The sequence below is a fragment of the Kitasatospora sp. NPDC094015 genome, assembly GCF_040304075.1.
Classification (GTDB): domain Bacteria; phylum Actinomycetota; class Actinomycetes; order Streptomycetales; family Streptomycetaceae; genus Kitasatospora.
This window is the reverse complement of sequence record NZ_JBEOUL010000016.1, coordinates 1-55,460: the sequence shown is the minus strand read 5'-3', so window position 1 is coordinate 55,460 and position 55,460 is coordinate 1. Positions and strand designations below refer to the sequence as shown.

Sequence of the window (55,460 nt, the reverse complement as noted above, 5' to 3'; positions counted from 1 at the left end):
CGCCGGTACCCGGCCCCGTCCGGTCCGGTTCCCGCCCGGCCCCGGCCGGTCCGGTTCCCGCCCGGTCCTGCCCGCGCCGGTACTAGGGTGTGTGCCGCCGCGCGCCCGGCCGGGCGCGGTGGTCGCGGGTCCCGGCGAGGAGGCCGTCCTGAACGAGCAGTGGAGCGGGCCCGGCGTGGACGGGGCGGTTCCGGGCGTCCGCCGGCTGCTCGCCGGTGCGGCGGCGGCCCCCGACGGAGCACCCTGCCCGCTGTGCGACCGACCGGTGGAGCCCGCCGACGCCGGGGCGCTCGACGGGGTACGGATCGACGGGCCCGGCCGTGAGCTGCACACCGCCGTGCGCACCCACCCCGGCTGCGGCCCCTCCCGGGTGTGGGCGCCGGCCCAGATCGCCGCCGCCCGGGTGCGCCTGGGCCTGCCGGAGGCGGCGTCCTGGCGGCCGGACGACCGGCCCCGCGGCGCGGACCGGCTGGAGCCCGGGATGGCCGGCGGGCCGGGCGAGGAACTGCCGTCGCTGCTCTTCCACCCGGGCCCGCCGTACCCGGGCGGCCTGCTCGGGCACCTCGCGGACCGCTACACCGAGGGCCTGGCGCCGCTGGACCTGACCGGGGTGGTCCCGGCGCAGGACCTGCCCGGCTGGTCGGTGCACGCGGTGGCCGGGCGGATCACCGCGATCGGCTCCCCGGTGGGCCCGTGGTGGGCCAACCCCGGCGGCCACCCGACCACCCACCCCTGGCGGCGCTCCGGCCACGCCGAACGCCGGGTCCTGCTGGCCGTGCTCCCACCGGACGAGGCCGCGTCCGGCCCGGGCGACCTGGCGGCGCTCGGCCGGGCGATCCGGGCGGGGCTGGTCCTGGGCGGGGTGGCGGCCCTGACCGGGACACTCTTCTGACCTGTCCGATCATCCACCGGTCGGCATTTCGCCGCGCAACGAATTGCCCCGCGTGGCGTTACAGCGTGGCACTGCCCTCGGCGCCCCGGAACTTCTACGCTCGACGGTCTACAGCGCCTTCGTCGAAGGAGAAGACCGATGAGTCGAGTGGTGCGCGCCGCCCTGTTCCAGACCGCGTGGACGGGCGACAAGGAGACCATGATCGCGGCGCACGAGCGGGCGGCCCGGGCGGCCGCCGCCGACGGTGCCCGGATCATCGGGTTCCAGGAGGTCTTCAACGCCCCGTACTTCTGCCAGGTGCAGGAGCCGGAGCACTACGCCTGGGCCGAGCCGGTGCCGGACGGCCCGACGGTGCAGCGGATGAAGAGCCTGGCCAAGGAGCTGGGCATGGTGATCGTCGTCCCGGTGTACGAGATCGAGCAGTCCGGTTTCTACTACAACACCGCCGCCGTGATCGATGCCGACGGCTCGTACCTCGGCAAGTACCGCAAGCACCACATCCCGCAGGTGCGGGGCTTCTGGGAGAAGTACTACTTCAAGCCCGGCAACCTCGGCTGGCCGGTCTTCGACACCGCCGTCGGCAAGGTGGGCGTCTACATCTGCTACGACCGGCACTTCCCCGAGGGCTGGCGGGCGCTGGGCCTGGCCGGGGCGGAGATCGTCTACAACCCCTCGGCCACCAGCCGGGGCCTGTCCGCGTACCTCTGGCAGCTGGAGCAGCCGGCCGCCGCGGTGGCCAACGAGTACTACATCGCGGCGATCAACCGGGTCGGCGTCGAGGAGTACGGCGACAACGACTTCTACGGGACCTCCTACTTCGTGGACCCGCGCGGCCAGTTCGTCGGCGAGCCCGCCTCCGACAAGGACGAGGAACTGGTCGTCCGCGACCTCGACCTCGACCTGATCGAGGAGGTCCGCCAGCAGTGGGCCTTCTACCGCGACCGCCGTCCCGACGCCTACCAGCCGCTCACCGAGGCCTGAGAGGAGCCGCCATGACCCGCACCGTGATCCGGGGCGGCCTGGTGATCACCGCCGCCGAGGAGATGCGCGCCGACGTGCTGATCGAGAACGAGCAGGTGGTCGCCCTCGCCGCCACCGGCAGCTCGGTCGCCGACGGCTGGAGCGCCGACCGCGCCATCGACGCCACCGGGATGTACGTCATCCCGGGCGGCGTCGACGCGCACACCCACATGGAGCTGCCGTTCGGCGGCACCGCCGCCTCCGACACCTTCGAGACCGGCACCCGGGCCGCCGCCTGGGGCGGCACCACCACCATCGTGGACTTCGCCGTCCAGTCGGTCGGCTCCAGCCTGCGGGCCGGCCTGGACGCCTGGCACGGCAAGGCCGAGGCGCGCTGCTCGATCGACTACGCCTTCCACATGATCATGTCGGACGTGAACGAGTCCACCCTCAAGGAGATGGACCTGCTGGTCGAGGAGGGGATCACCTCCTTCAAGCTGTTCATGGCCTACCCCGGCGTCTTCTACAGCGACGACGGCCGGATCCTGCGCGCCATGCAGCGCAGCGCCGACAACGGCGGCCTGATCATGATGCACGCCGAGAACGGCATCGCCATCGACGTGCTGGTCGAGCAGGCGCTCGCGGCCGGGAGGACCGACCCGCGCTACCACGGCGAGGTCCGGCGCGAACTGCTGGAGGCCGAGGCCACCCACCGGGCGATCAAGCTCGCCCAGGTGGCCGGCTCCCCGCTCTACGTGGTGCACGTCTCCGCCGCCTCCGCCGTCGCCGAACTCGCCGCCGCCCGCCGCGAGGGCCTGCCGGTCTTCGGCGAGACCTGCCCGCAGTACCTGTTCCTGTCCACCGACAACCTCGCCGAGCCGGACTTCGAGGGCGCCAAGTACGTCTGCTCCACCCCGCTGCGCCCGCGCGAGCACCAGGCCGCGCTCTGGCGGGGCCTGCGCACCGACGACCTCCAGGTGGTCTCCACCGACCACTGCCCGTTCTGCTTCGTCGGGCAGAAGGAACTCGGCCGGGGCGACTTCTCGAAGATCCCGAACGGCCTGCCCGGCGTGGAGAACCGGATGGACCTGCTGCACCAGGCCGTGGTCGACGGACACCTCACCCGGCGCCGCTGGATCGAGATCGCCTGCGCCGCGCCCGCCCGGATGTTCGGCCTGCACCCCCGCAAGGGCACCATCGCCCCCGGCGCCGACGCCGACATCGTCGTCTACGACCCCACCGCCCGGCAGACCATCTCCGCCGCCACCCACCACATGAACGTGGACTACTCGGCCTACGAGGGGCGCGAGATCACCGGCAAGGTCCGCACCGTGCTCTCCCGGGGCACGGTCGTGCTGGACGGCGACGCCTGGCTCGGCCGGGCCGGCCACGGCCGCTTCCAGCCCCGGGCCACCTGTCAGTACCTCAGCTGATCACCTAGGAGAGCAGTGGACATCGGCCTCGTCCTCCAGACCGACCCGCCCGCACGGCTGCTGATCGACCGGATGAAGCGCGCCGAGGCGGCCGGCTTCACCCACGGCTGGACCTTCGACTCGGCGGTGCTCTGGCAGGAGCCCTTCGTCATCTACAGCCGCATCCTCGCCGAGACCGAGCGGCTCACCGTCGGCCCGATGGTGACCAATCCCTCGACCCGGACCTGGGAGGTCACCGCCTCCCTGTTCGCCACCCTCAACGACATGTACGGCAACCGCACCGTCTGCGGCATCGGGCGCGGCGACTCCGCGATGCGGGTGGCCGGGCGCAGCCCCGCCACGCTGGCCCGGCTCGGCGAGGCGATGCACGCCATCAAGGGGCTCGCCGAGGGCGGCACCGTCGAGGTCGACGGCACCGAGATGCACCTGCCCTGGGTGCAGCCCGGCGCCCGGCTGCCGATCTGGATGGCCGCCTACGGGCCCAAGGCGCTCGCCCTGACCGGCCGGCAGGCGGACGGCTTCATCCTTCAGCTGGCGGACCCGTTCCTGACCGAGTGGATGGTCAAGGCCGTCCGGCAGGCCGCCGCCGATGCCGGACGCGACCCGGCCGAGCTGACCATCTGCGTGGCCGCCCCCGCCTACGTCACGGCCGACGACTCGCCGCAGGCGCTGGCCCACGCGCGCGAGCAGTGCCGCTGGTTCGGCGGGATGGTCGGCAACCACGTCGCGGACCTGGTCTCCCGCTACGGCGAGCACTCCGGCATGGTGCCCGAGGAGCTCACCACCTACATCAAGGAGCGGCACGGCTACGACTACAGCCACCACGGCCGGGCCGGGAACCCCGACACCACCTTCGTCCCGGACGAGGTGGTGGACCGGTTCTGCCTGATCGGGCCGCCCGAGGCGCAGCGGGCCAAGCTGGCCGAACTACGCGGTCTGGGCGTCGACCAGTTCGCGGTCTACGCGATGCACGACGCGGTCGAGGCCACCATCGACGCGTACGGGGAGCACGTCATCCCGACCCTGCCCTGACGCCTTCCGGGGGGGGTGACCCCCGACCCCCGACCCCTCCCCCTCGACCTCGGATCCCGACTCCTCCCGGCGGCCACCCCTCGTACGGGTGGCCGCCGTCCCCCACGACCGGAGGCAGCCGCTCATGTCCACGCCCATGGCCCAGACCACCCAACCGGACGGGCGGGTCGAACTCGCCGACGGGGCCGACCTCTCCGACCCCCGCTTCGCCAACGACGACCTGCGCCCCGTCCCGGTCGCCCGCCGCCGGTGGACCACCTACAACTTCCTCGCGCTGTGGGTCGGCATGGCCCACAACATCCCGTCCTGGACGCTCGCCTCCGGGCTGGTCGCGCTCGGCATGGACTGGAAGCAGGCGGTGCTCACCATCGCCCTCGCCAACCTGATCGTGCTCTGCCCGATGCTGCTCACCGGCCACGCTGGAACGAAGTACGGCATCCCGTTCCCGGTCTTCGCCCGCGCCTCGTTCGGGCTGCGCGGCGCCAACCTCCCGGCGCTGATCCGGGCGGCGGTGGCCTGCGCCTGGTTCGGCATCCAGACCTGGATCGGCGGCGAGGGGATCTTCCTGCTCGCGGGCAAGCTGCTCGGCCACGGCTGGCAGACGGCCGGCGAGATCGGCGGGTACCCCTGGACGCAGTGGGTGTCGTTCCTGCTGTTCTGGGCGCTCCAGATGGCCATCATCGCCCGCGGGATGGAGACCCTGCGGCGGTTCGAGAACTGGGCCGCGCCGGTGGTGATCATCGGCGCCCTCGCGCTGCTGGCCTGGATCACCCAGAAGGCCGGCGGCTTCGGCCCGCTGCTCTCGCAGCCCTCCGGACTGGGCTGGGGGCGGGACTTCTGGAAGGTCTTCTTCCCCGCCCTGATGGGCATGATCGGCTTCTGGTCGACGCTCGCCCTGAACATCCCCGACTTCACCCGTTTCGGTGGCAGCCAGCGGGCCCAGATCCGCGGTCAGGCGCTCGGACTGCCCACCACGATGACCCTGTTCGCGCTGCTCTCGGTCCTGGTCACCTCCGGCTCCCAGGCCGTCTACGGCGAGGCCGTCTGGGACCCGATCGCGCTGGCCGCCAAGATGGACTCCACCGCCGGCATCCTGTTCGCCCTGTTCATCGTGCTGATCGCGACCCTGTCGGTGAACATCGCCGCCAACGTGGTCAGCCCCGCCTACGACCTGGCCAACCTGCTGCCCCGCCTGATCACCTTCCGGACCGGCGCGCTGGCCACCGGCGTGATCGGGATCCTGATCTTCCCGTGGAAGCTGATCGAGGACCCGCAGATCTACATCTTCACCTGGCTCGGCGTGGTCGGCGGCCTGCTCGGCACGGTCGCCGGCATCCTGATCGCCGACTACTGGCTGCTGCGCCGCACCGTCCTCGACCTCGCCGAGCTCTACCTCCCCGGCGGCCGCTACTGGTACACGGCCGGCTGGAACTGGCGCGCCGTCACGGCCCTCCTGGTCGGCGGCATCCTCGCGGTCGGCGGCTCCTACGGCGGCCCGTTCCCCGCCGACGGCCTGATCCCCTTCCTCCAGCCCCTGGCCGACTACGGCTGGGCGGTCGGCCTGGCGTCGGCCCTGGTGCTGTACCTGCTGCTCGCCCGGGTCGGCCGGGGCGCCCTCCGGACCGGATGACCGCGCGGCGCGGCCCGGTACGGTCCCTGCCGCGAGGATGAACGGGCGGCGGCTGGGCACACGAGCCGCATGACGACAGGGGCAAGACGGCTCGCCCGGCGGATCGCACCGCCGCTGCTGGTGCAGACGGTGCTGATGGTGTTGGTGGGGCTGATGCTGACGCATCCGCCGCTGCACCTGTGGCGCCCCGGCGAGAACGCGGTGACGGACCGGCTGGCCGAGCACCGCGGGCCCGTACCGGACCTGCTGACCGGCTGGCTGTCGGTCCTCGCCGGTACGGCGTCCGTGGTGGCGGTGGCGGGCCTGGTGGTGCTCGCGCTGCTGGTGGGCGGCGGGGGCCGGCGGTGGCGCGACGCGGCCTTCCTCGGCGGCGCGGTGGCCGGCCAGGCGGCGGTGTTCCTGCTGGTCACCCTCTGCGTGGACCGGCCCCGGCCGAGCGCCTTCAAGCTGGATGCCGCGCCGCCGACCTCCAGCTTCCCGTCCGGTCACGTCGGCGCCGCGGTCGCGCTCTACGGCGGCCTGGCGGTCCTCGCCGTGCTGCGGGTCCGCGGCCCGTTGCGCCTGCCGCTCGCCGTGCTGGCCGGGCTGGTCCCGCTGCTGGTCGCGTTCAGCCGGCTGTACCGGGGCATGCACCACCCGACCGACGTGCTCGCCGGGCTGGTGAACGGCGCCGCCGTGCTCTGGCTCATGGCGCGGACCTTCCTGGCCGACCGCCGCCGGGAAGCCGGCCCCGGCGCCCCGCCGCGACCGGCACCCGCCGGCCGCGCGGTCGTGGTGTTCAACCCCGTGCTCACCCCCAGCGCCACCCTGGACCGCCTCGACCAGGTGCTCGCCGAGTACGGCTGGCCGGCGCCGACCAGGACGGCCACCAGCGTCGAGGACCCGGGCCGGGGCGCGGCGGCGGACGCCGTGCGGGCCGGGGCCGCACTGGTGGTGGCCTGCGGCGGCGACGGTACGGTGACGGCCTGCGCGCACGGCCTCGCCGGCACCGGCACCGCGCTCGCCGTCGTCCCCTGCGGCACCGGGAACCTGCTGGCCCGCAACCTCGGCCTGCCGCCCGACCCGGCCCGGGCCCTGGCCGCCGCGCTCGGCAGCGCACCGCGCCGGATCGACCTCGCGCAGGCCGACGGCGACGGCATCCCCGCCACCGTGGTCAGTGCCATGGCGGGCATCGGCCTGGACGCGGCCACCGTGGCCGACACCAGCCGCACTTCCAAGGACCGCTTCGGATGGCCGGCCTACGTGCCGCCGCTGGTCCGGCACCTGCGGGACCGCCGGATGCGGCTCACCGTCACGCTGGACGAGGCACCGCCGATCCGGCGCCGGGCCGCGATGGCGGTGATCGGCAACGTCGGCGCGCTCCAGGGCGGCATCCGCCTGCTGCCCGAGGCCCGCCCGGACGACGGCGTGCTCGACCTGGTCCTCGTCCACCCGCGCGGCCTGACCGGCTGGCCCGAGGCGGCGCTCCGCCTGGTCACCGGCCGGCTCGGCGGCGGCCCGGGCACCGCCCGACCGGCGGACGGGACAGCGCCGTTCGAACACTTCCGGGCCCGCCGGATCACCCTCACCGCGGACCGGGACCAGCCCCGCGAACTCGACGGGGAGTCGCTGCCCGCGGGCCGGACCCTGCGGCTGGCCGTGCGGCCCGCCGCGCTGCTGGTGCACGCTCCGCCTGCCGCTCAGAGCGCTGCTCCGGCCGCGGCCGCGCTCGTGGGGCCCGGTGCGGCCGCCCCCGCTCCGGCGCAGACCGTTCGGGGGCACTGATGGGCACCGCCACCAAGGTCGACCGCCGCGGCCGCGACCGCGAGGAGCTCGCCGCCGACGAGGCCGTCACCGCGCTGCGCCGGTACGGCCGGTGGGCGCTGCTCCGGGACGCCTTCCTCCGCTTCCGCTACGCCGACGGCTTCAGCCACGCGCGGGCCCTCGCCTTCCAGACGGTGCTGGCCCTGGTGCCGTTCGCGATCGCCGTGGTCGGCCTCTCGTCCGCCCTGCACACCCAGTGGTTCGGCCGGGTCACCGAGCTGACCATCGAACGGCTCACCGCCGGCCCGAGCTCCGAACTCGTCGGCCAGGTGCTGCGGCGCAGCCGGGAACGGGCGGGGGAGGGCGGGAGCGTCGCGCTGTGGGGCGGCGCGCTGTTCTCGCTGGTCAACGTCGCCACCGCGATGTGCCAGATCGAGCGCGGCGCCAACCGGATCTACGGCATCGAACGGGACCGGCCCTTCCACCGCAAGTACGGGCGCGGCCTGCTGATGGCCGTCACGGCCGGCCTGCCGCTCGGACTCGGGTTCGTCGTGCTGGTGGCCGGCGGGGAGATCGCCGCCGCGGTCGCCGAGGCCGGCGGGCCCGGCGGGCACCGGTCGGCGCTGGCCTGGGCGGTGCTGCGCTGGCCGATCGGCACGGTGCTCGCGCTGCTCTCGGCGAGCGTGATCTTCCACCGGGCACCGCGGCGGGAACAGCCCGGCCACACCTGGCTCGCCTTCGGTGCGGCCGTGTACCTGGTGCTGTGGGTCGCGCTGACCGCACTGCTGGGGGTGTACCTGCGGCTGAGCGGCACCATCGGCGCGGTGTACGGGCCGCTCAGCGTCTTCATCTCGCTGCTGATGTGGGCGTACCTGACCGCGATCGCGCTGTTCCTCGGGATCGCCTTCGCCGCGCAGCTGGAGGCCGACCGCTCGGGGGTCGAGGAGCCGGTGCTGCCCGACCCCGAGGCCGGGCCGACGCCCAACTCGTCCGGAGGTGGCCGAGGGTGACACCTGGACGGATCTCCGGGCGGGCCGACCGGCGGTGGGCTCAACGCCGGCGGGCTCAACGGCGGTGGGCGGACCGGCGGTTCGGGCGGCGCCTGCTCGCGGCCGTGCTGGCGTTCGCGGTGGCGGCCGTGCCGACCGCCGTGCTGCTGGTGCTGATCGAGGCGGGCTGGGAGCCGCTGCGCGCGCTGGACGCGGGAGCGGCGGTTCGGCTCAACGCGGCCGTCCGGGACCACCCCACGGTGCTGGCGGTGGTCCGGCTGCTGAGCGACCACGTCTGGGACCCGGTGACGATGCGGCTGCTGGTCGCGGCCACCGTGGGCTGGTTGCTGGTGCGGCGGGCCTGGCGGCTGGCGCTGTGGGCGGGCCTCACCGAGACGGCCGCCGGCCTGATCGGCCTGCTGGTCAAGATCACCGTGGCCCGGGTCCGGCCCGCGCTCCCCGAACCGGTCGCCCACGCACCCGGGTTCTCGTTCCCCTCAGGGCACGCGATGACCGCGATGACCTCGTGCGCGGTGCTGCTGCTCGTCCTGCTGCCGGTGGTGCCGCGGCGGGCGCGTCCGGCCGCCTGGATGCTGGCCGCGCTGGTGGTGCTCGGGACCGGCCTGACCCGGATCGCGCTCGGCGTGCACTGGGTCAGCGACGTGCTCGGCGGCTGGCTGCTCGGGCTCGCCCTGGTGGCGTCCACGGCCTGGGCCTTCGAAGCCTGGCGCCGCGAGACCGGTCTGCCCACCCCGGCCCTGCCGGAGGGCCTGGAACCCGAACTCGCGGAGGCGGGGGCCGAGTGAGCTTGCCTGCGCCCGCCCGGTCGAGCTCCTGAGGGCCGTCGGCCGGCCGGGCGGGGCACCCTGCTCCTGAGCCCGGCGCCCCTGTCCGTCAACAATCGTTCACCGCACGGCGGAGCGGGCCGCCACCGTGATGGTGACGGCCCGCCCGGCGGGGTGCAGTGGTGCGGTCAGAAGACGGGGCCGCCGTAGAACGGGCCGTAGTAGCCGGTGTACTTCTCCTGGTAGCCGGTGTCGGTCTGGTGCCGGTCCCAGTCGAACTCGGGGCTGCCCTTGATCTCGTCCTTGGTGCGGTCGACGTAGACCTTCTTCTCCTCCTGCTCGACCCGCACCACGGTGCCGGCGGGGAGCAGGACGTGCTTGCCGAAGATCCACGGGCCGGTGTCGACCACCAGGTACTGGGCGCCGACCTCCTCGGACAGCTTGTCGACCTTGCCGATCGGGCCGTCCGTGGCCTCCACGTGGAAGCCGATCAGGTCGGTGCCGGAGACGTGGCCGGAGGTGGTGCGGAAGTCCCAGATCTCGATGTTGCTCATCGCGTCTCCTTTGCGTTTCGGCGCCGTCCGGGCCGGTCCCGGCGCGACGCGTTGTCGGCCCCCGCCTGCCCCGGCCCGGGCGTCCTACACCTCCCCGGCGGGCGAATCCGGCGGATCGCCGACCGGTCCGACCCGTCCGGCCCAGCCCCGCCAGCGGCCGGGGCCGGTGCCTGGTGGAGTGGACGGGAACCCTGCCCGCCCGACGCCGGAAGGCCGACCTATGCCGGACAGCACCACCTCGTACGCCGACCTGCGCGCCATGATCATCAACTGCACGCTCAAGCGATCCCCCGAGCGCAGCCACACCCAAGGCCTGATCGACGTCAGCCGCGGCATCATGGAACGCCAGGGCGTCGCGGTCGACGTGGTCCGCGCGGTGGACCACGACATCGCCACCGGCGTGTGGCCCGACATGACCGACCACGGCTGGGACAGCGACGACTGGCCGGTGCTCTACAGCCAGGTGATGGCCGCCGACATCCTGGTGGTGGCCGGCCCGATCTGGCTGGGCGACAACTCCTCGGTGACCAAAAGGGTGATCGAGCGGCTCTACGCCTGCTCCTCGATCCTCAACTCCCATGGCCAGTACGCCTACTACGGCCGGGTCGGCGGCTGCCTGATCACCGGGAACGAGGACGGCGTCAAGCACTGCGCGATGAACGTCCTCTACAGCCTGCAGCACCTCGGCTACACGATCCCGCCGCAGGCGGACTCCGGCTGGATCGGCGCGGCCGGCCCCGGTCCGTCGTACCTGGACCCCGGTTCCGGCGGCCCGGAGAACGACTTCACCAACCGCAACACCACGTTCATGACCTGGAACCTGCTCCACCTGGCCCGGATGCTCAAGGACGCCGGCGGCATCCCCGCCCGCGGCAACCAGCGCTCCGAGTGGGACGCCGGCTGCCGCTTCGACTTCGAGAACCCCGAGCACCGCTGAAGCGCCCGGCCACCCGTGCTGCGGAGGCCGTCGCCTGGCCCATCGCGCGATCAATGGCCGGACAAGCCTTAGAATCCGAAGTATGGGAGAGCGCCCAGGCGCGCCCACCGCGCCGCCCCTGCTTCTCATCACCGACACGGACTCGCAGCTGATCGATCCGCGCCGGGCCTACCACGTGGGCCGCGACCCGACCGGTGAGATCGTCCTCGAGGACTCCCGGGTCTCCTGGCACCACGCCGTGCTGCGGGCCGGCGCAGGCCACTGGCTGCTCGACGACGTCGGCAGCACCAACGGGACGTTCGCCGACGGCCGCCGGGTCCAGCACGAGGACATCGGCCCCGGCATCCGGCTGCGGTTCGGCAGCCCGGCCGACGGCCCGTCCGCGACCTTCGCCGAGCTGCCCGTACCGGCCGCCGGCGAGCGGACCTCGCTGCTCACCCCGCAGGCCTCCAGCGTGTTCCGCCGCCCGACCACCGTGCTGCGGCTGCCCGGCCGGGCGGTGCGGATCGGGCGGGCGCTCGACAACGACCTGGTCCTGGACGACCTGGAGGTCTCCCGGCACCACGCCGAGCTCCGCGCGCTGCCGGTCGGCGGCCACGAGATCGTCGACCTGACCAGCCACAACGGGACCTACGTCAACGGCAGCCCGGTGCAGCGGGCCCCGGTGGGCCCGGCCGACATCATCGGCATCGGCCACTCCGCACTCTGCCTCTCCGGCGACGAGCTGGTCGAGTACACCGACACCGGCGAGGTCTCGCTGGACGTCCAGGACCTGGTGGTCCGGGTCGGCCAGGACCGGCGGGTGCTGCTGGACGGCGTCGGCTTCCCGCTCGCGGAGAAGGCGCTGCTCGCGGTGGCCGGCCCCAGCGGCGCCGGCAAGTCCACGCTGCTCAACGCGCTCACCGGGCTGCGCCCGGCCGACGAGGGCACCGTGCTGTACGACGGCCGCGACCTCTACCGCGACTACGCCGAACTGCGACGCCGGATCGGCCTTGTGCCGCAGGACGACATCCTGCACACCCAGCTGACCGTACGGCGCGCGCTCTCCTACGCGGCCGAATTACGCTTCCCCGGCGACACCGCCGAGCACGAGCGGGAGGCCCGGGTCACCGAGGTGATCCGCGAGCTCGGTCTGGAGGGCCGTGCCGACCTGGTCATCTCCAGCCTCTCCGGCGGCCAGCGCAAGCGCGTCAGCGTCGCCCTGGAGCTCCTCACCAAGCCGTCGCTGCTCTTCCTCGACGAGCCGACCTCCGGGCTGGACCCGGGGATGGAGCGCTCGGTGATGCGGATGCTGCGCGGCCTCGCCGACGACGGCCGTACGGTGATCGTGGTCACCCACAGTGTGCTCAGCCTGAACGTCTGCGACCGGCTGCTGGTGCTGGCCCCCGGCGGCCGGACCGCCTACTACGGCCCGCCCGACCAGGCACTGCCGTTCTTCGGTTTCACGGAGTGGCCGGAGGCCTTCGAGGCCTTCGAGAGCGAGGAGCACACCGCCTGGCAGAGCCGGTTCCGGGAGTCCCCGCAGTACCGGCAGTACGTGGCCGCCGGCGCGGCACCGGCCGTCCCGCCCCCGTATCCGGGCGCGACCGGCGTCGGTCACCCCGCCGGGGGCCCGGGCCCGGGCCCGGGTCCGGGTCGGAGCCGGGCCCGGGGTCGGATCGGTCGGGAGCAGCCGCAGGGCTGGTTCTCCCAGCTGTCCACGCTGGTCCGCCGGTACACCTCGGTGCTGGCCGCCGACCGGCTCTTCCTCACCGTGATGATCGCGCTGCCGTTCGTCATCGGCGTGATGTGCCGCGCGATGGCCGGCCGGGCGATCTCCTCGGAGAACGCGATCAACGTCATCCTCACGCTCTGCATCGGCGGCGTGCTCACCGGCTCCGCCAACGCGGTCCGCGAGGTGGTCAAGGAACGGCCGATCTACCGGCGCGAACGCGTGGTCGGCCTGTCCAGATCGGCCTACCTGGTCTCGAAGGTGGTGGTGCTCGGCACGGTCACGGTGGTGCAGGCCGCCGTGCTGACCACCGTCGGTCTGGCGGGCGTCGACCTGAGCCCGCCCCTGCCGACCGGACAGCAGCTGCAGAGCGGGGTGGTGCTGCCGCCGCTGGCCGAGCTGGTCATCGCCGTCGCGCTGCTCTCGTTCGCCTCCATGATGCTCGGCCTGCTGGTCTCCGCGCTGGTCCGCAAGGAGGAGGCCACCATGCCGATGCTGGTGCTCCTCTCGGTGGTGCAGATCGTGTTCAGCGGCGCGATGCTGAAGGTGCACGGGGTGCCCGGACTTGAGCAGTTCGCCTGGCTGGTGCCGTCCCGCTGGGGTCTGGCCGCGATGGCCCAGAGCATCGATCTGCACACGGTCTTCCCGACCGGGATCACCGCCGATCCGCTGTTCCGGCCCGACCGCTCCCGGTGGCTGGGCTGCATGGTGATGCTGGTCGCCCTCTCGGCCGCGATGGGCCTCGCGGTACTGGCCCTGCTGCGCAGGCAGGAGCCGACGATCATGCGGAAGTAGCGGCACCACCGGGAGGACCGCGACCCCGGGCCCTGGTTCGCGCGAAGTGCGACCGGGATCCGGCCGGGGCGGTGGTTCCGTGAGGGGCCGTCGGGCCGACCCTTCGTCAGGGGCGGGCACGGGAACCGGGCCGCCCGGGTGGGCGTTGCTGGCTGAGGACACCCCGGAGCGGCGGCCGGTGGGCGCGTCGCGGGGTGTCCGATCCGCACAGGGAAAGGAACGGTTCATGGACGTCACCCTCGCCGAGGAGCTGATGCTGCTCTCGCTGGACGACGGGTCGGGCGTGGCCAAGGACGCGACGAGCGCGGGATGGGCGGTGGCGGGGGCCTTCCTGGCCGACCTCGCGCTGGCCGGCCGGGTCGCGATCGACGAGGGCCGGCTCGGCATCACCGACGGGACCCCGACCGGCGAGCCGCTGCTCGACGAGCGGCTGGCCCGGCTCGCCGAGTGGGTCGGGCGCAAGGCGCCGGGGCGGGCGAGGTCGGCGGACTGGCTGACCAAGGACCACGCCACGGCGGTCCGGGCCACCGTGCAGCGGCTGTGCGAGCGCGGCCTGGTCGTCGAGGAGCGCCACCGGGTGCTCGGCCTCTTCCCGGTCCGGCGCTACCCGGAGGCGGACGGCTCCGTCGAGCGGGAGCTGCGCGAGCGGCTGGCGGCGGTGATCCGGTACCACCAGGAGCCCGATGTCCGTACCGCGACCCTGATAGCGCTCCTGCACGCCGCCAGGCTGCACCGGCTGGCCTTCCCGGACCTCCCCCGGGCGCGGGTCGAGGCGCGGTTCGCCGAGATCGCCGCGGGCGACCGGGCGGGGGAGTCAGTCGGCCAGGCGATCCGGAACATGAGCGCCGCCGTGGCCGCCATCGCCGCGGTGACCGCCGCCACGGCCGCCACCGCGGCCACCGGCTGACCCCGGCCGAGCGGCGGGCCTGCCAGCGCCGATCGGCCGGGCCCGCCCGAGCGGCCGAGACTTCATGGAATCTCCGGTCCCTGGCGCGTGTCCCAAGTACCTTGTGATCGGCGTCTGTTCGCACCTCCGGAGGTTGAGAGTGCCCCGACCGTGCACAGGGTGGATTCATGGACTCCGCGGGCAAGTACTCATCTTCACCGGCAAGACGCTGGTGGATGGCGAATGGGTCGTCCGCAAGCACTGCATTGCTCGGTCGCAGACTCTGGGAGCAACCTGTCCGGACAGCTTTTCGCGGAAAGTGACGCTCGTCGTTCACGGTGAGTTGGCGGGCAACGTCAAGGACGCGGACCGTGGCCTCAGCCAGAAACTGCTGGCGGTGATGGAGTCGCGCCGACAGGGCCGACACATCCATGTGGTGGATGCCGCCGGATACTCGGACCTTCTGTTCGGTGCACCGGCCGTGTGCCGCAGTCTAAAGATGCAAGGAGCTGGCGTGACGGTCGTCGCCGAGGTGGGGGACGGCGTCTTCGGCGGCCCCTTCGATCGGATCGGCCTGCGTAATCGCGGCGTCGGGCTCGCGGATGGGCGCCTGCTGGGCCGGGGTACTCCTGGCCACGAGAAGCTTCTAGCCCGCCTCGTCGAGCGGGTCCTTGGCCATCGATTGATCGAAGCGAGAGCTCCGGCCCGGCGGGGGCCGCAGTTCGACATCGGCTGGGTCGGCGGTCGGACCGCCTACGGGGCATGGGCGGTGAGTCCCGCACAGCTGAGAGGTGACGGGGCGAGTCCCATCGTGGATGCGATCCTGCACATTGGAACATCGCTACGCGGGTTCTACCGACCCGGGACGTTCCAGCCTGTCGTGGTGGTGGACGACGGGGTGCAGATGCCTTCGGCGCCGCTGGACCGGGCGGCAAGTTCGGCAGGCATCCTTCTTTCCAGGACGTCGGACCTTTCCGGCGGTGTGGCCCGATAGCCGGCCGGCCCGCAACGCCGAGGAGACGGCACCCGGGTGCGGGGCCGTCTCCTCGTGGAACTCGGGGTGGAAGGGGATCAGCAGGGGAAGGTGCCGCTGTACAGGGCGTGGCCGTAGGAGGAGCTGCCGGAGCCGGAGCCGTAGACGCCGTCGTCGCTCCAGACCGCCTCGCGGAAGCCGTTGGCGCAGGTGGAGGCCGGGGCCAGGGCGAAGCCCTCGAGGTTGTCGACCGGCATGACGGCCGGGTTGGTGTAGGTGACGTCGGGGACGATCGCGCCGGCGGTGTTGACCTTCAGGAAGGTGTGCGTCTCGCCGCAGGTGTTGTCGCAGGTCGCGACGAGGCGCTGGGTCGCGGCGTCGAAGGTCACGTCCATCACGGAGGCCTTGCCGGTGGCGACGGTGCCGAAGGTGGTGAACGAGCCGTCCGAGTTGAGGCCGTACACGTGCAGCGTGCCGTCCCACTCCAGGCCGGCGAAGAACAGGCCCGAGCCGTGCAGCGGGTACCTGGCCGGGTTGTACGCGGCGCCGGTGAGCGGGTCGATCCAGCCGCTGGCGGTCAGCCAGCTGTCCGGGACGTAGCCGACGCCCTCGAAGCCGAGGTTGGCGTCGTCCTTGTCACCGGTGTCCAGCTGCGGGAACTGCGCGGTCATGTCCCACTGGTGGACCGGCGTGAGCGTCGACCCGGTGGCGGCCGGGTCGAACTCCATGATGGTGTCCTTGGGGGCGGTGTTGTTCGCGTTGTCGCGCTCGGAGGTCACGTAGAGGTGGCCGTCGGCGCCCACCGTCAGCCCCTCGGCGTCCGGCTGGCCGCTCCCGCCGGCGAAGCGGATCTGCTTGCCGGTCGAGCTCCAGGACGGGTCCGGGACCCACAGGCCGCCGCTCTTGACCAGCCGGAACAGCCAGTTCTTGTTCTTCGCCGCCCACAGCACCGACGGGTTCGCCGGGTCGAAGGCCAGCCCGCTCAGGTCGCGGCCCTCGGGGCCGGTGGACGTGGTGAACGCGCAGACGCGGTCGGCGATCGTGACGTCCAGGCCGCCCGGCCACGCCAGCGTGCCGCCCGGGGCGGAGCCGGTACCGCCGGGCGCCTCGGGCGCGCAGCCGCTGGTGAGCGAGCCGCCGCCGCCCAGCAGGTGGCCGGTCTGGCCGCCCCCGCCCCCGCCGCCGCTGCCCGAGCAGGGGTTGGTGCTGCCGAGCGTCGCGGCGCTCGAGGTGCGGAACCAGCCGGTGCCGTTGGCGCACCGCTCGTCCGAGGGCTTGGCACCGTCGGTCGCCCAGGTCACCGAGTCGACGGTGGAGCCGTTGCCGTCCAGCAGGAAGACCGAGTCGTTGTCGCCCAGGCCGAGGGTGGAGTCGAAGGTGACGTAGCCGCCCGCGGGGATGCTGGTCGCGCTCGGCGAGGAGGACGAGACCGAGGCCGCGGAGTGGGTGGTGTCGCCGTCGACGTACTTCCACGAGCCGATGCTGACCGCGCTCGTCCCGCCGTTGTACAGCTCCACGGTGTCCGAGCCGTTGGAGGTGACCTCGTTGATCCGGACCCGGCTCGCCGCCGGCGGCGAGGACGGGCAGCCCGCGGCGTTCGCGGCACCGAAGGTGGCCTTGGAGGTCACGGTCACCCAGGCGCCGCTGCCGTCGCCGCCGCAGCGCGCCATCGCGGGCTTCGCGCCGTTGGTGGCCCACTCGACCCGGTCGACCACGGTGCCGTCGGCGGTGTAGATCACCAGCTTGTCGGAGTCGCCCAGCCCCTTGGGGGAGTTGAAGGTGACGAACCCGCCGGCCGCGATCGTGCCGGCGGACGGGCTGAAGGACTGCCGCGAGAAGCTGTCGTCGGACATCTTCCAGCCGCTGATGCTCACTGCGGTGGAGCCGCTGTTGTACAGCTCCACCGTGTCGTTGTCGGACGAGGTGACCTCGTTGATCCGGACGTTCTGGTAGCCGGCCGGGTCCGCGGCGGCCGCGGGCTGCGCGGCCAGGACCGAGGTGGCGACCAGTCCGGAGAACGTCATGACTGCGGCGCACACGGAGGCGACGCCGGCACGCGAGTGTGAGGTAGGCACGGGGCCGAACTCTGGTGACACAACGTGGAAACGGCGTGTACGGCGGCTGAATCCCACCTGCTGACCTCCGGAACGCCCGGCGCCCGGGCCCGCCGCTCATCGCTCCGGGACCGACGTTCCGGGCCCGCCACCGACCGCTCCGGGACCGACCCTGCCCGCCGGGCCGAAGGGGAGCCTGCTTACCATCGACTCCCGGCGGACGCCGCGGCCCGACCGGCCGCGACCCGCCACCCAACGCCCGGCACCACACGACGACTTCACCCGTGGCGATGAGGTCGTGCACCGAGGAGGAACGCCCATGCGAGCCCGGAAGATCGGCGCGGCCGCCGCGACAGCGGTGGCGCTGCTCGCTGCCCGCGACCTCGTCCAGAAGCGGCACGCGCTGCTCCGCAACTTCCCGGTGCTCGGGCACGCCCGCTACCTGCTGGAGACGGTTGGGCCGGAACTGCGGCAGTACATCGTGACCTCCAACGAGGAGGAGCGCCCGTTCAGCCGCGACCAGCGCAGCTGGATCTACGCCTCGGCGAAGGAGCAGAACAACTACTTCGGCTTCGGCACCGAGGTCGACGTGGCGCACGTCCAGGGCCACGCCTACCTCAAGCAGCGCACCTTCGCCGGCGCCCTCCCCGACGCGCACGACCCGCAGGCGCCGCTGCCCTCGGCCAAGGTGCTGGGCGGGCCGCGCGGGCGCGCCAAGGCGTTCCGGCCGGCCAGCGTCGTCAACATCTCCGCGATGAGCTTCGGTTCGCTGTCCGGCGCGGCCATCACGGCGCTCAACCGCGGCGCCGCGCTCGCCGGCACGATGCACAACACGGGCGAGGGCGGCCTCTCCCCGCACCACCGCAACGGCGGCGACCTCGTGCTGCAGCTCGGCACCTCGTACTTCGGCTGCCGCAACGAGGACGGCAGCTTCAACCTCGACAAGCTCAAGGACGTGGTCGCCGGCGCCCCGGTCAAGGCGATCGAGATCAAGCTCTCGCAGGGCGCCAAGCCCGGCCTGGGCGGGATGCTGCCCGGGGCGAAGGTGACCCCCGAGATCGCCGAGATCCGCGGCATACCGGTGGGCCGGGACTGTGCCTCCCCCTCGCGGCACTCCGCGTTCGGCGACGTCGACTCGATGCTCGACTTCGTCGAACTGCTCGCCGCCGAGACCGGCCTGCCGGTCGGCATCAAGAGTGCGGTCGGTGAGGAGGCGTTCTGGCAGGAGCTGGCCATGCTGATGGCGCGCGGTGACCGCGGGGTCGACTTCGTGACCGTCGACGGCGGCGAGGGCGGCACCGGCGCCGCGCCCCGCACGTTCGCCGACTCGGTGTCGCTGCCGTTCCGGATGGGCTTCTCCCGGGTCTACGGAACCTTCGCCGAGCGGGGGTTGACCGACGACCTCACCTTCATCGGCTCCGGCAAGCTCGGCCTGCCGGAGAACGCCGCCGTCGCCTTCGCGCTGGGCGCCGACATGATCAACGTGGCCCGCGAGGCGATGCTCTCTATCGGCTGCATCCAGGCGCAGAAGTGCCACACCGACCGGTGCCCCACCGGCATCGCGACCCAGAACCCGTGGCTGGCCCGCGGCCTGGACCCGGAGTCCAAGGCCACCCGGGCCGCCGTCTACCTGCGCACCCTGCGCGCGGAGTTGACGAAGATCTCGGCGGCCGTCGGCGTCGCCCACCCCGCGCTGATCACGGCCGACGACATCGAGATCATGAACGGCGACTACGAGGCCCGCACCCTGGCCGGCGTCTACGGCTACAAGGAGGGCTGGGGCCGGCTCGGCCCGCAGCTCGCCGAGGAGATCACGGCGCTGCTCACCGGCGGCCGCGCGGAGTGACCGCGCGGTAGCCCGCCGCCGCGTCGCCGGCCGCCGCGTCGCCGGCCGGCGCGCGGGCGGCCCCGGGCTCAGCCGCCCAGGGCGACCGCGCGGCGCAGATCGGCGGCGTAGGCCGCGGGCTGCTCCCAGGCGGCGAAGTGACCCCCGGCGGGGTGCGTCACGTACGCGCGGAGGTTCAGGAACGCCTCGGCGTAGCTGCGTGGTTCCGGCTTGGTGTCATGGGCGAAGACGGAGAGCACGGCGGGCGCCGCGATCCGGTCGGGCAGCTCGACCGGTTCGACGTAGGTGCCGAAGGAGGTGCCGATCGTGCCGGTGGCCCAGTACGCGGTGACCCAGGTGAGCAGTTCGTCCGGGGTGAAGGCCGGACCGTCGGACCAGGCTTCCAGCTTCTCGACGAGCCAGGCCGCGAGGCCGGCGGGGGAGTCGCCGAGGGCGACCGCGAGCGTGTTCGGGCGGGTGGACTGCTGCAGGATGTAGCCGCCGTCGGAGCGGAACCACTGCCCCGCCCGGCGGAGGTAGGCGGCGGCGTCGGGCGGGAGCCCGGCCGGGTCGGCCGTGAGCGCGCGCTGCGGGGCCAGATTGGTGAGGTGCAGGGCGGCCACCCGGTCGGGGTGTTCGCCCGCCAGGAGTTCCGCGACGGTGCCGCCGACATCGCCGCCGGACACGGTGTACCGGGGGTGGCCGAGCGCCTCCAGCGCGCCGGCCACCAGCCCGGCGATCCGGCCGGCCGAGAAGCCGGGCGAGAAGCCGGGCGAGAAGTCGGGTGACGGGCCGGGCGGGGCCGCCGGGGCCATCGGGGCCGCGAACGGGAAGCCCGGCAGCGCGGGGACCACCACGTGCAGGTCCGTCAGCAGCGGCAGCAGCCGCTCGAACCGCAGCACCGAGTCCGGCCAGCCGTGCAGCAGGACGACCACCGGGGCGTCCGGGTCGGCGGACCGCTGATGGATCAGCCGCAGTGCGCCGTCGCCCGCGTCCACCGTCACCCAGGGCAGCGCGGCGATGCGGCGCTCGTGCGTGCTCCAGTCGTACCCGTGCGCCCAGTGGTCGAGCAGGTCGTCGAGGCGGGCGCCGGTGATGCCGCGCCGGCCGTCGGTGCTCCACGGGGTCGCGACGCGGCGCGTCCGGTGGAGCCGTTCCCTCAGGTCGTCGATCATGTGTATCAGCGTACACATGATGTGTATGCTCGTACACATGACTTTGCGCAATGCGGACGCCACCCGGCAGCGGATCCTGGACCACGCACGACGCCAGTTCGCCCGGCACGGGTACGGCGCGGTCGGGGTCAAGGGCGTGGCCGACGCGGCCGGGGTGTCGCCCAACCTGATCACCCGCTACTTCGGTGGCAAGGAGGGCCTGTTCCTGGCGGCGACCCAGGTGGAGATCCCGGTCTCGGACTCCTTCGACGGCGAGCGCGGCCGGCTCGGTGCGCGGCTCGCGGCGAACATCGTGCGGCGCTGGTTCGGCGCCGTCGGCGAGGACCCGCTGCTCGTGCTGCACCGGGCGTCCGGCGAACGGCCGGAGGCGGCGGAGGCGCTGGCCGCCTTCCTGGACGCCAACTCGTTGGAGCCGCTGCGGCGTTACCTACGCGACAGCGGACTCGGCGAGGACGAGGCGCGCGCCCGGGCCGCGGCGATCGACGCCTTCGTGCTCGGCGTCTCGGCCCGGCGCCGCCTGCTGCGCGCCGACCTCGGCGACCCGGCCGAGCTGGAGGCCTGGCTCGGCGCGGCCATCCAGCGCCTGGCCGACGGCTGACCCCGGCGGAAGGCCCAGATCCGGAGGAGGCGGCCTACAGCGCCAACTCGACCACCACGGGCAGGTGGTCGGAGATCGGCGGCGTCTGGGCGTCGTGGACGGCCTGCGGCCGGTACGGCTGCTGCGGCCCGAGTCCGGCTGCGAGGATGTGGTCGAACTGCACGGCCGGGCGGTGCGACGGGAAGGTCGGCCGCCGGACCAGGTCGTGCCAGCGGGCCCGGCGCCCGGCCGGGCCGGACGGGCGGAGCAGCTCGGCCGCGCCGAGGGTGACCGCCGGGACCGCCCCGACCAGGTTGAAGTCCCCGAGCAGGACATGCGGCCGGGGCAGGTCGGCGATCCACCGGTGCACGGCCAGGAGTTGCCGGACGTTCCAGCCCGGGACGAACGAGAGGTGCAGCGCCACCGCCGTGAACGGACCGCGCCGCCCCTCCAGCACGGCGGCCAGGGCGGCGCGCGGCCGGTCGCGGATCACCGTGAGCCCCGCCCGCCCGGCCACCCGCAGCGGCAGCGCGACCGGGGGAGCCGTGAACCGCCGGGCCCGCCAGGTCAGCACGGGCAGCGCGGACAGCAGCGCGACCCCGTGCGAGGGGGACACCCCGTCGTGCCCGGTGCCGGGCGGACCGTACACCCGCAGGCCCGGCTCGGACCGGTCGAGGACCCAGGTCCGTCCGGGCTCGGCACCGGCGTGCAGCGCCGAGGCGTAACGCCAGTCCGCGGCGCCGACCGCCTCGGCGACCGCCCGGGCCTGGTCCACCCGCTCCGAGCGCTCCTGGAACCGGTCGAGCTCCTGCAGCGCCACCACCTCGGCGCCCAGCGCGGCGACGGCGTCGACGAGCGGCCCCACGGTGGCGGTGCCGGTGGCGGTCAGCGAGGGCCGGCCGTCGCCGAGGTGGCGCCGCCCGTGCAGCACGTTGAAGGTCGCCAGTCGCACCGGCGCGGTTTCGGTCACGGTTGGACGGTACAACAGGGCGCCGGGGCGGGGCCGTTACGGTGTTCCACCGGTCGGCGCTCCGCCGGCAGGCGCGCGGCCCGGTCGTGGTCGCGGTGGCCGGCCTCACGAGGTGTACAGGACCGCCGCGCACACCTTGGTGCTGCCGTCCAGAACGGTCCATTCGGCGGTGTGCCAGCCCGCCTTCAGCGGTGGGCAGGAGTCCCAGTTGGTGATGATGTCGGAGATCCCCATGACGACGTTGCTGCTGTTCGGGATCTTCGCGGGTTGGCAGCTGAACACCGTGGTCAGGTACCCGGTGTAGTGCTGGTAGTCGGGTGTGGTGGCGAGGAAGCACTGGCCCTTGCGGAACTGCCGCTCCAGGCAGAGCACGGTCGTGGAGTGGTCGCCGTTGGTGTGGGTGAAGGCGTCGCGTCCGTTGCCGGTCGGGCAGGTCGCGGCGGAGGTGGCGATCACGCTGATGCGGTTGAGCGCGCTGCCCCCGTGGCAGTCGACGACGACCGGTGCCGTGCGGCTGTAGGAACCCAGCCCCGTCAGGTACCGGTCGATGCAGTCGCCGGCACGCACGGCGGCGAAGGCTTCGTCCAGCGGGTCGGGTGCGGGGGACGGCGTGGGGGTGGGAGAAGGGGTCGGAGAGGGCTCGGGCGGCGGGGAAGGCGGCGGGGCGGACGGGTACGGGTGCGCGACCGTGAAGATCGGTTGCGGGGACAGGTCGGACTTCGGCGACCCGTCGGCGTGTTGGCGCGCCGACGCGGATGCGGTCGGCGTGTCGATCGCGGCCACCACCTGCTCCAGGGGTGCTCGGAACACCCAGGCGAGCAGGCAGGCGATCAGCGCCGCACCGATCAACGGGACGGTGATGTGGAAGTGCTGATCGCGTCCGGCCTGGACGACGCGGGCGTTGCCGTTCGCGTCGGCGTTGATGTGGACGTGGAGGGTGTCGTCCCGGGGACGGTTCGGGTCCGGCGGGGGAGTCTGCGGGCTCACCGATCACCGCTCGGTGACGTGCATGTCCCCCGCGGACTGGTTGATGCGGGCCCGCCCCGAGGCGTGCGCGGTCATCGTGACCGAGCTTCCGGGCCCGGCGGGCGCGGAGGTCCCGGTCAACTCCTCCAGAAGGGACCGGAGTTGGGTGGACGCGCCGGGGTCGGCCGCGAGCAGGCGGCGCAGCCGGGTCCGCCATTCGTCCACGATGAGCTGCTCCGTGTCCGCGTCTCCCGCGCGGCGGGCCTGCGCAGCCTCCTCCCGGGCCTCGTCGAGCTCGGCGAGCACCGTCTCGGCCCGCTCGGGGTGCCGGCGTCGCCAGAGGTCCCCCACGGCGAGCCGGACGCGCTCCCACGCGCTGGTGGTCACCTGCTGGACCAGTGCCGCCGCGGCCACCCCGGCCAGCGCGCTCATCTCCGCGTCCATGTTCTTCCCCCCGTTGTTGCGGCCCTGCCGGAATGGTGCCCCGTCCGCCCGCCCCGGACACGTCACCACGGACGTGGTACCACGGCCGGGGTAGCATGGGCAAGTGTCCGATGGTCAGGAGGAGTTGATGATCAATCAGGTCCGCCGGGACCGGCTGCGCGACGCCGCCGTCGAGGTGCTGTCCGAGGAGGGCGGGCGCGGCCTCACGCATCGGGCCGTGGATGCGGCGGCGCAGGTGCCGCTGGGTACGACGAAGAACTACTACCCGACCCGGGACGCCCTGTTGGGTGCGGTCGCCGCGCGGTGCGCGGAGCAGTACCGCGCGGTCGCGGCGCAGCTGGTGGCAGTCGGAGCGGCGTCGGGGGGCCGGGACGGACTGGTGCGGATGCTCCGCGGGCTGCTGGCGAACGTGGCCGGTCCCGGCCGGTCCAGGATGCTCGCCTATCGCGAGCTGCAGGCCGACGCGGCCCGCCGGCCCTGGCTGGCGGGCCTCCTCGACCCGATCTCCGCCGCCGACTTCACCGGATTCGAGCAGGCCCAGCGGGCGGCCGGGCTGCCCGTCACGCGGCAGCGGGCCGCCACCGTCACCCTCGCCCTGCACGCCGCCGTCCCGCACCTGCTGGACGCGGGCCCCGCCACCCTCGCCGCCGCGGGCCTCGACGACCTGGACCGGTTCGTCCGGGACCTGCTGGACACGGTCTACCCGGACGGGCCCGACGGAGGGTCCTGAGGCGCCGATGCGCGGCCCGCGCCGCGCACCCGCTGTCGGGAGGGCGCTACCCGGCCCCGCCGATCACCCGGGCGGTGAACTCGGCCAGCCCGCTGCGCAGTTCCTCGCGGGTGGCGTCGCCCGCGCCCGCGAGGTGCTCGACCAGGTCGGCCCGGGTGGCCGCGAGCAGGGCGTGGGCGGTGAAGTCGTGGGCGGTCGTGCCGGGGGCGGCCCGCAGCAGGCCGGCCAGCAGCGCGTGCCAGCGTTCGTAGTGCGCGGCGCGGTACGGGCTGTCCGCGCCGGCCCCCTCCAGGGCGAGGGCCAGGTGGCGGTTGTCGAGCTTGAAGCAGAGCAGCGCGTCGAGCAGGGCCGCTACCCGCTGCGCCGGCGGGGTGGTCGGCCCGAGCGGGGGAGGGCCGGTCTCGACGGCGTCCGTCAGCGGCCCGAGGCGGCTCTCGTGCAGCGCGCGGATCAGGCCGGTGCGGTCACCGAAGGCGCGGAACAGCGTGCCCTTGCCGACCCCGGCCGCGGCGGCGATGTCGGCCATGGTGATGTCCCCGGGATCCCCGGCGCCGGCCACCGTGCCGGCGAACAGCCTGTCGGCGGCCGCGAGGGCGGCCGCCCGGTTGCGGGCCGCGTCCTTGCGTGGCGCGCGCTCCGGCATGACGACCTCCAGTTGCAATCCGGACCAGCGGTCCGTATCGTCCGAATGGAAGCGGACCGCTGGTCCGTATCGTACGGGACGGAGACACCCCATGCCCACGAGCGCACCCACATCCACGAGCACCCCCGCTCCCACTGACGAGCCCGGGTCGGCCGGCCCCGGTCGCTCGGCGGAGGAGCTGTACCGGCACAGCCTGCGCCTGCTGCTCGACAAGGACATCCCCGGCTGGATCGGCCTGTGGGCCGCGGACGGCGTGATGGAGTTCCCGTTCGCCCCGCCCGGCTGGCCCGGACGGCTCGACGGCCGGGACGCGATTGCCGCGTACATGCGCGACTACCCCGACCACATCGACCTGCACGACTTCCCCGACCTGCGGATCCACCGGACCGCCGAGGAGGGCACCATCGTGGTCGAGATGCGCGGGGTCGGCACCCTGGTCGACAGCGGCGCCCCCTTCGACATGCGGTACATCGCCGTGGTCACCGTCCACGACGGGCGGTTCAGCTCCTACCGCGACTACTGGAACCCGCTCGCCGTCCAGCAGCCCGGCGTCGACTTCACCGCAGGGGGTGCCCGATGAGCGCCACCCTGGTCGTGGGGGCCACCGGAACCACCGGCAGCCGGACCACCGCGCAGCTGGTCGCGGCCGGGCACCGCGTCAAGGCCGCCGGCCGCCGGGCCACCCCGCTCCCCGGCGCGGAGCCGGTGCGCTTCGACTGGTACGACCCCACCACCCACGACGACGCCCTCGACGGGGTGGACCGCCTCTACCTGGTCCCGCCGGTGGGCGATCCGGACCCGGCCCGGGTCATGCTGCCCTTCCTTCGCTCGGCCCGCGCCGCCGGTGCGCGCCGCGCCGTGCTGCTCAGCTCCTCGGCCGTGCCGATGGGCGGCCCGGTGGTCGGGGCGGTGCACGAGGCGCTGCCCGGGATCTTCGACGAGTGGGCGGTGCTGCGCCCGTCCTGGTTCATGCAGAACTTCACCGGCGCGCACCCGCACGCCCGCAGCATCCGGGTGGAGGGCGTGGTCCGGACCGCGACCGGCAGCGGCCGGGTCGGCTTCGTCGACGCCGAGGACATCGCCGCCGTTGCCGTGCGCGCCCTCACCGACGGCGCCGCCCCCGATCACGACCTGGTGCTGACCGGGCCGCAGGCGCTCGCTTACGACGACATCGCCCGGATCGTCGCCGAGGTCACCGGCCGCCCCGTCGTCCACCGGCACCTGACGCCCGCGGAGCTGCGCGACCGGCTGGCCGCCGAGATGCCGGTGGAGTTCGCCGCGATGCTCGCCGGGATGGACCGGGCCATCGCCGAGGGCGCCGAGGACCGCACCACCGACACCGTCCTGCGCGTCACCGGCCGCCCGGCGCACAGCTTCCGGCAGGTCGCCGAACGGGAGTTGGCGCCGCACGCCGGCCGGGGAGCGGTCTGAGACGCGGACGCCCCGCCCCGCGCGCCGTGATCAGCCGGCGTGCAGGACGAAGAACAGGAAGCTCGGACTGGTCGTCAGCGCGCGGTACTCGTCCGGGAACAGTTCGCGGGCGGCCGGGACCGGGTGCGGCTCGGCCACGGTGGTGATCCGGAAGCCGGCCGCGGTGAACGCGTCGGTCATCGCGTGCAGCGGCCGGTTCCAGAAGCTCATCGGGGCGGTACGGCCGCCCATCGTCCACTCCTCGGTGTAGTGGTAGGTCTCGAAGTAGTCGGTCCGGCGCCCGGCCGCGCGGTGGATGCTGTGCATGGCGAAGGGGTGGTCGACGGAGACGATCAGCCGGCCGCCGGGCACCAGCACCCGGCGCAGCTCGGCCAGCGCCGGCCCCCAGTCCTCCAGGTAGTGCAGCACCAGCGAGGCCACGACGTCGTCGAAGGCGTCGTCCGGGTACGGCAGCGGGGTGCCCAGCTCGGCCACCCGCAGGTCCGCGTCCGCCCCGAGCCGGCGCCGGTCCAGCGCCAGCATCGCGGTGCTCCGGTCGAAGCCGCCGGCGATCGCCCCGCGCTCGCGCAGCGCCGCGAGCAGCGGGCCCGCGCCGCAGCCGGCGTCCAGGACCCGCCGTCCGGCCACCTCCCCGGCGAGCGCCAGGATCGCGGGCCGCTCGTAGTAGGCGTTGTTGATGCCGGTCTCGTTCTCCGCGGAGTACGCCTCGGCGAAGCTGTCGTAGTCGTTGGTCCGGGCCGGGTCGGGACGGTCGGCGGGTTCGTGCGCAGCGGCAGCCATGGGCCGCATCCTGGCACGCCCGCCCCGGCCCCGGCCCCGACGCCGGGGCCGGGGGGGTCAGACCTGCTGCGGCTGCCGGAGCCCGCGCAGGAGCAGGGCGATCAGCCGGCGGGGGTCGTAGCCGGGGTCGTCGTCCTGACCGACGCAGAGGTTGCCGATGCCGCGCATCAGCTCGTACGGCTCCGTGCCCGGCCGGATCTCGCCGGCGTCGGCCGCGGCGTCGAGGAGCTGCCCGCAGACCGGGACCAGGCGGTCGAGGAAGTAGGCGTGCAGCACATCGAAGCCGCCGCCGTCCGACTGCAGCGCGTTGGCCAGGCCGTGCTTGGTGACCAGGAAGTCGACGAACAGGTCGACCCAGCCGCTGAGCGCCGCGAACGGGGAGTCGGCGCCGGCCAGCAACGCGGGGCCGGCTTCCGCGCAGGCCTCCACCTGGTGGCGGTAGACGGCCACCACGAGGTCGGCGCGGTTGGGGAAGTGGCGGTAGATCGTCCCGATCCCCACCCCGGCGCGGGCCGCGATCTGCCGGACCGGCGCGTCGACGCCGGAGGCCACGAACACCTCGGCGGCGGCGTCCAGCAGCGCCTGCTGGTTGCGCACCGCGTCGGTGCGCCTGCTGCGGGCCGACGGCCCCGTGGGGCGGTCCTCGGTGGGCACCACGTTCTCCTCCCGACGGGATTGACGAAGCGGAACGATGTTCCGTATTGTTTAAGCGGAACGCTGATCCGATTCTAGGGCAGTCGGGCGTTCGCCACCCACGTCTCCTCTCCTGCCGTCCGTCCGTCCGGATCCGGCGGCGGGATCGTCGAAGGGTTCATCTGTCATGACCACCTCAAGCTTCGCTGCCGACAGCTCCGTCTCACCTGTCCCCGTCCTCTCCGTCAGTCCCGTCGTGCTGCCGGTGCCCGGCCGGCCGGTCGACCTCCGGCTCAGGATCTCCGCCCCGGTGACCGGCACCGCACTGCCGGTCGTCCTCCTCTCGCACGGGCTCGGCTTCTCGAACCACCTGTCCTCGCTGAACGGTTACGCCCCGATCGTCAACCACTGGGCGGCGCACGGCTTCGTCGTCGTCCAGCCCACCCACCTGGACTCCCGGACCCTCAGCGGGCACCCCGCGCTCCCGGCGCAGACCCCGCCGTGGCGTTCCCGGGCCGAGGACATGAAGCACATCCTCGACCGGCTGGACCTGATCGAGGAGGCCGTTCCGCAGCTCGCCGGCCGCGTCGACCGCGACCGGGTGGCCGTCGCCGGGCACTCGATGGGTGGGCACACCGCGGGCCTGCTGCTCGGCGCCCGGCTCACCGACCCCGCGGACGGGACGGCGGTGGACCTGGCCGAACCCCGGATCGCGGCCGGTGTGCTGCTCGCCGCCCCCGGCCGGGGCGGCGACGCCCTCACCGCCTTCACGGCCGAGAACTACGGGTTCCTGTCCACCCCGGACTTCTCCACGATGACGGCCCCCGCGCTGGTGGTCGCCGGGGACAAGGACGACTCCGCCCACCTGACCGTCCAGGGCCCCGACTGGCACGCCGATCCGTACACCCTCGCTCCGGGCCCCAAGGACCTGCTGACCCTGTTCGGCGCGGAACACGGGCTGGGCGGGATCTCCGGCTACGACGTCGCCGAGACCACCGACGAGAACCCGGAGCGGGTCGCCGCCGTCGCCCGGCTCACCCTGGCCTACCTCCGCTCCCGGCTGTACCCGGGCGACGCCGCATGGTCGGCGGCCCGTGCGGCGCTGGCCGCCGAGCCCGACCCGATCGGCCGGATCGAGTCCAAGTAACCCTGGAATCGGCGCACTTGAGGTCCTCCTCGGCAGCCAGGTCCGGCATTCGCCGGGCCCGGCTGCCGAGGGTCAGGCGTCCCGGGTCGGATCGTCCGTCAGGGCGGCCGCGGTCGAGGTGAGGTGCTGGGTGAGGATCGCGGCGGCCCGGTCGGCGTCGCGGGCCAGGGCGGCCTCCTCCAGCCTGCGGTGCTCCTCGACGCCGTCCCGGTCGGGGTTGCGGTGTGCGGACCACCGGCGGGCCAGCTCGCTCGCCGTCCAGAGCCGGTCGAAGGTCGCCAGCAGGGTGGGGTTGCCGCAGCCGTCCAGCAGGGCGCGGTGGAAGCCTCGGTGGGCCTCGGCCCACGCGCTGCTGTAGTACTCGCCCTCCTCCGGTACGAACGCCGGAGTGCGGGTCAGGCGGTGGTGGGCCGCGCGTACGCGGGCCTCCCAGTCCAGGTCGCCGCGCTCGACGGACATCCGCAGGACGGCCGGCTCGATGGTCCGGCGTGCCTCCGCGATCTCCTGCCAGCGCCGGTCGGAGAACGACGGGACCGCGAACCCGCGGTTGGGCAGCCGGTCCGCGAGCCCCTCGCCGACCAGCCGGACAAGTGCCTCGCGCGTGACGGCCAGGCTCACGCCCTGCGCCCTGGCGAGGTCCTGCGGCTTGAGGGCGTCACCCGGGGCGTGGTCCCCCCGCATGATCGCGGCCCGCAGGTGGGCGTGCACCTGCTCGGAGAGCATCTGCTTCCCGGAGGGTGCCGGGTCGGTCGGCGTGCCAGTCATGAGGGCAGCATAGACGGTCGCTCGGATAATCGATTATCCGTGTTACTGTCGATTTACTTCCTGCCTGGCACCCCGCCCCGAGAGGACCCGTCACCATGCACGCCAACGACCCCTTCGCCCGCCTCCCCGAGGCGGCGAGCTTCACCGTCACCAGCAGCACCGTCGCCGACGGCGCCGCCTGGCCGCCCGCCCAGCACAGCTCCGCCCTGCCCGGCGGGCGGGACGTCTCCCCGCAGCTGTCCTGGCGCGGTGCCCCGGCCGGGACCAGGGGCTACGCCGTCACCGTGTACGACCCCGACGCCCCCACCGGGTCCGGGTTCTGGCACTGGGCGGTCGCCGGTATCGACGCCTCCGTCACCGACCTGCCCGAGGGCGCCGGCGACGAGCACGGCTCGGGCCTGCCCGAGGGCGCCTACCAGCTCCCCAACGACGCCCGCGCGGCCCGCTACCTCGGCGCCGCGCCGCCCGCCGGGCACGGGCCGCACCGCTACTTCGTGGTGGTGCACGCCCTCGACACCGACGCGCTCGGCGTCCCGGCCGATGCCACCCCGGCCGTCCTCGGCTTCACCATGGCCGGTCACACCCTCGGCCGCGCGATCCTGACCGTCACCGCCGAGACCCCGGCCTGAACCGGCCGCCCGACCCCCGGGAAGGACAACCACGATGCTCCACCCCGACATCGACCCCGACATCGACCTCGACACCGGCACCGGTACCGCCGCGGCCCCGCCGGTTCCGGCCGCCGTCCGCGAGGTGAGCAGCGCCGTCAGCGCCGCACACCTGTTCATCTACCTGGTACCGGAGAGCGCCCAGGAGGCGGCGGCGCTCGGCGTGACCGACCGGGGCCCGGCCTACCTGGCCTTCCGGTCGGCCGCGCTGGGCGCGGTCCCCTGGCAGGTCACGCAGGCCGCCTTCTACAACTTCAGCCCCCGCGCGGTCCGGGCGATGGCGGGCGTGTGGGACGCCGCACCGCCGCAGCGGTGGCAGGCCGCCCGGTTCCGGGCCGCCGGGCGGGCGATGCGGCGGGTCGGGGTGCGGCTCCCGGACGAGCGGCTCGCCGAGGCGCGCTCGCTGATCGACCCGGTGGTCGCCGGCGCCGAGTACGCCGGGAAGGTGCTGGCGGCCGCGAACGCGGCGGTGGCGCTCCCGGCCGATCCGCTGGTGGCGCTCTGGCAGCAGCTCACGGTGGTCCGCGAATGGCGCGGTGACGCCCACCTCGTCGTGCTGGCCGAGCACGGACTCGGACCGTGCGAGTGCCTCGTCCTGCACACCGCCACCGGCCAACTCCCGCCCGCCCTGGCACGGTTCACCCGCCGCTGGGAGGACGAGGAGTGGGCCGCGGCGACGGACCGCCTCGTCGCCCGCGGCTGGCTCCGCCCCGGCACCGGGCTCACCGACGCCGGCCGTGCGGTCCGCGAACGGATCGAGGCGCAGACCGACCGGCACTGCGCCGCCCTCTGGTCCCCGATCGGCGACCGGGGCACCCGCCGGCTGGCCGCCCTCATCGCCCCGATCACCGCCGCCTTCACGGCGGCCGGCACCTTCGAGGCGCTCCGCCCGGCGTGACGCCCGCGCGGCAGGGCCCGGCGGCCCGGCGGGCCGTCAGGGGGGCGGCGGTGCCGGGATCCCGACGGGGGAGGAGGCTCCTCGGGCGAGCAGCACCGGTGCGCCGCTTCCGTCGGCGGGGACGGTCCAGAGGTCGCTCACTCCCGAGGTCCCGGCCGGGAGGGCGTACGCGAGGGTCGCGCCGTCCAGCCAGACGGCCTGGTCGTCCACGCTGCGGGTCTCGGCGAGCGGGTGTTCGCGCAGGTCGGCGAGGTCGAGCAGGTACAGGCGCCAGGGCGCGGCCGGGTCCGCGGAGACCTTCTTCTTGAAGGCGATCCGGCTGCCGTCGGGGGAGAGCGAGGGGCATTCGACGTTCTCCCGGAGCGTCCGGGCCGACCAGGCCGCGAGGTCGCCCTCGACCAGGTGGGTCCGGCCGCCGGTGGAGACGGTGGCGTAGAAGCGGTTGTCGTCGGCGGCGAAGCTGACGCCCCAGTAGTTGACGTCGGGGGCGTGGTAGCGGGCGCCGTCGACGGTCAGCGGGATGGTCTCGACCGATTTGACCAGGTAGCCCGTCCGCAGGTCGAGGATCGAGGTCCGGGTGGAGAAGCCGCTGACGGCGTACGAGTCGCCGACGGCGAAGGTGGTCCAGGACAGCAGCTGTCCGGAGGCGGAGACCCGGGCCCGGTTCGGGATGCCGGGCACCGTCACCGTCCGGATCGCGCGGAAGTGCCGGTCGTACACCACGGCCTCGGTCCGGGCGGGGGTGCCGGGCAGCGCGCGCAGGCACAGCGCATGCTCCCCGGCGGCGTGGAACCGGTCGCAGGACGGCCCGCCGGCCGGGCCCGACGCACGGGCGACCCGCCCGGACGCGGCGTCGCGGTAGTAGAGGCCCGGTTCGTCCAGCGTGAACGAGGCATCCGCCGCCACCACCCGGTGGCCACCCCGCTGCCCGGCGCGCAGCACGTAGCCGAGCGAGCCGCCGAGCAGTACCAGCGCGGCGACCACCAGGACAGCCACCCGGGTCACCGTCGCCCGCGGGGCCGCCGTCACGAGGGCCGCCCGTCCGGCAGGACCCGCCGGGCCGCGGCGAGCCCGGCCGCCAGCGCGACCGCGGCCACCGCCAGCGCCGGGCGGGCGCCCCACCAGGTCCAGGCCGCGCCGAAGCCGGCCGCTCCGACCAGCCGGGCCAGGGCCTGGCCGGTCTGGAGCACGGCCAGCCCGCCGGCGCGTCCCCGGGCGGGCAGCGCCGGCCCGGCGAGCGCCATCAGGACGCCGTCCGTGGCGGCGTAGAAGGCGCCGAGGAGCACCAGCACCAGCCCGGCGGTGGCCGGGCCGACCGGGACCAGCAGGGCGAGGTAGGCGAGGAGCAGTGCGCCGTGCCCGTACAGGAACGGGGTCCGCCGCCCGATCCGGTCGGCGATCCGGCCGGCCGGGACGGCGAGCAGCAGGTAGCACGCGGCCGCGCCGAGCGGCAGCAGCGGGAAGAGCGCGGGTGCCAGGCCCAGGCCGCGCTGCAGCAGCAGGTAGAGGAAGGAGTCGCCGATCGTCGCGGCTCCCAGCAGGGTGGCGGCCGCGACCACCCGCCGGAACGCCGGGTCGCCGGGCGCCCGTCGGCCGGGCACCCGTCGGCCGGTCGTCCGGGCGGGCCGGACCGGCTGCGCCACGGCCGGCGGCCCGGCCGCTCCGCCGGGGACGAACAGCACCAGCACCAGCACCCCGAGCAGCCCGACGGCGAAGCTGACCACGAACACCGCGTCGTACGCGTCGGCCGTCGCCCCCAGCACCGCGAGCGCGACCAGCGGGCCGAGCAGGGCGCCCGTGGTGTCCATCGCGCGGTGCACGCCGAACGCCCGGCCGAGCGCCTCCGGCGGTGCGCTGAGCGAGATCATGGCGTCCCGGGGCGCGGTGCGCACCCCCTTGCCGAGCCGGTCGGCCGCCAGGGCGGCGGCGATCCCGCCGGCCGCCCCGCCGGCCAGCAGCAGCCCGAGCCGGGAGAGCGCGGAGAGCAGGTAGCCGGCGCCGGCGACCGTCCGGTGCCGGCCGCCGCCCCGATCGGCGATCCGGCCGCCGAGCAGCCGTACCAGCGCCGTGGCGCCGTTGAACATGCCGTCGAGGAAGCCGAATTGGAGGGGTGACAGGCCGAGGCCCAGCACCAGGTAGAGCGGCAGCACGGCGGTGACCATCTCCGACGAGACGTCGGTGACCAGGCTGACCGCGCCGAGCGCGACGACCGTCCCGGGGACCCGGCGCCCCACCCCGGCGGGGCGGGACGACGGGTCCGAACGGCGGCCGGTGGTGGCCAGGTACATCATCAGTGGCAGCTGTACGTCGGGCTGGTGTCCTCGACGTGGCCGTCCGTCCCGACGTAGGTCCAGCTGTAGCCGGTGTCGGTGAGGTCCAGCTTCAGGACGCCGTAGTCGCCGCTGATCCGCTTCTGGCTGTTGGGCTGGACCTGCTCGATCGGGTAGGGCTCGGCGCCGCCCGTGCCGCCGACGATCTCGACGATCCCGTCGGCGGTGGCCTTCCCGTCCGGGTCCTGCGGGGCGAACCGCTCGTAGTGGTGATCGTGCCCGTTCAGCACCAGGTCGGCCTTGGCGGCGTAGAGGATCTTCCACACCGGCCGGGAGACCGGGTCGTTGCCGTGGCCGCCCGAGGAGTACAGCGGGTGGTGCCAGTAGGCGGCGACGCACTTCCGGGTGTTGGCCGCCAGGTCGGCCTTCAGCCAGTCGATCTGGGCGCTCTGGTCGAAGGCGTTGGAGTCCAGCGCGACGAAGTGCCAGTTGCCCTCGTCGAAGCTGTACCAGCTCTTGCCCTGCGGGTAGGCGATGCTGCCGAAGTAGGCCTTGTACCCGACGAGCGACCCGGCGGGGTCGTACGTCTCGTGGTTGCCCGGCACCGGGTGGGTCTTCGCCTTGAAGGCGCCCCAGCTGGTGTCGTAGTACTTCCGGAAGTCCTCCAGCCGGGCGTCGTCGTACTGGCTGTCACCCATCGTCAGGTAGAACTTCGGGTCGATCCGCCGGGCCAGCGCGGCCGTCGCCGGGTGCGCGCAGCCGGCGTCCGCGGCCGTGCACTGCGCGGCGATGTCGCCGGCGGCGACCACGGTGAACGCCCCGGTCGGCGGCGGTCCGCCGTCCGGCACGCCGTACACCTCCATCTCGAACAGCGAGTAGCCGTAGGAGGTCCCGCGCGCGGTGCCGTACATCCGCACGTAGCGGCCCCTGCCGGACAGGCCCGTCCAGTCGTCGGTGCCGCCGTTGCCGGCCTTCTCCGTGGCGAGCGCCGTCCAGGTGGTGCCGTCCGCGGACACCTCCAGGCGGTACGCCTTGGCGTACGCAGCCTCCCAACTCAGCTTCCCCCGCGAGACGGTGGCGCCCGCCCCGAGGTCCACCCGCAGCCACTGCGGGTCCTTGCCCTCGGCGCTCGCCCACCGGGTGGTGGTGCTCCCGTCGAAGGCCTTGCCCGCCGCGTACGACGAGCCCTCGGTGGAGGAGGCCGTCGCGGCCTTGCCCTTGGAGAGCAGCGGATCGGCCGCCGCCCCCGCCCGTTCGGACCACCCGAGCAGTGCGCCTGCGAGCAGCGCGAGCACGGCGGCGTACCCGGCGATCCGGGCGCGCCTCGTCATGACTCCTTGATGCATTCTCGAACTCCCTGACCTGGCACGGCGAGAGCTGGACACCGGCGCACGCCGAAGCGGGCCGCACCGGAGCGGGCGGTGGCCGCACGCCACCGCGGCGGCCGGGTCAGAGCTCTCGCTGAGCGCGTCACGCCCCATCCGGTGCGGGCGCCGCGCCGAGCCGCCGTCCGGGAGCGTAGTGGAAAGGAAAGTTTCCTACCAGTACTCCCGCGGCTCCGAACCTCCCGAACTCCCGTGCCACCACCAGCCCTTCGCGCGGCGGTAAATCGGTTGCCCGACGGGCCGCCCGCCCAGCACGATCTCCCGCATGGACCTGTAACGGCTGCCACCCGGCACCAGCCAACCGCCGCGCGATCGACCCCGGAGCCTGTCACCTCGGCCCCGGGGCGATTCGACGCGCCGTCGTGTGCATCCGTCCGAGCAGGGGCCGCCCCGACCCGGGGTACGAGCGCGCCTGCCGAGTCCTGAAGGCAACCACATGAATACCGACCGCAAGGCCCGGTGGGCCGTGCGTCAATCCGCCCTGCCCACCGTCGTCCGGCCGTGCCCGGACTGCCCCGCCACCCGCCACCGCCCCACCGGCCGGATCCGGGTCAACGCCAGCGGCAAGCTCCTCGACGTCTGGCTCCTGCTGAGCTGCGCGGGCTGCGACCGGACCTCGAAGGTCCCGGTGCACGAACGCGTCCACGTCTCCTCCCTGGCCCCCGCCCGCCTGGTCGCCTTCGAGACCAACAGCCCTGCGGTGGTACGGGAGTTGACGCTGGACGCATCGCTCGCCGCGCGGAACGGGTACCGCCTCGACTGGACGGGGACCTGGGAGCTGGAGACCTGCGCGCCCGGCTACGCGCTCGACCACCCGGCCCCGCTCACGGTGGCGGTCGGCTTCGAGCTGCCCGTACCGGTCCGGCTGGAACGGCTGCTCGTGCTCGGGCTCGGCGCCAGCCGCACCGAGATCCGCCGCCTGGCCGGGACCGGTCGGCTCCAGCTGCCCGCGGCCCTGAACGCCAAGGCGCACCAGGACTTCGACCTCACCGTCCGACCCTCCGACCCCGCGCAGCACCCCGCCCCGACCGCCCTGCGGGCCGCCCTGCGCCGCCCCCGCCCGGACGCCACCGCGCACCAACTGCTGCGCCCGGCAGTCGGGTTCTAGAAAGAAAGGAAGACCCCGGGGCCTCCTGGCCGCGCGTCCGGCACCAGCTGCCGCCGGCGGGCCGGGGGGCTCCGGGGCACCCGCCCGGGTCACGGCCCCGGCGGCGCGTCGTTACTGCTTGACAGCGTGCGCAATACTGTAACGCGCGCGGTCCGAGATGCCGTCGGAGCGGGCAGCGCTGCCGGGGTGCGGGCCCGGCGGTCCCCACGCAGCAGCTCGGAGCACCACATGCACAGCTTCCTCGACCACGCGGGGCCGCTCGCCTTCGCCCACCGGGGCGGCGCCCTCGGTCACCCCGAGAACTCGCTCGCCGCCTTCGAGGCCGCCGTCGCGCTCGGGTACCGCTACCTGGAGACGGACGTGCACGCCACCGCCGACGGCGTGCTGGTGGCCTTCCACGACTCCCGGCTCGACCGGGTCACCGACCGCACCGGCCTGGTGGCCGAGCTGCCCTGGTCCGCCGTCGGGCAGGCCCGGATCGGTGGCACCGAACCCGTCCCGCTGCTGGAGGACCTGCTCGGCGCCTTCCCCGAGGCCCGGTTCAACATCGACGTCAAGGCCGCCCCGGCGATCGACCCGCTGGTCGAGGCGGTCCGCCGGACGAACGCCTGGGACCGGGTCTGCGTCGGCGGCTTCTCCGACCGCCGGCTCGCCGCCGTCCGCGCCGCCGCCGGCCCCCGGCTGGCCACCTCGCTCGGCCCGCGCGAGGTCGCCCGGCTGCGCCTGTACTCGCTGACGGGCCCGCTGCTGCGCGGCCGCAGGCGGCCGTTCGCGGGCCTGTGCGCGCAGGTGCCGGAGCGCCACCAAGGCGTGCGGGTGGTCGACCGGGCCTTCGTACGCACCGCCCACCGCCTCGGCCTGCAGGTCCACGTCTGGACCGTGGACGACCCCGGGCGGATCAGGGCTCTGCTGGACCTCGGTGTGGATGGCATCATGGCCGATCGCATCGACGTCCTGCGGGACGTTCTCCACGAGCGCGGCTGCTGGACCGACGGCAGCACCGGCTCCGGCCCAGCGATAGGAGCCCCATGAGCACCAAGACCCAGGCACCGGACCACCCGGCGGACGCCACCGACGAGCACGCGCTGCGCCGCATGCAGTTCGGCTGGTACGTCAACGACTGGGCCAACGCCGCCTTCTCGGCCACCGTCCTGACGGTGTTCCTCGGCCCGTACCTGACCTCCGTCGCCAAGGAGGCCGCCGACGCGTCCGGCGACGTGCACCCGCTCGGGCTGTCGATCCGCGCCGGGTCGTTCTTCCCGTACACGGTCTCCTTCTCCGTGCTGCTCTCGGTCGCGGTGATGCTGCTGACCGGCACGATCGCGGACCGCACGGGCCGGCACAAGGAGCTGATGTGCGGCTTCGCCTACATCGGCGCGACAGCGACGATGGGGATGTTCTTCCTCGGCGGCGACCGCTACCTGCTCGGCGGCGCGCTGCTGGTGGTCGCCAACATCGCGTACGCGGTGTCGGTCGCGCTCTCCTACGCCTACCTGCCGGGCCTGGCGGCCCCCGACGAGCGCGACGCCGTCTCGTCCAAGGGCTGGGCGTACGGCTACGCGGGCGGCGGGCTGCTGCTGGTCGCCAACCTGGCGCTGTTCGAGGGCCACGAGGCGTTCGGCCTCTCGTCCGGCACCGCCGTGCGGATCTGCCTGGCCTCGGCCGGCCTGTGGTGGGCGCTGTTCACCCTGGTCCCGCTGCTGCGGCTGCCGTCGCGGGCCGGTGCGGTCGCGGGCCGCGCCGCGGCGCCCACCGACCGTCCCGCCGCCGGCAGCCTGCGCGAACTCGGCCGCACCCTGCGCGGCATGCGCGACTACCCGCTCACCCTGCTCTACCTGGCGGCCTTCCTCTGCTACAACGACGGCATCCAGACCGTCGTCTCGCAGGCCTCGCTCTACGGCAGCGAGGAGCTCGGCATGGACCAGACCTCGCTGGTCGCGGCGGTGCTGATGGTCCAGATCGTGGCGATCGGCGGGGCCCTGCTGCTCGGCCGGATCGCCCGCCGCTACGGCGCCAAGCGGACGATCCTCGGCTCGCTGGTCGGCTGGGTGATCACGCTCGCGCTCGGCTACCTGATGCCGGCCCACCAGCCGGCCTGGTTCTACGCCCTGGCCTGCATGATCGGGCTGGTGCTCGGCGGCAGCCAGGCACTCTCCCGCTCGCTGTTCTCGCACCTCATCCCGGCCGGCCGGGAGGCCGAGTACTTCAGCTTCTACAAGGTGAGCGACCGCGGGACGAGCTGGATGGGTCCGCTGGTCTTCGGCCTCGCCTACCAGCTCACCGGCAGTTACCGTTCGGCGATCATCTCGCTGCTGGTGTTCTTCGTGATCGGCTTCGCCGTGCTGGTCCGGGTGCCGCTGCGGCGCGCGATCGAGGCGGTCGGCAACCCCGTCCCCGAGCGGCTCTGACCGGCCGGCGTCCGACCGGATCCGGTGCTCCCGGTCCGGTCGGACGCCCCGGGATCAGCGCAGCCCGGCGAAGAGGTCGTTCTCGGGCACGGCCGCGCCCGTGGTGTCCTGGACCCGGACGAAGGTCTCCACGCCCATCAGCTCGGTGAAGCGCTCCTTGCCCATCTTCAGGAAGAAGATGTTCTCGCCCTGGCTGGCGTGCGCGGCCAGCGCGTCGAACTTCCGGCCGCCGAACTCGGTGGTGTCCACCCAGGTGGTGATCTCCTCGTCGGGGAGGCCGATCTTGGCCATCTCGGCGGCCTGCGCCGGGTCCGGCTCCTCCCAGTCCGAGTCGAACTCCCGCATGACCTCGCCGAACTTCTGCATCATCGAGCGCGGCGCCGTCGTCCAGTACACCTTCGGCGTCAGCCCGGAGGTCGCCAGCGCCGCCATGGTGATGCGGTTGGCCTGGATGTGGTCGGGGTGGCCGTAGAAGCCGTTCTCGTCGTAGGTCACCACCACGTCGGGCCGGTAACGCTCCAGTAGTTCGGCGAGGCGGGCGGCGCCCTCCGCGACCGGAGTCCCCCAGAAGGCACCGGACGCGTCGTTGGTGGCCCAGCCCATCATCCCGGAGTCGGCGTAGTCCAGCAGCTCCAGGTGGTCGACCCCGAGGACCTCGCAGCTCGCCTCCAACTCCCGGCGCCGCATCGCCACCACGGCCGCCGGATCGTGGCCGGGATCGCCCGGCTTGACGCCGCCGGGGCCGTCGCCGCAGCCGCCGTCGGTACAGGTGACCAGGACGGTGCGGATGCCTTCGGCCGCGTACCGGGCCAGCACACCCCCCGTCCCGGTGGCCTCGTCGTCGGGGTGGGCGTGCACCGCCATCAGCGTCAAGGGCCGTTCAACCATGAAAACCATCCTCCGGTCCGTAATGTGCTCCGCCCCAGTCTGCGACAGCCGGGCGGTCGGGCGCCCGCAATATCGAGGGGGAGCGGCGGCACACCCTACTGCGGCCCGGCCACCGCGCCGGCGGGGAGCTTGGACCCGTCCGCCATGGTGAGCGTGCACATCACGTACCGGAACCCCTGGTCCCAGCTCTTCTCGCTGCCGGTCCAGGCGCTGACCTCGTGGCCGGCGGTGCGGAACGCCGCGTACTGCTGCGCGCAGAGCTTGAGCGCGTCGGTCTCGCCGGCCGCCTGGTAGCTCACTCCCTCGGGCGGCACGACGAAGCCGAGGACCTGCTCCCCGTGCGGTGCGTTGCAGTCCGCGAGCACGGTGGACTGGGTGCCGTCCTGCTTGGTCGCGGAGTCCACGCAGTCGCCGATCGAGGTGTCCGCCAGGTAGATCTCCTGGCCCATCGGGCGGAAGCTGCCGACCGGTCCGACGATCCCGGTCGTCTTCCCGAGGACGAGGCAGGGCATGGCACGCACGCCGCCCGCCCAGCCCTGCTCGCTCGGCGGGACGGCGTAGGCCCGGGCGTCCGGCAGGGAGTCGACCGTGGTCCGCAGCCGTGCGGTGCAGATCGCGTTGCCGTTCTGTGTCGCGTCGCTCAGCGAGGTCACCTCGGCGAGGTCGAGGGCCTGGCCGTCGGGGGTGTCCTTGATGCAGTCCAGCAGCCCCAGCTTCGGCAGCCCCTGGAACTTGTCCCCGTTCCACACGGCCGAGACGCAGTCGCCGCGGTGCAGTTCCTGCGGCAGGCCCACCGCCTCCCCGTACGGCGGCACCGGCCCGGTGGGTGCCGGGGTCGACGGGGTGCCGGCCGCCGCGGGCGCGGACGAGGCGGAGGTGCCCGAGTCGCCGACCAGGGAGGCCCCGGCCCAGACCGCACCTCCCACCACCAGCACGGCGGCCGCGGCGAGGGTCAGGACGCGGCCGGACGGCATCCGTCGGCGGCGTCGGGGGCGGGCGGCAGGTGCCGCGGCCACCGTCGGCGGCGCGGGGGTGGGCGCGGGCGTCGAGGTGGGCGCGGGCGTGGTCGTGGCTGCCGCCGGCGCCGCAGCGGCGGGCGGCTGGACCAGGGTCGCTGCGGGCCCGGCGCCGGCCTGCACCTCCGCGAGCCGGCGGGCCGCCTCCTCGCCCCGCATCCGCTCGGCCGGGTCCTTCGCCAGCAGGCCCCGCAGCACCGGCACCAGGGGGCCGGTGAGGTGGTCCGGCAGGTCGGGCTCCTCGAACAGCAGGGCGGTGAGCGAGGCGGCATCGGTGTCCGCGTCGAAGGGGCCCCGGCCGCAGGTGGCGTAGTAGAGCGTGGCCCCGAGCGCGAACAGGTCGGACTCCGGGCTCGGCTCGGCGCCCCGGGCCCGCTCCGGCGCGAGGTAGCCGGGGGTGCCGACGATTCCGGAGGCCGCGGTCAGCCGGGTCTCGCCGGAGGCCGGTTCCAGGGCGATGCCGTAGTCGGCGAGCAGCACCTGCCCACCGTCCGCCGGGTGCGCCGGCCGGGCGGCGGGGCCGGTGAGCAGGATGTTGGCGGGCTTCACGTCCCGGTGCAGGACGCCCAGCCGGTGGCCCTCGGTCAGGGCGTCCAGGACGGCCAGCCCGATCCGGGCGGCCTCGGCAGGGGGCAGCGGCCCCTGCTCGCGGACCACGGCCTCCAGGTCGGTCGCTCCCGGCACGTACTCCATGACGATCCACGGCAGGCCGTGTTCCTCGACCACGTCGTGCACGGTGGCGACGTGCGGGTGGCTGCGCAGCCGGGCGGCGTGCCGGGCCTCGCCGCGGGCGCGGGCGATCCGTGCGCTCAACTCCCGCTCCGGCAGGCCGGGCGGGACGTCGATCTCCTTGAGCGCGACCTCGCAGTCCAGCACCTCGTCGTGGGCGAGCCAGACCCGCCCCATCCCGCCCGAGCCGAGCCGCCGCGTCAGCGTCCAGCGCCCAGCGATCACCCGTCCGACACCGTCTTCGGCCCCTGTCATGAGCAACACCGTAGGACGGTGGACATAACCGGGCAAACAGTTCATGTCGAACAGGTGACGGGCCGACCGGCCGTCCTGATGGGCCGTCGGTGGGACGGGCGGAGCGGCCGGCTCAGGGGCGGTGCAGGGCGCCGAACAGGCGGTGCGGCGGCTCCAGGCCGAGGACGGCGGACAGCACCGCCCGGGGCTCGGCCGCCACCGGCTCCCTGGTGGTCGCCGAGGCCGAGGCGGCCAGTTCGTCGGCGGCCTGGGACAGCGCCCCGGCCGCGTCGTCCAGCTCGGCCCAGCTGCCGGCGTCCACCGCGAGGGCGCAGCGGTGCACCAGGCTCAGGACGCGCGCGTACCGTTCGCCGAGCTGCTCGGCCACCCCGGGCGGACCGGTGGGCACCTGATTCTCACTCATGTCCCGACCGTAGGGGCGCCCGGCGGCCGGTGCCACCCGGACGGGAGCCCCCGCCCGGCGGTGGCCACCCGATCCCGCCGGTGCCCGGGTGCACCGCTGGGGCAACCGCCCTCTGATCTTCGGAGACCGCGGTTCGTCGGACCGCGGGCCGTCAGACACGGCGAAACGCCTGCCAGGATGCCCCTGGGCGTTGGATGCTGGTGGTCACGACAGGTTCAGGGAAAGAACGCGCAAGCTACGGGACAGGATGAGGTGGCCATGGAGCGGATCCTGGACAACGCCATCGCAGACACGATCACCGCCATGGAACGCCCGGAGGTGCACCTGGGTGTCGGCAAGATCGTGGACATGGGAGTGCACCAGCTCCTGTTGGACACGCCGGTGTACTTCGCCATCTGCGAGGTGTACAACGCTGGGCGGTACAAGCATCACGCCCCGCTGATCCAGCGGCGCGGCGACGGCATCGTGATCCGTACCGCCGAGTTCCTGCGCGGCAACGGGTTCGACGCCGACGAGGAGCTGTGGGCGATCGACGGGGCGGACTGCTCCCCGTGCGACAACAAGGTGCCCGACAGCCACTGACCGGGCGCTAGGGTGCCCCTGCCGCGCGTCGTTGGAAAGGGGCACCCGCCCACCAACTCCTCTCCAAGGGAGGCTCGTTGTCCGCACAGCACAACATCGAATCCGAGCGCGAACTGTGGAACACCTACGCGGCCGGCATCAAGGACGACGTGTTCGACGCCGGGCCGGTCTTCCGCTGGACCCAGTACGCCGACCACGGGCCCGGCCCCGAACTGCTCGGGTCACGGGTCAGCGCGCTGGAACTCGGATGCGGCACCGGCCGCGCGCTGGCCACGCTGGCCGAGCAGGGCGTGAAGGTCACAGGCGTCGATCTCTCGCCTGTCATGGTCGAGAAGGTCGCCGAACGTTGGGGGCCGACCGGCGTCCAGATCCACTGTGCCGAGGTTCTGGACTACCTGAGCGGCACCGACGAGACGTGGGACGCGGTGTACTCGGTGTTCGGAGCGGTCTGGTTCACGGACCCGCTGAAGCTGTTCCCGCTCATTGCCGCCCGTCTGAACCCCGGCGGCATCCTGGCCTTTTCGCAGCCCCCCGCCATCCCTGGTGCATACGGCCCACAGGGCATGTACAAGGGGGGATTCGCCGGGAGGGCGCTGTACACGTACCGCTACTCCTACACACCGCGCAGATGGGTCGGCCTGCTTCGGCGGAGCGGATTCGAAGCGGCGGAAGCGGCGGTCCTCGCCGCCCCGACCGAGGGCCACATCGGAACTCTGATCGTCACGGGCAGGACCCCGAGGGCCTGACAGCCATGCCCCTGTGGCCGACACCCGGACCCCCGCCGCACGGCGGGTTCGGGCTCGGCCTCGGGCGGGTGCTGATGGTGCTGCTGGGGCTCGAGTCGATTCGCGAGGCGACCTTCCTGTTCCGTGGCCCCCACCGGCTCACCCCGTGACCGCGCCCCGCAGCCACCCGTCCAGGACGCGGTAGTCCGCCCTGGTCAGCCCGCGTCGCGGGTCGACCCGCAGCAGCAGCGCCGGGCCCGGGTGGTGCACCTCCACCCAGGCCCGGTCGGCGGCGGAGATCTCGTCGTCGACCCAGGCGAACGGCCGCCCGGCCGCCCGGGCGACCAGGACGGGGGTCTTCCAGTGCAGGCCCGGCGGCCAACCCGGGGCCCCCGGACCGGATCCGGAACCATCCGGCGCGATGGCCTCGGGAAAGGGCTCGGGAAGGGTCTCGGGGAAGTGCACCACCGGCAGCGGTGGCAGGCCGAGCCGTGGGGCGACGCACTCGTTGGCCTCGTCCTCCCAGGTCGTGGCCCAGAGCGCCGCGCAGGGCAGGGCCGCCAGCCGGGGCCCGTGCCGCGGGTCGATCCGGTCCAGCAGCGGGTTCGAAGCGCCCGCCCGGTGGGACGTCCGGTAGGTCGGGTGCCCGTCCGGGTGCTCCGGCGGGGGCGGCCCGAACGGGATGAGCGGGCCGTCGACGTCGAGGAAGAGCAGCGGCAGCCGGTCGGTGGAGTCGGTCACCGGGGCACCGTAGCCGGTAGGTTTCGCGGGCACGGACGAATGTCCCGAGGACGAGGTGCGCAGCCGCGAGGACCTCGCCCGTGTGCCCGGGGCCTCGGCCGTCCACGCGTAGGACGGGCAGCCCGGACCAATCCGGTCGGGCGACCGCTCCGAACAACCGGTGCCGGGGCCCGTGCGGGCCGCCGGCCAGCGCCGTCACCTGGAGGTCACCGATGCCAGCCGCTCACCCGAGGGACCCGCACCGGGCCCGTCCGCCCCGACCGGCCCCACCGGTCGCGGCCGGCAGCCGGGGGGTGGCCGGGTGAGCGCCGTCGTCCACCTGTCGGGGCCGCACCGGCGCGGCCCCGACCTGCGCGAGCTGGTCGCCAAGGTCGCGTTCGGCGACCAGGACGCGTTCGGGCGCCTGTACGACGCGGTGGCCGGCCCGGTGCTCGGGCTGATCCGCCGGGTGCTGCGGGACCCGGCGCAGTCCGAGGAGGTGGCGCAGGAGGTGATGCTGGAGGTCTGGCGCACCGCCGCCCGCTACCAGCCCGAGCGCGGCGAGGTGATGCCCTGGGTGCTGACCATGGCGCACCGCCGCGCCGTCGACCGGGTCCGGGCCGCGCAGGCCGCCGCCGACCGTGACCAGCGGGTCGCCGCGCAGTCGCACACCCCCGCCTTCGACGAGGTGGCCGAGCAGGTCGAGGGCCGGCTCGAACGCGAGCAGGTGCGGCGCTGCCTGCAGATGCTCACCGAGCTCCAGCGCGAGTCCGTCACCATGGCGTACTACCGGGGCTACTCCTACCGCGAGGTCGCCGACATGCTCGGCTCGCCGCTGGGCACCGTCAAGACCCGCATGCGGGACGCCCTGATCCGGCTGCGGGACTGCCTGGGGGTGGGGTCATGACGATCGCCGCGGATCTGCACACGCTCACCGGGGCCTACGCGGCCCACGCGCTCGGCGAGTCGGAGCGCCAGGCGTTCGAACGCCACCTCGCGCAGTGCCCGGCCTGCGCGCAGGAGGTGCGCGAGTTCACCGCCACGCTGGCCCGGCTCGGGGCGGCGGAGGCGGTCGTCCCGCCGGCGGAACTGAAGGCCCGGGTGCTGGCCGGCATCGGGACGGTGCGCCAGCTCGCCCCCGCCTCCGCGGAGCCGGACCAGGACGGCCCGGCCGGCCACCGCGGGGGCCGCGCCGCCCGGCAGTGGCCCAAGCTGGCGCTGGCCGCCTCGGTCGCGCTGGCGGCCGCGCTCGGCGGGCTCGCCTACCAGCAGCACGACGAGGCCGAGCAGGCCCGCAGCCGTACGGCCGCGCTCCAGCAGGAGCAGGCCCGGTTCGGCGCCCTGCTGACCGCCCCCGACGCCCGGACGAGTACGGCCACGGCCGGGTCCGGGGTCGGCACGGTGGTCTGGTCGGAGAGCCTCGGGCGGGCCGGCTTCCTCGCCTCCGGCCTGCCGGCGCTGCCCGCCGACCGCACCTACCAGGTGTGGTTCAACGACGCCGGCACCATGCGCCCGGCCGGTCTGCTGCCCGCCTCGAACGGCTCGCTGCTGCTGGAGGGCCCGATCGACGGGGCCGCCGGCATCGGGGTGACCGTGGAGCCGGCGGGCGGCTCCGCGCACCCCACGGCGGCGCCGATGATGCTGCTCGGCTTCACCTGACGGGGCCCCGGACGGCTCCGCCCCCGATCGACCAATCCGCCGCGCCGTGTGCTCCGAACGACTGATGGAGCACAAGGCAGGACCGGGCCGGTGACGGCCCGGCCCGCGGATCGACAGGGGTGCACGTGACCATGCCGGAGACCGTCCGAGCCGTCAGGATCCCGGCCGCCCGCCCCCCGGGCGGACCGCGCCGGATCGCCGTGGTCGGCAGCGGCGTCGCCGGGCTGACCGCCGCCTACCGGCTGCGGACCGGCGGCGCCGAGGTGGAGCTGTTCGAGGCGGACACCCGCCTCGGCGGGCACGCCCACACCCAGCAGGCGATCGGCGCGGACGGCCGCGCCGTCGCGCTGGACACCGGCTTCCTGGTGCACAACCGCCGCACCTACCCGAACCTGGTGCAGCTGTTCGCCGAGCTCGGGGTGGAGACCCGGGAGAGCGAGATGAGCATGTCGGTGCGGTGCGACGGCTGCGGCCTGGAGTACGCCGGCGCGCGCGGCCCGGCCGGCCTGCTCGCCCAGCCGGGGGCCCCGCTGCGCGGGCGCTACCTGCGGATGCTGGCCGAGGTCCCGGTCTTCCACCGCCGGGCCCGCCGGCTGCTCGCCGACCCGAACGCCGGCGAACCCACCCTGCGCGAGTTCCTCGCCGCCGGCGGCTTCTCCCGCTACTTCGTCCACCACTTCATGACACCGGTGGTGGCCGCCGTCTGGTCCTGCGCCCCCGACCTGGCGGGCGACTACCCGGCCCGGTACCTGTTCACCTTCCTGCAGAACCACGGGATGCTCAGCGTCACCGGCTCCCCGGCCTGGCGGACGGTGGTCGGCGGCTCGCGCGGCTACGTGGAGCGGATCGCCGAGCGGCTGACCGCCGTCCACCGCGGCGCCCCGGTCCGGGCGGTGCTGCGGCACGCCGACGGCGTCGAGGTGGTCACCGAGGACGGGCACCGCACCGAGGCCGACGCGGTGGTCGTCGCCACCCACCCCGACCAGGCGCTCGCCCTGCTGGCCGACCCGACCGCCGCCGAGCGCGAACTCCTCGGCGCCTTCCGCTACTCCCGCAACCCCACGGTGCTGCACCGCGACCCGGGCCGGCTGCCCAGGGCGGTCTGGGCCCGCGCCTCCTGGAACTACCGGATGCCGGACTGCACCGGCGCCGCCGACCAGGTCCAGGTCAGCTACCACCTCAACCGGCTGCTCGGCCTGGACACCGCCGAGGACTACCTGGTCACCCTCAACGAGGACCCGCGGCACCCCGTCGCCGCCGAGCACGTGCTCTCCCGCACCGTCTACGAGCACCCGATCTACACCCGCGAGACGCTCGCCGCCCAGCGCCGGCTGCCCGAACTCAACACCGGCCGCACCGCGTTCGCCGGTGCCTACCACGGCTGGGGCTTCCACGAGGACGGCTGCCGGGCGGGCCTGGCCGCCGCCGAGTCGCTCGCCGGGGTGGGCGCGCGATGATCCCCGCCCCGCTGCCGGGGCCGTGGGGAGCCGCCCTGTACGAGACCACGGTGACCCACCTGCGGACCGCGCCGCTGCGCCACCGCTTCCGGCACCGCACCTACCTGTGGCTGGTCGACCTCGACCGGCTGCCGCGGCTGCCCCGGCTGATGCGGCCGCTGGCCCGGTTCCGGTCCGCCGACCACCCCGGCGACCCGCGCCGCACGCTGCGCGACAACCTCGACCGCTACCTGGCCGGGGAGGGCGTCGACCTGGCCGGCGGACAGGTGCTGATGCTCACCCAGGCCCGCTCGCTCGGCCACGTGTTCAACCCGCTCACCGTCTACTGGTGCCACACCCCGGACGGCCGCCCGGCGTGCACCGTCGCGGAGGTCCACAACACCTACGGCGGGTCCCACCGCTACCTGCTGCGGCCGGACCGGCACGGGCGGGCGACGGTCGCCAAGGAGTTCTACGTCTCGCCGTTCTTCCCGGTCGACGGCGCCTACCGGATGAGCCTGCCGGAGCCCGGGGAGCGGCTGGCGCTGGCCGTCGGGCTGGAGCGCGCGGGCGGCCACCCGTTCATCGCCGTCGTCCGCGGCGCCCGCGTCGCCGCCGGGCCCGCCACCCTGCTCCGGGCGGTGCTCCGGCACCCGTTCGCCACCTGGGCCGTCCCGCTGGACATCCGCCGCCAGGGCATCCGGCTGCTGCTGCGCGGCCTGCCCGTCCAGCCCCGGCCCCCGGCCTGCCCGCAGGCCCGGACACCGCAGCCCCGACCGGTCCGCACCGAGGAAGAGGTACGCCACCCGTGACCCAGCAAGCCTTCCACCCCGCCCGGCCGCGCCCGGTGCCCGTCGACCCCGGACGCTGGCCGGACGTGGCCCGCGTCCCCGAGGTGCCGCTGCGCGCCCTGGCGGCCGAGCGGCTGCTGCGCCGGGTGGCCCGCCGGCGCGGCCTGCGGGTCGAACTGCCCGGCGGACGCCCGCTGGTGACCGCACCCGAGGGCTCCCCGGTGCTGCGCCTGCAGCGGCCCGAGGACTTCTTCCACCGGGTCGGCGCCACCGGGCTGATCGGCTTCGGCGAGGCCTACCAGGCCGGCGACTGGGACTCGCCCGACCTCGTCGCGCTGCTCACCGAACTGGCCACCGCCCCCGAGACGCTGGTGCCGACCGGCGCCCAGTGGCTGCGCCGGCTGTACGTGCAGCGGCTGCCGGAGGCCGAGCGGCCCTCGGCCGCCAACGCCCGCCGCAACATCAGCCGCCACTACGACCTCTCCAACGAGCTGTTCGCGCTCTTCCTCGACCCGACCATGACGTACTCCTCGGCGGTCTTCCCGACCGGCGCGGACGGCCGCCCGGAGGCCGGGTGGGGCAGCTTCGCCGAGGCCCAGCACCGCAAGATCGACCAGCTGCTCGACCTGGCCAAGGTCGGCCCCGGCACCCGGCTGCTGGAGATCGGCACCGGCTGGGGCGAACTCGCCCTGCGGGCCGCCGCGCGCGGCGCCCGGGTGGTCAGCCTGACCCTGTCCGAGGAGCAGCTCGCGCTGGCCCGGCGCCGGATCGCCGACGCCGGCCAGGAGGGGCGGGCCGAGGTCCGGCTCTGCGACTACCGGGCCGTCGAGGGGGAGTACGACGCGGTGGTCAGCGTGGAGATGATCGAGGCGGTCGGCCGCCCGTTCTGGCCGGTCTACTTCAGCACCGTCGACCGGGTCCTGGCGCCCGGCGGCCGGGCCGCGCTGCAGGCGATCACCATGCCGCACGACCGGATGCTCGCCAGCAGCGAGACCTACACCTGGATCCTCAAGTACATCTTCCCCGGCGGGCTGATCCCCTCCGTCCGGGCGATCGCGCAGACCGCCGACCGGTACACCGGCCTGCGGCTCACCTCCTGCCGCCCGTACGGCCCGCACTACGCCGAGACGCTGCGGCTGTGGCGCGAGCGCTTCGCCGAACGCGACGCGGAGGTCGCCGAGTTGGGCTTCGACCAGGTCTTCCGCCGGATGTGGGAGCTGTACCTGGCGTACTCCGAGGCCGGGTTCAGGACCGGCTACCTCGACGTGCAGCAGCTGCTGCTCACCCGGGAGGGACACGCCCGATGACCGCGGCCACCCGCCTCGCCCCGCTGATCGGTGAACTCCTCGGCGGCCCGCTGCCGTTCCGGCTGCGGGCCTGGGACGGCTCGACGGCCGGCCCGACCGGCGCACCGACCGTCATCCTGCACAACCGTCGGGCGCTGCGCCGGCTGCTCTGGCAACCGGGCGAACTCGGCCTGGCGGACGCCTACATCAGCGGCGACCTCGACCTCGAGGGCGACCTCGCCACCGGCCTGGTCCGGATCCGCCGGGCGCTGGACGGCCGCACCGCCGCCCGCCCGGCGCTGCGCGACTGGCCGCGGCTGCTGTCGGCCGCCACCCGGCTCGGGGTCCTCGGGCCCCGGCCGGCGCCGCCCGCCGCCCGGGCGGCCGTCCGCGGCGAGCTGCACAGCAGGGCCCGCGACCGGGCGGTGATCAGCCACCACTACGACCTGTCGAACGAGTTCTACGCCCTGCTGCTCGGCCCGGCGATGGCGTACTCCTGCGGCTACTGGACGGACCCGGCCGACACCCTGGCCGAGGCGCAGGAGGCCAAGTTCGACCTGATCTGCCGCAAGCTCGGCCTGGAGCCGGGCATGCGGCTGCTGGACGTCGGCTGCGGCTGGGGCGCGCTCGCCGTCCACGCGGCCCGGCACCACGGCGTCCGGGTCACCGCGGTCACGCTCTCGCGGCGGCAGCACGACTTCGCCACGGGGCTGGCGGAGCGGGCCGGGGTGGCCGACCGGGTCGACGTCCGGCGCCAGGACTACCGGGAGATCGGCGACGGCGCCTTCGACGCGATCAGCTGCGTGGAGATGGGCGAGCACGTCGGCGACCGGGAGTACCCGGCCTTCGCGGCGCGGCTGTACGCGCTGCTGCGGCCCGAGGGGCGGCTGCTGGTGCAGCAGATGTCCCGGGGCGGCACGGCCCCGGGCGGCGGCGCGTTCATCGAGGCGTACATCGCCCCGGACATGCACATGCGCCCGGTCGGCGCGACCGTCGGCCTGCTGGAGGACGCCGGCCTGGAGGTGCGCCAGGTGGAGGCGCTGCGCGAGCACTACGCCCGCACCATCGAGGCCTGGCACGGTCGGCTGGAGGAGCACCGGGGCGAGTTCGTCGAGCTGGTCGGCGTGGCGGCGTTCCGGCTCTGGCGGCTCTACCTGGTGGGCAGCGCGCAGGCGTTCGCCCAGCGGCGGATGGGCGTCGACCAGATCCTCGCGGTGCGGCCGAGCGCCGACGGCGCCGCCGCGCTGCCGGCCACCCCGGCGGAGTGGTACCGGTGAACGGGGCCGCCTTCGTGGTGGGCCTGGCCGCCGGTGCGGGCGCCGCGCTGGTGGTGCTGCTGGCCGCCTTCGCGGTGGGGCTGCGCACCGGGCGGCACCGCGGCGTGGACGTGGCCTGGGGCCTGGGCTTCGCGGCGGTCGCGCTGACCGGCTACGGCCTGTCGGCCGGGTACGGCGATGCCGGGCGACGGGCCCTGGTCACCGCGCTGGTGGTGGTCTGGGGGGTGCGGCTGGCGGTGCACATCGGCCGGCGCTCCCGGGGCCACGGCGAGGATCCGCGGTACGCGGCGCTGCTGGCCGGGGCGCCGCCCGGCCGGGAGGGCCGGTACGCGCTGCGGAAGGTGTACCTGTTGCAGGCGGGGATCCTGTGGTTCGTGGCGCTGCCGGTGGTGGCCGCCCAGTACCTGCCGCAGCGGCTCGGCCCGCTCGCCTGGGCCGGCACCGGGCTGTGGGCGCTCGGCCTGTTCTTCGAGGCGGTGGGTGACCGGCAGCTGGCCCGGTTCAAGGCCGATCCGGCCAACCGGGGGCAGGTGATGGACCGGGGCCTGTGGCGCTACACCCGCCATCCCAACTACTTCGGCGACGCCTGCGTGTGGTGGGGCCTGTTCCTGTTCGCGCTCGCCGAGCCGATCGGCTGGGCGTTCGTGGCGAGTCCGCTGCTGATGACCTGGCTGCTCGCGTTCGGCAGCGGGAAGCCGCTGCTGGAGCGGCAGATGGCGGCGCGCAAGCCCGGCTGGGCCGAGTACGCGGCGCGGACCAGCCCGTTCCTGCCACTGCCGCCCCGCCGGGCCGCCGACCGGGCCAGCTGACCGGGGTCGTCGAACAGGCGTGACGGGGGAGCGGGGAGCGGGGGAGTGGGCGGGGCGCCCGGGCCCGGCGGTGCCGGGCGCCCCGCCGGGGACCTACAGCTTCTGCCAGGACGGCTTGGCGGCGTAGGTGTCCCGGAAGTAGCCGGCGAGCTTGAGACCGGAGGCGGCGGCCTCGTCGACGACCACGGTGGCGTGCGGGTGGAGCTGGAGCGCCGAGGCCGGCACCGCGGCGGACAGCGGGCCCTCCACGGACAGTGCCACCGCCTCGGCCTTCGCCTCGCCGGTGGCCAGCAGGACGAGGTGGCGGGCCTCCAGGATGGTGCCGATGCCCTGGGTGATCACGTGGTGCGGGACCTCGTCCGGGCTGTCGAAGAACCGGGCGTTGTCCTGCCGGGTCTGCTTGGTCAGGGTCTTGATCCTGGTCCGGGAGGCGAGCGAGGAGCAGGGCTCGTTGAAGCCGATGTGCCCGTCGGTGCCGATGCCGAGCAGCTGGAGGTCGACGCCGCCGGCCTCGGCCAGCGCGCGGTCGTAGGCGGCGGCCGCGGCGGCGATGTCCTCGGCGTTGCCGTCCGGGCCGAGGAAGGAGGCCTCGGTCAGGCCCAGCGGCTCGACCACCTCGCGCAGCACCACCGAGCGGTAGGACTCGGGGTGGCCCGCCGGCAGGCCGACGTACTCGTCCAGCTGGCAGATCCGCGCCCGCGAGGCGTCCAGCTCGCCGGCCCGCACCCGGGCGGCCAGGGCCTGGTAGATCGGCAGCGGCGTCGAGCCGGTGGCGACGCCGAGCAGCGCGTCCGGCTTGACGGAGAGCAGGTCGGCGATCGCCGCGGCGATGAGCTCACCACCCGCGGCGGCGTCGGGGACGATCACGATTTCCATCTGGTTCACCGTTCTGAGTGAAGAGGAGGTCTAGACCAGTCTCTCGCGTCGGTGGCCGGTACGTCCACCCGGTCCGCCCCTCGGTCCACGACCGCCCGCCCGCGGCCCCCGGAGGCGTCCCCGCCCGGTGCGCGGACCGGTGCGCGGCCGGTGTCCGGGCCCCGGCTGGTGGTCCGGGCCTCCGCCCGGGGACGATGTGGGGGCGGCCGGGCATGGGCCGTGCCCGACCGGCGAGTGCGAAGACGAGTGCGAAGAGGTGGGACGGATGGCGGAGGCGGTGGACCCGGCGGCCGGTACGACGGCCGGCGGCGCCGGCCGGGGCGGGGCACGCCCGACCCTGGAGGAGGTCGCGGCCCTGGCCGGGGTGGGGCGCGGCACGGTGTCCCGGGTGGTCAACGGCTCGCCCCGGGTCAGCGAGAAGGCCCGGGAGGCGGTCCGGGCGGCCATCGCCGAACTCGGCTACGTGCCCAACCGCGCGGCCCGGACCCTGGTCACGTCCCGGACCGACGCCGTCGCGCTGGTGGTCCCCGAGGCCGAGACCCGGCTCTTCTCGGAACCGTACTTCTCCGACATCATCAGCGGGGTCGCGGCGGAACTCGCCGAGAGCGAGATGCAGTTGCTGCTGATCCTGGTCCGCAACCAGCGCGAGCGCGACCGGCTGTCCGCCTACCTGGGCGCGCAGCGGGTGGACGGCGTGCTGCTGGTCTCGGTGCACCAGGACGACCCGCTGCCGGCCCTGCTGGAGAGCCTGGGGATCCCCGCCGTGCTGGCCGGCCGGCGCGGCGACGCGGAGCCGCTGAGCTACGTCCTCGCGGACAACGCGGGCGGCGCCCGGATGGCGGTGCGGCACCTGCTGCGCCGCGGCTGCGCGGCGATCGCCACCATCACCGGCCCGCTGGACATGGAGGGCGCCCGGGCCCGCCTGAGCGGATACCGGCAGGCGCTGGAGGAGTCGGGGCGGCCCTACCGCGAGGACCTGGTCGGCCTCGGCGACTTCACCGAGGAGGGCGGACGGCTGGCGATGCGCGAACTGCTGGGGCGCGCCCCGGAGCTGGACGCGGTGTTCTGCGCCTCCGACGTGATGGCCGCCGGCGCGATGCAGGTGCTGCGCACGGCCGGCCGGCGGGTCCCGGAGGACGTCGCGGTGATCGGCTTCGACGACTCCATCGTGGCGCGGCACACCGATCCGCCGATGACCAGCGTCCGGCAGCCGATCGAGGAGATGGGCCGGACCATGGCCCGGCTGCTGCTGGACGAGATCGGTTCGCCCGGCAAGGCGCACCGCCAGGTGGTGCTGGCAACCGAACTGGTGGTCAGGGATTCGGCCTGACGGGGGCCGAAAGAAGCCGAATGGCCCCACGGTGCGTTAACTCTTCGGTGGCGACCGTCCTCCAGGACGGCCGCCCGGCTGGCTAGCGTGGCATCCTGCTGCCGGAGGGTCCCGCCTGGACCTCGAAAGCCCAGGCGGGGACGGGGGATTCGTGTCCGCGGCCGGTGCAGCGCTCTCGGCCTGGAACGCCCGCGCCGTAACCGACCACCCACTGGGGACCTGCACCGTGCGCTACCGACCCGCGCTCTCCGCCGCCAAGGCCACCGTCGTCCTCGCCGCGCTGCCGGCCCTGCTGCTGGCCGGCGAGGCCGGGCTCGCGCTCGGCGAGGGCGGCCCGACCGCCGTCGTCGGCGACCGGGGGGACGAGGGCGTCACCCTCGCCCCCGGCCCGCTGCCGGGACAGGCGGACACCGTCGCCCGCAGCGGGCCGGTCACCGGCCTCACCGTGCTGACCGCCGACGGCTCCGGGCTGCGGCTGCACGCCGCCGGCGCCGGTGCCTCGCGGGCGGCGGACGGCGCGGCGGTGATCGCCATGCCCGCCGACGCCGCGGAGGACCAGGAGTGGCTGGTCGCAGCGGCCGACAGCGGTGAACTGGTGCTCCGGTCGGCCCTGCTGAGCAGCGACGACAGCGGCCCGCTGGTGCTCACCACCGACCCGGACGACTCGGTCTACCTCCAGCACGAGCGCACCGGGGCGGAGGCCGAGGGCCAGCTCTGGACCTTCGTGACCGACCCGGCGTGGCCGGCCGACGGCCGGTTCCGGATCGTCGGCCACCGCGGCGGCTGCCTGCTGGACCACGGCTACGGCGAGAGGCTCACCGTCGGCCCGTGCGACGACCCCGGGGCCTGGTGGTCCGGCCGCGGACCGGCGGACCGGGCCGACACCGGGCTGCCCGCCGTCCGCTGAGCCCCGCCGTGCACTGAGCCCCCGCAGCTCCGCAGCGCCGACCGCCCGGGGCCGCCCGTGACCGCCGGCGGCCCGACCTCTCCTGTCCCGCACCGGGCCGCCCGCACGCCGGGCCGCGCCCGCCCGCAGGCATGCCCCCGTGCCGGGCATGCCCCGTACCGCCACGGAGCGACCGATGATCAGCACCACCCCACCCCGCCCGCGCACCGCTGCCGGGGCCTTCTGATGCGCTCCCTGGACCACGAGTCGACGGACCACGAGCTGACGGGCCACGGACTGCTCGACCGCGGGCTGCCCGGCCGGGCCCTGATGGCCCGGGCCCTGGCGGGCCGCCCTGGGCCGGGCCCCGAGGAGCTGCGGGCCGCCCGGGTGGCGCTGCACTTCGAGGGCGGTCTCGGCGACACCCGCGCGCTCACCTTCGCCGAGCTCGACGCCGAGGTCGGCCGGGCCGCCGCCGCCCTGAGTGCCCTCGGCGTGGGCCCGGGCGACCGGGTCGGGATCTACCTGCCGGTGATCCCCGAGGCCGTGGTGGCGGTGCTGGCCTGCACCCTGCTGGGGGCTGTCCCGGCGGCGGTGTTCGGGCTGTTCGACGGTGCCCGGCCGGTCCTGCCGGGCCTGCGCGACCTGGGCGCCGAGGTGGTGATCACGGCGGACGGGAGCATCCGCCCGGGCCCGCCCGCGCCGGCCGGTGCCCCGCAGCGGCACGGTACGCCGGTCGCCCTCAAACCGGCCGTGGACGCGGCGCTCGCCGGCTGCCCGCGGGTCCGGCACGTCCTGGTGGTGCGCCGCACCGGCCGCCCGGTCCCCTGGCAGGACGGGCGCGACCTGTGGTGGCACGAGCGGGTCGAGCAGGCGGACGCCGGGCCCGGCCTCCCTCCACCGCACCCCGGCGGGTACGGGGACGACCCCGAGCTGCTGGGCCTGCGCCCCGGGAGCGACGTCTACTGGTGCACCGGTGAGGTCGGCTGGCTCGGCGGGCGCCCGTACGGGGTGTTCGGCGCGCTCGCGGCCGGGGTGACCCAGGTGCTCTGCGAGAGCGGCCCGCCGGCCGGCGTCCGCGGCCGCCTCTGGGAGACCGTCGAGCGCTACGGTGTGACCTTCCTGCACACCGAACCCGCGGCGGTCGAACTGCTGCTGAGTCGCGGCGACGAACTGACGCGGCGCCACGACCTCTCGGGCCTGCGGGCGCTGTGCCGGCTGACCGGGTCGGCCGTCGGCCCGGTCCGCGTACTGCACCGGATCCGGGACTGGACCGGCCGGGCCCGGGCCTGGGAGTCCTGCGCCCACCCGGTGGGCGCGGCTCCTCAGCCGGACCGGGCGCTGTCCTGAGCGACCGAAGGATTTGCCGGGTCGCACCGACAGGTCGGCCGGATCCGGCGGGATCCGTCCGGAGCCGGGCCCGGCATGGGCGATGATCGACAACTGGCACGGGGGCGGCCCACCGCCCCGAGCGAACGAACACCTGGAGTGCTGTACACATGAGCAACGAGAGTCTGGCGAACCTGCTCAAGGAGGACCGCCGGTTCGCGCCGCCGGCGGAGCTCGCCGCGGCCGCGAACGTGACCGCCGCCGCG

The 55,460-nt window shown here is 74.5% G+C and carries 53 protein-coding genes and 1 pseudogene; 36 read left to right on the top strand and 18 right to left on the bottom strand.

Going from position 1 to position 55,460, the window contains the following annotated elements; genetic code table 11:
• Positions 1–91 precede the first annotated feature (91 nt).
• The 8 genes from ABT014_RS20170 (at position 92) to ABT014_RS20135 (ending at position 9,485) form a co-directional block, all read left to right on the top strand.
• Positions 92–892 (top strand): DUF8842 C-terminal domain-containing protein, encoded by an 801-nt coding sequence (locus ABT014_RS20170; RefSeq protein ID WP_350640350.1) that lies wholly within the window; start codon positions 92–94, stop codon positions 890–892.
• A 138-nt stretch (positions 893–1,030) separates the two neighbouring features.
• Positions 1,031–1,873, top strand: a complete 843-nt coding sequence (locus ABT014_RS20165) for a nitrilase-related carbon-nitrogen hydrolase (RefSeq protein WP_350640349.1) — start codon at positions 1,031–1,033, stop codon at positions 1,871–1,873.
• Between the two features lie 11 nt (positions 1,874–1,884).
• Positions 1,885–3,285, top strand: a complete 1,401-nt coding sequence (hydA, locus tag ABT014_RS20160; protein WP_350640348.1) for a dihydropyrimidinase — start codon at positions 1,885–1,887, stop codon at positions 3,283–3,285.
• 15 nt (positions 3,286–3,300) lie between these two features.
• Positions 3,301–4,317 (top strand): TIGR03842 family LLM class F420-dependent oxidoreductase, encoded by a 1,017-nt coding sequence (locus ABT014_RS20155; protein WP_350640347.1) that lies wholly within the window; start codon positions 3,301–3,303, stop codon positions 4,315–4,317.
• 124 nt (positions 4,318–4,441) lie between these two features.
• Entirely contained in the window at positions 4,442–5,947 is a 1,506-nt protein-coding gene (locus ABT014_RS20150) for an NCS1 family nucleobase:cation symporter-1 (protein WP_350640346.1), read from the top strand.
• A gap of 69 nt (positions 5,948–6,016) precedes the next feature.
• Positions 6,017–7,711, top strand: coding sequence for a bifunctional phosphatase PAP2/diacylglycerol kinase family protein (locus ABT014_RS20145; protein WP_350640345.1), 1,695 nt, complete (start codon positions 6,017–6,019; stop codon positions 7,709–7,711).
• Complete coding sequence (locus ABT014_RS20140; RefSeq protein WP_350640344.1) at positions 7,711–8,700, top strand: YihY/virulence factor BrkB family protein; 990 nt, start codon at positions 7,711–7,713, stop codon at positions 8,698–8,700. Before ABT014_RS20145 ends, ABT014_RS20140 begins: the two co-directional genes overlap by 1 nt.
• An 11-nt stretch (positions 8,701–8,711) precedes the next feature.
• The gene (locus ABT014_RS20135) at positions 8,712–9,485 is read left to right on the top strand and encodes a phosphatase PAP2 family protein (protein WP_502895042.1); all 774 of its coding nucleotides are present in this window, start codon (positions 8,712–8,714) and stop codon (positions 9,483–9,485) included.
• 167 nt (positions 9,486–9,652) lie between these two features.
• Here ABT014_RS20135 and ABT014_RS20130 read toward each other — a convergent pair whose 3' ends face one another.
• Positions 9,653–10,018 (bottom strand): PRC-barrel domain-containing protein, encoded by a 366-nt coding sequence (locus tag ABT014_RS20130; protein WP_350640342.1) that lies wholly within the window; start codon positions 10,016–10,018, stop codon positions 9,653–9,655.
• Positions 10,019–10,238: 220 nt separating this feature from the next.
• On the opposite strand from ABT014_RS20130, the gene ABT014_RS20125 reads away from it, so the two are divergent.
• The 4 genes from ABT014_RS20125 to ABT014_RS20110 all read left to right on the top strand — a co-directional run bounded on the left by ABT014_RS20125 (position 10,239) and on the right by ABT014_RS20110 (position 15,341).
• Complete coding sequence (locus ABT014_RS20125; RefSeq protein WP_350640341.1) at positions 10,239–10,955, top strand: flavodoxin family protein; 717 nt, start codon at positions 10,239–10,241, stop codon at positions 10,953–10,955.
• Between the two features lie 82 nt (positions 10,956–11,037).
• The gene (locus ABT014_RS20120) at positions 11,038–13,461 is read left to right on the top strand and encodes an FHA domain-containing protein (RefSeq protein WP_350640340.1); all 2,424 of its coding nucleotides are present in this window, start codon (positions 11,038–11,040) and stop codon (positions 13,459–13,461) included.
• A 226-nt stretch (positions 13,462–13,687) separates the two neighbouring features.
• A complete protein-coding gene (locus ABT014_RS20115; RefSeq protein WP_350640339.1) occupies positions 13,688–14,368 on the top strand; it encodes a GOLPH3/VPS74 family protein in 681 nt (226 codons plus the stop codon).
• 298 nt (positions 14,369–14,666) lie between these two features.
• Positions 14,667–15,341: a hypothetical protein gene (locus ABT014_RS20110; protein ID WP_350640338.1), complete on the top strand. Its 675-nt coding sequence runs from the start codon at positions 14,667–14,669 to the stop codon at positions 15,339–15,341.
• A gap of 77 nt (positions 15,342–15,418) precedes the next feature.
• Here ABT014_RS20110 and ABT014_RS20105 read toward each other — a convergent pair whose 3' ends face one another.
• Entirely contained in the window at positions 15,419–17,344 is a 1,926-nt protein-coding gene (locus ABT014_RS20105; RefSeq protein WP_350640337.1) for a lamin tail domain-containing protein, read from the bottom strand.
• Between the two features lie 349 nt (positions 17,345–17,693).
• On the opposite strand from ABT014_RS20105, the gene ABT014_RS20100 reads away from it, so the two are divergent.
• Positions 17,694–19,220, top strand: coding sequence for an FMN-binding glutamate synthase family protein (locus ABT014_RS20100; RefSeq protein WP_350640336.1), 1,527 nt, complete (start codon positions 17,694–17,696; stop codon positions 19,218–19,220).
• Positions 19,221–19,288: 68 nt separating this feature from the next.
• Here the strand turns inward: ABT014_RS20100 and ABT014_RS20095 are convergent, their stop codons facing one another.
• Complete coding sequence (locus ABT014_RS20095) at positions 19,289–20,374, bottom strand: epoxide hydrolase family protein (RefSeq protein ID WP_350640335.1); 1,086 nt, start codon at positions 20,372–20,374, stop codon at positions 19,289–19,291.
• A 37-nt stretch (positions 20,375–20,411) separates the two neighbouring features.
• On the opposite strand from ABT014_RS20095, the gene ABT014_RS20090 reads away from it, so the two are divergent.
• Positions 20,412–20,972 (top strand): helix-turn-helix domain-containing protein, encoded by a 561-nt coding sequence (locus tag ABT014_RS20090; RefSeq protein ID WP_350640334.1) that lies wholly within the window; start codon positions 20,412–20,414, stop codon positions 20,970–20,972.
• Between the two features lie 34 nt (positions 20,973–21,006).
• Here the strand turns inward: ABT014_RS20090 and ABT014_RS20085 are convergent, their stop codons facing one another.
• The 3 genes from ABT014_RS20085 to ABT014_RS20075 form a co-directional block, all read right to left on the bottom strand.
• Positions 21,007–21,921, bottom strand: coding sequence for an endonuclease/exonuclease/phosphatase family protein (locus tag ABT014_RS20085; RefSeq protein ID WP_350640333.1), 915 nt, complete (start codon positions 21,919–21,921; stop codon positions 21,007–21,009).
• Between the two features lie 105 nt (positions 21,922–22,026).
• A complete protein-coding gene (locus ABT014_RS20080; RefSeq protein WP_350640332.1) occupies positions 22,027–22,908 on the bottom strand; it encodes a hypothetical protein in 882 nt (293 codons plus the stop codon).
• 3 nt (positions 22,909–22,911) lie between these two features.
• A complete protein-coding gene (locus tag ABT014_RS20075) occupies positions 22,912–23,331 on the bottom strand; it encodes a hypothetical protein (protein WP_350640331.1) in 420 nt (139 codons plus the stop codon).
• A gap of 130 nt (positions 23,332–23,461) precedes the next feature.
• On the opposite strand from ABT014_RS20075, the gene ABT014_RS20070 reads away from it, so the two are divergent.
• Positions 23,462–24,061: a TetR/AcrR family transcriptional regulator gene (locus tag ABT014_RS20070; protein WP_350640461.1), complete on the top strand. Its 600-nt coding sequence runs from the start codon at positions 23,462–23,464 to the stop codon at positions 24,059–24,061.
• Between the two features lie 46 nt (positions 24,062–24,107).
• Here ABT014_RS20070 and ABT014_RS20065 read toward each other — a convergent pair whose 3' ends face one another.
• Positions 24,108–24,704, bottom strand: a complete 597-nt coding sequence (locus ABT014_RS20065) for a TetR/AcrR family transcriptional regulator (RefSeq protein WP_350640330.1) — start codon at positions 24,702–24,704, stop codon at positions 24,108–24,110.
• A 91-nt stretch (positions 24,705–24,795) separates the two neighbouring features.
• Here ABT014_RS20065 and ABT014_RS20060 point away from each other — a divergent pair, with 91 nt between their 5' ends.
• Both ABT014_RS20060 and ABT014_RS20055 read left to right on the top strand, forming a co-directional pair.
• Positions 24,796–25,284 (top strand): nuclear transport factor 2 family protein, encoded by a 489-nt coding sequence (locus tag ABT014_RS20060; RefSeq protein WP_350640329.1) that lies wholly within the window; start codon positions 24,796–24,798, stop codon positions 25,282–25,284.
• On the top strand, positions 25,281–26,135 hold the full coding sequence (locus ABT014_RS20055; RefSeq protein WP_350640328.1) for an NAD(P)H-binding protein: 855 nt from the start codon (positions 25,281–25,283) through the stop codon (positions 26,133–26,135). The genes ABT014_RS20060 and ABT014_RS20055 overlap by 4 nt, the downstream gene beginning before the upstream one ends.
• A 30-nt stretch (positions 26,136–26,165) precedes the next feature.
• Here ABT014_RS20055 and ABT014_RS20050 read toward each other — a convergent pair whose 3' ends face one another.
• Positions 26,166–26,915, bottom strand: coding sequence for a class I SAM-dependent methyltransferase (locus ABT014_RS20050; protein ID WP_350640327.1), 750 nt, complete (start codon positions 26,913–26,915; stop codon positions 26,166–26,168).
• Positions 26,916–26,972: 57 nt separating this feature from the next.
• Positions 26,973–27,569, bottom strand: a complete 597-nt coding sequence (locus ABT014_RS20045; protein ID WP_350640326.1) for a TetR/AcrR family transcriptional regulator — start codon at positions 27,567–27,569, stop codon at positions 26,973–26,975.
• A gap of 166 nt (positions 27,570–27,735) precedes the next feature.
• Here ABT014_RS20045 and ABT014_RS20040 point away from each other — a divergent pair, with 166 nt between their 5' ends.
• On the top strand, positions 27,736–28,695 hold the full coding sequence (locus ABT014_RS20040; protein WP_350640325.1) for an alpha/beta hydrolase family protein: 960 nt from the start codon (positions 27,736–27,738) through the stop codon (positions 28,693–28,695).
• A 72-nt stretch (positions 28,696–28,767) separates the two neighbouring features.
• On the opposite strand, the gene ABT014_RS20035 is transcribed toward ABT014_RS20040, so the two are convergent.
• On the bottom strand, positions 28,768–29,460 hold the full coding sequence (locus ABT014_RS20035; protein ID WP_350640324.1) for a GntR family transcriptional regulator: 693 nt from the start codon (positions 29,458–29,460) through the stop codon (positions 28,768–28,770).
• Between the two features lie 95 nt (positions 29,461–29,555).
• Between ABT014_RS20035 and ABT014_RS20030 the strand changes: the two genes are divergently transcribed.
• Positions 29,556–30,089: a YbhB/YbcL family Raf kinase inhibitor-like protein gene (locus tag ABT014_RS20030; RefSeq protein WP_350640323.1), complete on the top strand. Its 534-nt coding sequence runs from the start codon at positions 29,556–29,558 to the stop codon at positions 30,087–30,089.
• Positions 30,090–30,123: 34 nt separating this feature from the next.
• A complete protein-coding gene (locus ABT014_RS20025) occupies positions 30,124–31,026 on the top strand; it encodes an SCO6745 family protein (RefSeq protein ID WP_350640322.1) in 903 nt (300 codons plus the stop codon).
• Positions 31,027–31,062: 36 nt separating this feature from the next.
• Here ABT014_RS20025 and ABT014_RS20020 read toward each other — a convergent pair whose 3' ends face one another.
• Genes ABT014_RS20020 through ABT014_RS20010 form a run of 3 tightly spaced genes read right to left on the bottom strand, consistent with a single transcriptional unit; the run spans position 31,063 to position 34,627 of the window.
• The gene (locus ABT014_RS20020; protein WP_350640321.1) at positions 31,063–32,022 is read right to left on the bottom strand and encodes a TolB-like translocation protein; all 960 of its coding nucleotides are present in this window, start codon (positions 32,020–32,022) and stop codon (positions 31,063–31,065) included.
• A 29-nt stretch (positions 32,023–32,051) separates the two neighbouring features.
• On the bottom strand, positions 32,052–33,314 hold the full coding sequence (locus ABT014_RS20015; protein ID WP_350640460.1) for an MFS transporter: 1,263 nt from the start codon (positions 33,312–33,314) through the stop codon (positions 32,052–32,054).
• A gap of 2 nt (positions 33,315–33,316) precedes the next feature.
• Positions 33,317–34,627: a discoidin domain-containing protein gene (locus ABT014_RS20010; RefSeq protein ID WP_350640320.1), complete on the bottom strand. Its 1,311-nt coding sequence runs from the start codon at positions 34,625–34,627 to the stop codon at positions 33,317–33,319.
• Between the two features lie 490 nt (positions 34,628–35,117).
• Here ABT014_RS20010 and ABT014_RS20005 point away from each other — a divergent pair, with 490 nt between their 5' ends.
• The 3 genes from ABT014_RS20005 (at position 35,118) to ABT014_RS19995 (ending at position 38,197) form a co-directional block, all read left to right on the top strand.
• Entirely contained in the window at positions 35,118–35,789 is a 672-nt protein-coding gene (locus ABT014_RS20005; RefSeq protein ID WP_350640319.1) for a DUF1062 domain-containing protein, read from the top strand.
• Between the two features lie 228 nt (positions 35,790–36,017).
• Positions 36,018–36,821, top strand: coding sequence for a glycerophosphodiester phosphodiesterase family protein (locus ABT014_RS20000; RefSeq protein WP_350640318.1), 804 nt, complete (start codon positions 36,018–36,020; stop codon positions 36,819–36,821).
• Positions 36,818–38,197 carry an MFS transporter gene (locus ABT014_RS19995; protein WP_350640317.1) on the top strand — a complete coding sequence of 460 codons (1,380 nt, stop codon included), beginning with the start codon at positions 36,818–36,820 and terminating at the stop codon, positions 38,195–38,197. Before ABT014_RS20000 ends, ABT014_RS19995 begins: the two co-directional genes overlap by 4 nt.
• A gap of 54 nt (positions 38,198–38,251) precedes the next feature.
• Here the strand turns inward: ABT014_RS19995 and ABT014_RS19990 are convergent, their stop codons facing one another.
• The 3 genes from ABT014_RS19990 to ABT014_RS19980 form a co-directional block, all read right to left on the bottom strand.
• The gene (locus ABT014_RS19990) at positions 38,252–39,085 is read right to left on the bottom strand and encodes a PIG-L family deacetylase (protein ID WP_350640316.1); all 834 of its coding nucleotides are present in this window, start codon (positions 39,083–39,085) and stop codon (positions 38,252–38,254) included.
• Positions 39,086–39,180: 95 nt separating this feature from the next.
• Positions 39,181–41,085 carry a serine/threonine-protein kinase gene (locus tag ABT014_RS19985; protein ID WP_350640315.1) on the bottom strand — a complete coding sequence of 635 codons (1,905 nt, stop codon included), beginning with the start codon at positions 41,083–41,085 and terminating at the stop codon, positions 39,181–39,183.
• A 112-nt stretch (positions 41,086–41,197) separates the two neighbouring features.
• On the bottom strand, positions 41,198–41,488 hold the full coding sequence (locus ABT014_RS19980; protein ID WP_350640314.1) for a hypothetical protein: 291 nt from the start codon (positions 41,486–41,488) through the stop codon (positions 41,198–41,200).
• Between the two features lie 177 nt (positions 41,489–41,665).
• Between ABT014_RS19980 and ABT014_RS19975 the strand changes: the two genes are divergently transcribed.
• From ABT014_RS19975 to ABT014_RS19965, 3 genes and pseudogenes are all read left to right on the top strand, one after another.
• Positions 41,666–42,070 (top strand): hypothetical protein, encoded by a 405-nt coding sequence (locus tag ABT014_RS19975; RefSeq protein WP_502895036.1) that lies wholly within the window; start codon positions 41,666–41,668, stop codon positions 42,068–42,070.
• Between the two features lie 77 nt (positions 42,071–42,147).
• Positions 42,148–42,816 (top strand): class I SAM-dependent DNA methyltransferase, encoded by a 669-nt coding sequence (locus ABT014_RS19970; RefSeq protein ID WP_350640313.1) that lies wholly within the window; start codon positions 42,148–42,150, stop codon positions 42,814–42,816.
• A 26-nt stretch (positions 42,817–42,842) separates the two neighbouring features.
• Positions 42,843–42,965: pseudogene (locus ABT014_RS19965) on the top strand (amino acid--tRNA ligase-related protein); the annotation flags it as partial.
• On the opposite strand, the gene ABT014_RS19960 reads toward ABT014_RS19965, so the two are convergent.
• Positions 42,955–43,536 carry a hypothetical protein gene (locus tag ABT014_RS19960; RefSeq protein WP_350640312.1) on the bottom strand — a complete coding sequence of 194 codons (582 nt, stop codon included), beginning with the start codon at positions 43,534–43,536 and terminating at the stop codon, positions 42,955–42,957. The pseudogene ABT014_RS19965 and the gene ABT014_RS19960 sit on opposite strands and share 11 nt — an antisense overlap.
• A gap of 301 nt (positions 43,537–43,837) precedes the next feature.
• Here ABT014_RS19960 and sigK point away from each other — a divergent pair, with 301 nt between their 5' ends.
• The 7 genes from sigK (at position 43,838) to ABT014_RS19925 (ending at position 50,773) form a co-directional block, all read left to right on the top strand.
• On the top strand, positions 43,838–44,422 hold the full coding sequence (sigK, locus tag ABT014_RS19955) for an ECF RNA polymerase sigma factor SigK (RefSeq protein WP_350640311.1): 585 nt from the start codon (positions 43,838–43,840) through the stop codon (positions 44,420–44,422).
• Entirely contained in the window at positions 44,419–45,174 is a 756-nt protein-coding gene (locus ABT014_RS19950) for an anti-sigma factor (RefSeq protein ID WP_350640310.1), read from the top strand. Before sigK ends, ABT014_RS19950 begins: the two co-directional genes overlap by 4 nt.
• Positions 45,175–45,305: 131 nt before the next feature.
• Positions 45,306–46,631, top strand: coding sequence for an NAD(P)/FAD-dependent oxidoreductase (locus tag ABT014_RS19945; RefSeq protein WP_350640309.1), 1,326 nt, complete (start codon positions 45,306–45,308; stop codon positions 46,629–46,631).
• On the top strand, positions 46,628–47,422 hold the full coding sequence (locus ABT014_RS19940; RefSeq protein WP_350640308.1) for a DUF1365 domain-containing protein: 795 nt from the start codon (positions 46,628–46,630) through the stop codon (positions 47,420–47,422). The genes ABT014_RS19945 and ABT014_RS19940 overlap by 4 nt, the downstream gene beginning before the upstream one ends.
• Positions 47,419–48,708, top strand: coding sequence for a class I SAM-dependent methyltransferase (locus tag ABT014_RS19935; RefSeq protein WP_350640307.1), 1,290 nt, complete (start codon positions 47,419–47,421; stop codon positions 48,706–48,708). The genes ABT014_RS19940 and ABT014_RS19935 overlap by 4 nt, the downstream gene beginning before the upstream one ends.
• A complete protein-coding gene (locus ABT014_RS19930) occupies positions 48,705–49,964 on the top strand; it encodes a class I SAM-dependent methyltransferase (RefSeq protein ID WP_350640306.1) in 1,260 nt (419 codons plus the stop codon). The genes ABT014_RS19935 and ABT014_RS19930 overlap by 4 nt, the downstream gene beginning before the upstream one ends.
• Complete coding sequence (locus ABT014_RS19925; RefSeq protein ID WP_350640305.1) at positions 49,961–50,773, top strand: DUF1295 domain-containing protein; 813 nt, start codon at positions 49,961–49,963, stop codon at positions 50,771–50,773. The genes ABT014_RS19930 and ABT014_RS19925 overlap by 4 nt, the downstream gene beginning before the upstream one ends.
• Before the next feature lie 93 nt (positions 50,774–50,866).
• On the opposite strand, the gene ABT014_RS19920 is transcribed toward ABT014_RS19925, so the two are convergent.
• Positions 50,867–51,649 (bottom strand): glucosamine-6-phosphate deaminase, encoded by a 783-nt coding sequence (locus ABT014_RS19920; protein WP_350640458.1) that lies wholly within the window; start codon positions 51,647–51,649, stop codon positions 50,867–50,869.
• A 265-nt stretch (positions 51,650–51,914) separates the two neighbouring features.
• Between ABT014_RS19920 and ABT014_RS19915 the strand changes: the two genes are divergently transcribed.
• From ABT014_RS19915 to ABT014_RS19905, 3 genes are all read left to right on the top strand, one after another.
• Positions 51,915–52,979: a LacI family DNA-binding transcriptional regulator gene (locus ABT014_RS19915; RefSeq protein WP_350640304.1), complete on the top strand. Its 1,065-nt coding sequence runs from the start codon at positions 51,915–51,917 to the stop codon at positions 52,977–52,979.
• Positions 52,980–53,205: 226 nt separating this feature from the next.
• Positions 53,206–53,886, top strand: a complete 681-nt coding sequence (locus tag ABT014_RS19910) for a hypothetical protein (protein WP_350640303.1) — start codon at positions 53,206–53,208, stop codon at positions 53,884–53,886.
• 225 nt (positions 53,887–54,111) lie between these two features.
• Complete coding sequence (locus tag ABT014_RS19905; RefSeq protein WP_350640302.1) at positions 54,112–55,215, top strand: AMP-binding protein; 1,104 nt, start codon at positions 54,112–54,114, stop codon at positions 55,213–55,215.
• The last annotated feature ends 245 nt before the right edge of the window (positions 55,216–55,460 follow it).

Bases quoted from the DNA above. Each gene is read 5' to 3' on its own strand.
- ABT014_RS20000 (WP_350640318.1), top strand. From the start codon at position 36,018: ATGCACAGCTTCCTCGACCACGCGGGGCCGCTCGCCTTCGCCCACCGG.
- ABT014_RS20075 (WP_350640331.1), bottom strand. From the start codon at position 23,331: ATGGACGCGGAGATGAGCGCGCTGGCCGGGGTGGCCGCGGCGGCACTG.
- ABT014_RS20025 (WP_350640322.1), top strand. From the start codon at position 30,124: ATGCTCCACCCCGACATCGACCCCGACATCGACCTCGACACCGGCACC.
- ABT014_RS20150 (WP_350640346.1), top strand. From the start codon at position 4,442: ATGTCCACGCCCATGGCCCAGACCACCCAACCGGACGGGCGGGTCGAA.
- ABT014_RS20015 (WP_350640460.1), bottom strand. From the start codon at position 33,314: ATGTACCTGGCCACCACCGGCCGCCGTTCGGACCCGTCGTCCCGCCCC.
- ABT014_RS20060 (WP_350640329.1), top strand. From the start codon at position 24,796: ATGCCCACGAGCGCACCCACATCCACGAGCACCCCCGCTCCCACTGAC.
- ABT014_RS20035 (WP_350640324.1), bottom strand. From the start codon at position 29,460: ATGACTGGCACGCCGACCGACCCGGCACCCTCCGGGAAGCAGATGCTC.
- ABT014_RS20005 (WP_350640319.1), top strand. From the start codon at position 35,118: ATGAATACCGACCGCAAGGCCCGGTGGGCCGTGCGTCAATCCGCCCTG.
- ABT014_RS20130 (WP_350640342.1), bottom strand. From the start codon at position 10,018: ATGAGCAACATCGAGATCTGGGACTTCCGCACCACCTCCGGCCACGTC.
- ABT014_RS19995 (WP_350640317.1), top strand. From the start codon at position 36,818: ATGAGCACCAAGACCCAGGCACCGGACCACCCGGCGGACGCCACCGAC.
- ABT014_RS20120 (WP_350640340.1), top strand. From the start codon at position 11,038: ATGGGAGAGCGCCCAGGCGCGCCCACCGCGCCGCCCCTGCTTCTCATC.
- ABT014_RS20050 (WP_350640327.1), bottom strand. From the start codon at position 26,915: ATGGCTGCCGCTGCGCACGAACCCGCCGACCGTCCCGACCCGGCCCGG.
- ABT014_RS19940 (WP_350640308.1), top strand. From the start codon at position 46,628: ATGATCCCCGCCCCGCTGCCGGGGCCGTGGGGAGCCGCCCTGTACGAG.
- hydA (WP_350640348.1), top strand. From the start codon at position 1,885: ATGACCCGCACCGTGATCCGGGGCGGCCTGGTGATCACCGCCGCCGAG.
- ABT014_RS20030 (WP_350640323.1), top strand. From the start codon at position 29,556: ATGCACGCCAACGACCCCTTCGCCCGCCTCCCCGAGGCGGCGAGCTTC.
- ABT014_RS19975 (WP_502895036.1), top strand. From the start codon at position 41,666: ATGCCCCTGGGCGTTGGATGCTGGTGGTCACGACAGGTTCAGGGAAAG.
- ABT014_RS20090 (WP_350640334.1), top strand. From the start codon at position 20,412: ATGACTTTGCGCAATGCGGACGCCACCCGGCAGCGGATCCTGGACCAC.
- ABT014_RS20100 (WP_350640336.1), top strand. From the start codon at position 17,694: ATGCGAGCCCGGAAGATCGGCGCGGCCGCCGCGACAGCGGTGGCGCTG.
- ABT014_RS19945 (WP_350640309.1), top strand. From the start codon at position 45,306: ATGCCGGAGACCGTCCGAGCCGTCAGGATCCCGGCCGCCCGCCCCCCG.
- ABT014_RS20010 (WP_350640320.1), bottom strand. From the start codon at position 34,627: ATGACGAGGCGCGCCCGGATCGCCGGGTACGCCGCCGTGCTCGCGCTG.
- ABT014_RS19990 (WP_350640316.1), bottom strand. From the start codon at position 39,085: ATGGTTGAACGGCCCTTGACGCTGATGGCGGTGCACGCCCACCCCGAC.
- ABT014_RS19930 (WP_350640306.1), top strand. From the start codon at position 48,705: ATGACCGCGGCCACCCGCCTCGCCCCGCTGATCGGTGAACTCCTCGGC.
- ABT014_RS19920 (WP_350640458.1), bottom strand. From the start codon at position 51,649: ATGGAAATCGTGATCGTCCCCGACGCCGCCGCGGGTGGTGAGCTCATC.
- ABT014_RS20125 (WP_350640341.1), top strand. From the start codon at position 10,239: ATGCCGGACAGCACCACCTCGTACGCCGACCTGCGCGCCATGATCATC.
- ABT014_RS20055 (WP_350640328.1), top strand. From the start codon at position 25,281: ATGAGCGCCACCCTGGTCGTGGGGGCCACCGGAACCACCGGCAGCCGG.
- ABT014_RS19980 (WP_350640314.1), bottom strand. From the start codon at position 41,488: ATGAGTGAGAATCAGGTGCCCACCGGTCCGCCCGGGGTGGCCGAGCAG.
- ABT014_RS20065 (WP_350640330.1), bottom strand. From the start codon at position 24,704: ATGCCGGAGCGCGCGCCACGCAAGGACGCGGCCCGCAACCGGGCGGCC.
- ABT014_RS19985 (WP_350640315.1), bottom strand. From the start codon at position 41,085: ATGACAGGGGCCGAAGACGGTGTCGGACGGGTGATCGCTGGGCGCTGG.
- ABT014_RS20095 (WP_350640335.1), bottom strand. From the start codon at position 20,374: ATGATCGACGACCTGAGGGAACGGCTCCACCGGACGCGCCGCGTCGCG.
- ABT014_RS19950 (WP_350640310.1), top strand. From the start codon at position 44,419: ATGACGATCGCCGCGGATCTGCACACGCTCACCGGGGCCTACGCGGCC.
- ABT014_RS20140 (WP_350640344.1), top strand. From the start codon at position 7,711: ATGGGCACCGCCACCAAGGTCGACCGCCGCGGCCGCGACCGCGAGGAG.
- ABT014_RS20165 (WP_350640349.1), top strand. From the start codon at position 1,031: ATGAGTCGAGTGGTGCGCGCCGCCCTGTTCCAGACCGCGTGGACGGGC.
- ABT014_RS19905 (WP_350640302.1), top strand. From the start codon at position 54,112: ATGCGCTCCCTGGACCACGAGTCGACGGACCACGAGCTGACGGGCCAC.
- ABT014_RS20145 (WP_350640345.1), top strand. From the start codon at position 6,017: ATGACGACAGGGGCAAGACGGCTCGCCCGGCGGATCGCACCGCCGCTG.
- ABT014_RS19915 (WP_350640304.1), top strand. From the start codon at position 51,915: ATGGCGGAGGCGGTGGACCCGGCGGCCGGTACGACGGCCGGCGGCGCC.
- ABT014_RS20105 (WP_350640337.1), bottom strand. From the start codon at position 17,344: ATGACGTTCTCCGGACTGGTCGCCACCTCGGTCCTGGCCGCGCAGCCC.
- ABT014_RS20040 (WP_350640325.1), top strand. From the start codon at position 27,736: ATGACCACCTCAAGCTTCGCTGCCGACAGCTCCGTCTCACCTGTCCCC.
- ABT014_RS20115 (WP_350640339.1), top strand. From the start codon at position 13,688: ATGGACGTCACCCTCGCCGAGGAGCTGATGCTGCTCTCGCTGGACGAC.